The organism is Paenibacillus sp. J2L1-98 (assembly GCF_056269405.1).
Map to the genome: position 1 here is coordinate 1 of NZ_JBWDNW010000013.1, position 57,671 is coordinate 57,671.

Below are 57,671 nucleotides of genomic sequence, written 5' to 3' on the forward strand. Positions count from 1 at the left end.
GGATCAAACTCTCCAAATTGGTGTTTGACTTGCTCATTACTTGTTATCGCTTTTTCGCTTATCCCGAAGGATTTGCGAGGCAGTTATTACTCGTTGTTCAGTTTTCAAAGAGCAATCTATTCTTTCGTTTGGTTCGCTTGTTTTGCTTGTCGTCCGCGTGTTTCTCTCGGCCGGAATTAGAATATACCATGCATCAGCCTAGTATTGCAAGTGTTTTTTTAAAATAATTTATTATTTGCCTAAATAAATCGAAAAACAGCTTGTAATAGACCCGAAATCACTCGGAATCGTATGTATATGATGATTACCTTCGCCGCCCGCCTGTGTACGATTCATTCGTTCACCTTAAATCATTGTATTTGGCTGCCTTATGATTCTGCTCTTCAATTCTGCGACTCATTCTACCCTTGCTAATTTAGAACATAGTTCTTATACAGTACAACCCCGCATATATACGTTTCCTCCGGTTCGGGACAATGGACAAATTTTGATTCTTATTCGCGGGATACCAAGATGGTCATTCAAAGGGCTAGCATCCGACAAGCATCCTATGTCCAATTGAGCCCGACGCAAAATAAACTGTATACCATTGACACCGATTCATCTCCACGGGATATTGAGGCATACAGTATCAACGACAGCGGCCAGTTTACTGACGGCAATGACTCGCCTTATCATGGTGATTACGACATGTCAACACTTCTGCGCGTCTCGCCTGACGGCAGTTATCTGTTCAATGGAGCTGGAACGATCTTCAACAGCAGCACCAACGAGCAGCAAGACATGACCTATGTCCGGACGATTACAGCATTCAAGGACATTGTGTTCGATCTGGATCATGATAAATTTTATACGATTAATGATAATATTCTGAAAGTATACCAATATTCAACCTTTGAACTGCTCGACGAGCTGACCATGTCGCGTGCGATTGCAGGCATTCTTCCCGGCAAAACGGCTAACCAACTGCTGATGGTTCTCAGCGAAAATGGCGGTGACAGTACGACAGTAACGGAATATTACATCCCGTCTGACAATGGACTCACTATACAAGCAAGCAATGGAGCTGCCGGTTCGATACAAACGCTCGTACCTGCAACATCTAATGCATGTACAGTTCAAGATCCGAGCACAGACCCTGGCGACGGCGGTTTAGTTATCGGCGGTGGCGATTTACTTTTGCCTAAAGAAACATTGAATTCAGGTTCACCATCCGTAATCCTTGATGCCGGCAGTATTCGGCTTGACAGGCAAACAACTGAACAAGGAAAAACTTCGTTGCAAGTAAAACCTGATGCAAGCAAGCTGCTGAGCGCAATTAAGTCGGCTCAATCAGGAGCAGAGCAATATGAGAAGGAGCATAAGCAGCCAGCCGTTCCTAAAGTATCTATCAAGGTGAGTGACTTGGCGGACAGCGTTAACGTTGAAGTACCTGCGTCTCTATTTATTGAAGCAAATGAAGCTGCACCTGAGACCATACTGTCCATTGAAAGCGGGTCGGTCATTTATGAGCTTCCTATTCAGCTTCTTCAAACCGATTCACTGAAGAAAGCTCTCGGCAGCAATATTAATATAAGCAGTCTGACTGTGAAGCTAACAATTGAACAACCTGACGACAAACTCTCGGGCCAAGTGAAAAAGTCCATAGCAGATGACGGCTACAGAGCGGTAACGGATTCCTTCGCATTCATTCTATCCGTTGGGTCAGGCGAATCGTACACAGAAATCGCTGATTTTAATGGAACATATGTGACCCGTTCCATAACCATTTCCAAGTCCGAATCTTCTAACAAACTGTCAGCGCTCGTGTACGATCCAGTTACGGGGGAGACAAGCTTTGTGCCGGCTGTCGTTCGGACAGAAGACGGGAAGACGATGGTTGATATTAAGTCTCCTCACAACAGTATTTATACCGTAGTACAAGCTTCCAAGACGTTTAAAGACGTATCGAAGCACTGGGCTAAAACCGATATCGAAACGATGGCTTCCAAAAAAGTTGTACTCGGAATCACAGAACAGCAATTTCAACCAGAGAAACAAATTACCCGTGCCGAGTTTTCAGCCATTCTTGTTCGAGCGCTGGGTCTCTCTCTGCCGCAAGCAAATGATCGTTTCAGTGACATCCGATCCACGGATTGGCATGCAAGGTCAGTTGCAGCCGCAGCTAACTCCGGGTTAATTACGGGCTATGCTAACGGAACTTTTGTACCTAACGGCACAATTACCCGTCAGGAAATGGCGGTTATGCTCGGCCGGGCTATCAGCTTCGCCCAAAGCCATGAAAACAATGCAAGCTCAACCCCCGATGCAGGCAACAAGCTAGCTATGTTCTCAGATTATGCAAACATTCCAGCTTGGGCAGTGAAAGATATCGAGCACATGCTTGCAGCAGGAATTATGCAAGGTGTCACCGCGAATACTTTCGAGCCGGCTGCACCGGTTACTAGAGCGCAGGCAACCGTAGCACTGCGAAGAATGCTTCAACATTTAACATTTATTAACTAACGAGAACATAAACATTAACACAAAGAACCGTCAGAGGATGATACTCTGACGGTTTTTTGCGTGCAATGACCATATTGTTTCAGCAGATCTGACCTCATAAATGGAACTTGCATATGGCAGCTTGCGATCAAGCAGCTCACACATTTGCTGCTCTGCTTGGGGAATATGTTCAATAACCGCATTCCAATAGTGAGAAAATGCCTCTAGATTAGTTAGTCGATGCCTCTCCATGTAGGGAGTGGTTTCCATTAACCATTCCAATAGTCGCCGCTACTCCTGATCATCGGACATATCGGATAAGATAGGGAATAAATCGCTGGGACTGAGATAGAAGCTGCTGTTCATTTCTGTCAAATAGGATAGGTCTGAGTGTCGCGATCACGGTTTATTAAGAAGCTAATACAACTTTGTGCTAACAGCCAAGGATAACGGGTAAGCGTTGTGCCCAGCTCGTCTTGCGCCGCCTGCAAGCTCTCCTCCAGATAGAGTGTCTTGTCGTTCTGATGGGGGTGGGTTTTATGATTGATTAGTCTCCCGGTCGAATAAAGTCTATTATTGTAGCTCTTATTTAGTAATCATGTAAAAACTGCCCTATCGTCCAATGACAGCAGGGCAGCTGGGATGGCTGATTATTTGTTTAAATGGCTTTGGAGAATGTATTAAGGGCTGTCTTTTGAACTTTTCCGTCAAGGGCGCTTTTTGCACTTTGAATGTTAAACAAGCGTTCCCAGCGAGCAACAACAAAGGTAGCTACGGTATAGCCGATAATGTTGACGGTTGTACGGAAGTTGCCCATAAAGCGGTCTGGCGCTAGCATCAGGGCGACGGCTGCTAAAGGAATGGCACCGGTCGCGGCGGCGGTTGCCGACAGCGCAACAAAAGCCGAACCAGGAATGCCTGCCATACCTTTGGAAGTTAACATCAGAACGCCAAGCATTACGATCTGTTCTCCGATGCTCATATCGATGCCGGTTGCTTGGGCAAGGAAAACGAGCGACAGTGAGAGATAGATGGATGCGCCGTCGAGATTAAATGAATACCCGGTCGGTACAACCAGTCCAACAACGGCGCGATTGCAGCCGGCCTTCTCCAATTTTTCCATCAATTGCGGCATAATGGCTTCTGTCGAACCAGTAGCAAACGAAAGCATAATTTCTTCGCGAATATACTTAACCATTTTCCATAGACTTAGGCCGACGAACACACGCAAAACGACAGCCAAAACAAGAACGAAGATCAAACAAGCGATCGTCATGGCGATGAACAGCTTGCCAAACGAGATGAGCATCTCAATACCATACTGGCTGACGGTTGAGGCCATCGCTCCAAACGTTGCCAACGCTGTCAGCTTCATAATGTAACCCATTATTTTGAACATAACCTCGTTTACTCGCTCCAACAGGTCAAGAACGACTTCGGTGGTGCGTCCGCCCACATGAACGAGCGCAACACCGAACAAGCAGGATACGAGCAGGACTTGCAGCATGCTGTTGTTGGCAAACGCTCCGACAACGCTCTCCGGAATAATGTTCATAATAAATTCTGCTTCGCTGGGCAATTGTGCTCCTTTCGTCTTGGCTTCAACTGCCGAAGTCGACAGGGTACCCATGTCAATGTTCATACCTGCGCCGGGATTCACCAAATTGGCAACGGCCACGCCGATGATAAGCGCAATCGTAGTTACGATTTCGAAGTAGAGAATCGTCTTGCCGCCGATTCTGCCGACGGCCTTTATATCACCGACTTTAGCAATACCGACGACGACAACGCCAAACACGAGCGGGGCAATAATCATTTTAATGAGCTTGATAAATCCGTCTCCAAACTGTTTTAACGCAGTGCCGAACGACGGCCAGAAGTAGCCAATCACAATTCCTGCAACAATAGCCACCATGATTTGGAAGAAAAGTCCTTTGTAAAAAGGCTCCTTGCGAATTATCGTTTGTGCAGTCATAGTTATTTCCCCTTTATCGTTGTTTTGGTTTCGAAACAAGTGAACCTTTATGCGTTAATCTGAGATGTTCCTTGCTAATCCATCGCGACAATATGCTTAATATATATTTTTTAAAAAATTAAGATAAATCCCCTCCTATACAGCATAATAAGACTCGCGGAATCAAGATTCCGCAATAGCTCTGGCCTGACGACCAGGGCTATTTATTGTTTAATCCCAAAACAGTGCGGGATAAACTTTCCTCTTGACTTTCTCAAGACACCTTAATAATCACCGAGAAAACATATATAGGACTTGGATGATATCGATGATTCCATCGTTCTTTCACAGACGGCCTTGTTAATGAAAACTTCTATTCGCCCAAAGCAGTAGGCAAATGATCTCATGACCCTACTGGCTCAGAAAGAATAACTTTATCCCGGGCATCGCATAATCTTTGTGCTATCTATAACTACCCCAATTGATGTTAGTTTTTATAACATATATCCAAGGCATGTTCACATATTACAGCCTAGAACCCGATGAAACAATGTGTGCTGTAGCCAAAAAAACTTTTCACCTTTGTGTATTGTGAACAAAAATAACACATACCTATCATTAAAGAAGGGATGTGCCAACGCAAAAAAGTCCGATATACACATGTATATCGGACCGCATACAGCTTCAGTTTTCCTTACTTGCACTTGCAAACTCGCGTTCCCGCTGCATTTGCAGACAGCCTTTAACGCTCACCGCTCTGCGGTAACAGCGAAATAAACGGGAAATACCCCTAATTTCAGCCAGTTTTTAAAAGTATACAGCTTAATATTTCGAAATCCGGCATCTGTCAGCTTTGTTTCTAAGTGATGCGCAGTTAGAAAATGAGCTTGCGACCGGTAAAACTTATTATCGGAGCTGCTGGAATGGAAAAGTTTATGAACAAAATACTCGACATACTTCGTTTTGAATATTCCTTTTCTAGAGAACAGGTAATCAAATATGTAACCTGAACCGTGAACCAGCAAAAACACCTTCCCTTGCGGGACGAGCACACGATACATCTCTTTCAGCGCCTGTTCAACGTTCAGATATTGCAGCGCCGCTCTACAAACTACAAAATCAACGCAGCCGCTTTCAATAGGCAGGTGATGGGCATCCGCGACTTTTGCAATAACCTTGCACTGAATATCCTTCGATTCGCGCTCACGGTTCAGCGATTTCAGCAGCTCGATCTGATTTTCATTTGAATCAAATCCAAATATCAGCTCCGGATTGTTCTGCCGTAAAGAGAATATCGTTGCCCCGCCCCCGCAGCACAAGTCCAGCATTTTTTTTCGATTTTCAGCTTCCTTTAGAAGGAGCCTGTCAAAACTATCCGGATCATAAACCTGCCGATAATATTCGTAACAGGTATAGCCGAATGCTTTGTCCAAAAAGGTTAAATCTGCAGATACAATACCTTGCTCAATCATATCATTTATTTCTTCTGCACTCGGTTTTTGGATGTTCGTTCTGCTTGCGCCAATTTCTGCACTATATACATAAGCGGCAACCTCTAACGACCGTCTGTTTAAAATAATGTCCGTTTTTATACTCACTCTAACCTATCCCCGATTTGAGGATAATACTGACTAATGGACATACATTTAAAATCCGAGAGCAAGCATTTTATTTTGATATACGTATCCCCTAATCCATAGTATCTTCTAATACCGTTTGCCCAGGAAGTATTGAAGATTTGAGGCTGATCACCGTCTAGGTCATAAGGATGAATATAAAAGACAAAAGAACCGCTATTGCCAATAATTCTCTTTGCTCCTAAATTAAAAAAACGATAGGGATACATCCGAAAATAACCGCCGCCGCCCCAAGGGAAATTGACTCCGCCTACACGGTTAACTGGCAATGGTATCTCCCATAACTCATCTTTTATTTTAAAAGAATGAGAGACCGATGAAGCTAAATTGAACTTAGAATAAAGATTGTTTAAGGTGTTCGGGATAACGCTTGAATCGTAAGTGAAGCCTTCTTCCGTTAGAATATCGAGTCCCCAATCCGTCATCGAAAAACATGGCGCCCGGTAACCATAAACTCTCGAACCGACTAATTGCTCTAAAATATCTTTTGACATTCTAAGGTCCTGTCTAAACTGCTCGGCGGACTGCTGATAGACCAATCGGTGAGAATAGCCATGCGACGCTATTTCATGGCCTCTACGGTGTATTTCTTTAATCAGATCAGGCCTTTTCTCTGCGATCCAGCCAAGGACAAAAAAAGTCCCGGTCGAATCATTTTCGTCCAACAGATCCAGTATTTGATGTACAGGCTGCTCCAGTCTTAATTCGTAGCCTTCCCAATCTGAGAGAGACAAATCCGGACTGCAAAACCAATCCTCCACATCGACAGTAAAAGCCATTCTCAAGCTCATCCCCCCCTCCTCCCTATTATTCCTCAAACCTTATCATATGGCAACATTTGTATGCACTAGAATGATCTTGTGTATTGAGATACACAAGATCAAGGGTAACCTCTATTGTCGTTAAGTTTGCCAATTTTGATAAATAGAGTGAGCAACATAATCGGCTGTCCGGATTGCCAAGGCAACCGTCGTCAATGTGGGATTGGTGCCTCCCATCGAAGGCAGGACGCTATTTCCAGCCACATAAAGGCCAGTGAAGTTATGAATTTGCCCATAGCGGTTGGCAGCCGAAGCAGAAGGATCATTGCCAATCCGGCAGGTGCCTGAGTCGTGTATGCTTGATCCCGGTTTTAACATACAAAATTCCGGCTTGCCCGGCTGCGCTTTCAGAGCAACACCCATTGCAGAAAGCATTTGCTTCATGGTGACCACCATCCGCTCCATAATCTTGTAATCGTCCGGATGATAAGAAAATTCCACTTGAGCGATCGGAACGCCATAAGTATCTTTTTGGTTCGGGTCCAGGAATACTCGATTATCGTAACGCGAATAGATTTTTCCGAATCCCTGCAGATGCAAATCCAAGTTGTCCGGATAAGGAACGTTCTGGAATTGCTGGTATCCAAACCATGGCGCTCTAAAAAATTGGATTTGAAAAGGCTGATCAACGGAAGAAGGATTTAAAATCCCTACGGTTCCGGGAATTTCAGGAAATTCTTTCATACTGATTGTTCCTAAGCCGACCACAAATGTCTGGTCCGACAGATAATGGCCAATTGCCGGACCCGGGACCCCGGAGTGAAGCAGAATACGCGGATTTTCCAACGCGCTTGTCGCCAGTATGACATTTTTGGCCCGAATCGTATGTGACTTTAAATCCGGTGTCATCACCCGAAGTCCCCTAACGCGGCTGTTCTCATGCAGAACTTCCACAACGGAGGCGTGAACGGCTAAATCGAAAGGTCTGCGGTTTAAGGCGTAGGCAAGAAAATTGATGGAACTGAAAAAAGGAGTGGAAAAGATCTTGCCGTATTTGGAAGATTTCGTGTAAATGGCTAGCGGTGTATGGGAGACATCCGGGAATCCGTTCTCCCAGAGCCTATTAAGCAAAACTTCCTGCGCGGTAGAGTCCTCGAGAAATTCGCCGCTGACATTCATCACTTTTTCGGCGATATTATAGTAAGGAATTAATTCTTGATAGGTGAGCGGCCAAGTCAAAAACTCGGAGGGGTGAAATCTTGGAGAGATAAATCCCCAAAACAATGTGCGTCCTCCCAGCGCCAACACTTGTGTCGCATTTGGATACTCAGGCATGTTCTTTCCAATCGGCAGCGTTACACGGGGATTAGATAAATAATTCCCGGCTAACGGAAGATTTGCCGCATGGGTCGGCAGAACAAGTCCTCCGGCTTCCACGACACCAATCTTCACCTTGGCACCTGCCAACTTCTCGCATAATCTCCAAATAGCCGCTCCGCCGCCCGCCCCGGTGCCGGCCACAAGAACATCGTATTCGGTCTGCTCCATTTGTTCCAGCGATGTAATTGGAATCCATTCGTCATGATTCGGCTTGAACTCCGAAGGACATGTCTCCATACCGACCCACCCCGCCATAAAATAACTTATCATGTTTATGTTTAGTACCCTTAGAGATCATTCATGCGGTTTTGCAAAAATTAACCCCGCAAATAATAAAAGCCATCCATCACTTTTATGGTGATAGACGGCTTTATCATCTCTGCTTCATCCCATCTTCTTCACGGAATGCTTTTGCTCCTGACGCTGCTGCTGAACCTCATCCAAATAAAGCGTAAACTTGGAATCCCCGCTGTAGGAGATGTAAAGCCACTCAAGCGCCCGTGTCATGGCGATATAAAACAGCGATACCTCGCGTTCCTCCACCTCTTCAAGCGAGAAAGGCATGTTCTCGGCATTTACGATAAAGACCGCACGGAAATCGAGTCCCTTTACGCTGTCAATGTCCGATACGTTAATCGCATCGCCGCCGGTACTGCCCGATTCCTGAAACGCATCAGCATGGTCCGCGATCCAGTGAAACGGAAGCCCCTGCCCCTTAAGCGTCCTGCGAATCGTATCCGTGTAGGAGGAATAATAGTTATTTTTCACGCGGTACAAGATGACCATTTCGGAATAAGGAACCTTATATTCGTTATTCAGGTACCGGATATGCTCAAGGGCGGCCTGCAGCTCTTCCTGAAAGCTGCCGCACCGCTGCAGCCCGGGCTCCGGCCCGTTTCTCCGTGTGCTCTGAGGATGGATAATTTCGACCCCTTTTGCCGAGCCGTACTGCATCCGATTCTGAAGCAGCGAATGCCGCTGATAGAAATCCCAGGCAAACTGGGCGATCTGGGCTGTGTTGCGGTAATTAATAGATAGAACCCGTGACCGCCCCCGAAAATCAAGTCCCGTCTCCTTCAGCAAGCTCGATTTCCGCTTAAAGAACGATTGCGCCCGATCTTCTACCAGAAGCAGATTTTGCGTAGCCGGATTAAGCAAATAGCTAAGCAGCTTTAGCCATTCCGGTTGGAAATCCTGGCCCTCGTCGATCAGGATCGCCTCATAAGCAGGAAGAATCGCTTCCTTTTTCTCCAGCTTGCCAATAAGCGCAGGAATGTCCGTATCCCGGGCGTTCAGCGCTTTCTTCAGCCACTCATGAAAGTTATAGACTTCGACATTTTGCTGGCGGGGCTTGCCGTCCTTTTGCTCCTCAAGCCTGATCCAGTCCAGCAGGTCCTCCGGCTCATCCATCATCCGGTCAATCATTCGCTGCAGGCTTTGGGATAGCGCGATGCTGCTGCAGAGGACGAGAATCTTCCAATCCGGATAATGGTTTGCCAGAAGCTTGGCACGGCTTGCGAGGACAAGCGTTTTCCCGCTTCCAGCCACGCCGCGAATGAGCCGGTGACGATCGCCGATATGCTTTGCTATATTTTCCTGGTGCACATCCATCACCTTCATATTGTGAAGCGAAAGCACGAACTGCTCCTGATGCTCCGCCGGCTGGCGGAATTCCGCGCTGATCCGCATCTCCGGTATGAGGTGATTACGAATGGATCTAATATCCTCATGCGATAAAATGTACCGTTTGCGGCTCCACTCCGTAAACATGCCATGGATTTTTTCAATCAGGGAATCAGCGGAAAATCCGTCATCCTCCGGATCGATTTCGTCACGGCAAAGCACGAATGGCTGTGCAATGACATCGTATAAGCTATATTCGATAAAATCCTTCTGCTTCATCCGCGTAAAAACCGTTCCGAAGCCGTTCGGAAATTTTAGCTGCCCTTTAATTTTGCCTTCCCGCAGAATGAGGCTGTCGTCCTTCTTAAGCTGGCTCACCACATGCCGCAAGCTCTCCCTTGCTTGTTGGTAGGGGCTCATAACGGTTTCCATTTGTCCTCCGGAGCCATGCAGCAGCCACTCATCGCGGTCAACCTCGAATAGGGCGGACCTCGTATAATCCTTCACGACCAGAACGACCAGTCCCAGATCGGGGCCTATAATAACAAAGTCCGGCCGGCTCCCCTGAATCTCCGGTTCAAAATATACGACATAATCGCTCGGCAGATGATCCTTTAGTGTCCGAAACAATAACCGTTCCCCAGCAGCCGCGCTCGTCCGGATAACCTCCGGGACCATGTAAGCCATCCTTCGTCACCTCTAATTCGATTTTTCCTGTTGGTTTAAGTATAAACCATATTAGATAGATTGGTATGGGAAAATGGGAACGCGGAAAGGTGAAGGGATGAAAACAAAGGACACAACCTCGCTCCTGCGCCATAAATTCACCATTTCTTTACTCAAATGCGCATCAGAGATAATAATCATGCACTACTGTGAGGATATCATCCCGGAAGAGGAGTGATCCAATGCGAATTGCCGTGTTTTCAGACACATTTGTCCCGCAGATCAACGGCGTTGCTCTTACTTTGAAGCGATGGACCGATTATTTGTCCGACCGCGGAGTCGAATGCAAGTTGTTTGTGCCTACCGAACCGGATCCATCTTACGAAGAAGAGGTGTATAGGCTCGCCAGTATTCCCCTCCTGCTCTATCCGGAATACCGGTTTGCCATTCCCAATTTGCTTCGTATCCGGCATCAGCTTTCCCGGTTCAAGCCTGATCTCGTCCATATCGCGACCCCCTTCAATGTCGGACTCGCCGGTCTGAATGCCGCCCAAAAGCTTGGCATTCCCGTAGTAGCCTCTTACCATACTCATTTCGACCGTTATCTGGACTCCTATCGCTTTCCGTTCGCCCGGGCATGCTATTGGCCGTATATCAAATGGTTCCACCGTTCCTGCCGCGCCATATTCGCGCCTTCGCTGGAGACGATCAACCGCCTGGAAGAAAAAGGGCTGACCAATCTTGCTTTATGGACCCGGGGAGTTGACTGCGATTTGTTCACGCCCGCGAAACGTTCGGACCGTATTCGTGAGATTTACGGGATCAAGGAGCGGTATCTGCTCCTGTTTGTCGGCCGTCTGGCGCCGGAGAAAGATATGGATATCCTGCTTCAGCTAATGCAGCGGCTGCCCAATGAGATCCGCAGTCAGGTCCACTGGCTGATCGTCGGCGACGGCCCAATGATGGAGCAGGCCAGGCTGGAAGCTCCGCAGAATGCGACGTTCGCCGGCTATCAAAGCGGAGAAGCGTTGGCGGAATTTTACGCCTCCTCGGATCTGTTCGTGTTCCCGTCTTCGACCGAAACATTTGGCAACGTTGTGTTGGAGGCTTCGGCGTCCGGGCTTCCCGCTATTGTCGCCGATAGCGGAGGCGTGACTGAGATTGTTCAGCATGGGAAGACCGGGATGCATGTCCAGGCGAGAAATGCAGAGAGCTTTCTCGCGGCTTTAACCGATTGGATGGACCATCCGGACAAATGGCAAGAGTTCGGGGTAAGAGCCAGAGCTTATGCGCTCTCGCGCACATGGGATCAAGCGATGGAGTCGATTTATACACGCTGCCTGCAGATCGCAGAAACGGAGCATAATCAGCTGGCCGCCGCAAGACAAACGATCGCAAGCATACGTGAAGAAGGCGAAACGGCTTGAAGATGACAGACATTGGAACTGGGTATGTTCACATCTGAGCTTCTGTAGGAGGTACAGGGTTATGGATAGCGGAACTCATCTTCTTATTGGCGCCACTTTGGGCGGACTGGCGATCTCTTTTGCCGATCCCGCTCTCGTCAGTCATTCGACTGCCGTTTACGGATTATTCGCGGCGACAATCATCGGGTCGACCGCTCCCGATTTCGATGCCGTCATTCGTATTCGCGGGTACAAGTCGTACTTGCGGCATCATCGGGGCTTCAGTCATTCGCTTCTTATGCTTGCAGGGTGGCCGCTTGTCCTCACCCCCATGATTGCCCTCGCATTTAACGCCTGGGCCTGCCTGATCCCGATATTTCTATGGACGATGGCCGGGGTCGTGTTTCACGTCTTCCTCGATTTTTTTAATGCATACGGCGTGCAATGTCTCAGACCGGTTTCACGGAAATGGTTCCACGCGGACACCATTCCGATCTTCGATCCGGTTCTGTTCGTTCTTCATGCCGCGGGGCTGCTGTTATGGCTGTTCGGCGTCTTCGGAGCAACGGCTATTTTCCCGTTCGTTTATGCTTTAACCTTTCTCTTTATCGGATGCCGCATCCTGATCGGCCGCTTAATGCTGCATCTCGTCCGCAGGCAATACGGAAATGCCGGTTATTCCTTCCTGACTCCGCGAGGACTTCCCCACGAGTGGAAATACGTCCATGAAACCGGGCAGGCCTATATTACCGGCTCGATTCGCGGATTGATTCTGAAGGAAGAAGCCATCTTCGAAAAAGGGGAACAAAACGATGTGATTCAGACGGTCATGGGCAGCGACGGGGTGCGCACGTTTCTCCAGTTCACGCATCGCGTTCATATCTCCTGTCAGAAACTTCAGAACGGGTATAGGGTAGAGCTGCGCGACATCCGTTTCCGGCATGGCCATAATCTCCCCTTCGGAATGGATGTTACGTTGGATGAACGGCTGCAGGTGACCGGGGACACGATCGGGTGGAGAAAGAAGATATGGGAGCCGCCTTTTGCCTGATGATCGACATCCTCCTATCGATCCAAGATTAATGAAAAAAGGTCGTCCCGGATTAGGGGATGACCTTTTTTTCTAATTTCATGATGACTAAGCGCTTTAATATAAGATACACGGTCACCCCTCTTCCCCTAGCATCGGCAGCCGAATCCCCTTCTTCTTAGCGGTTTTGACCGCCAGGTCATAGCCTGCATCCGCATGTCGGACGATCCCCATACCCGGATCGGTCGTCAGGACGCGATTCAACCGCTCCTCCGCCTCTTTGGTGCCGTCCGCGACGACAACCATGCCGGCATGGATGGAATAGCCCATGCCTACGCCGCCGCCGTGATGAAGCGATACCCAACTGGCCCCGGCCGCCGTATTGACGAGGGCGTTCAGAATCGGCCAATCGGCAATCGCATCGCTTCCGTCGCGCATCGCTTCCGTCTCGCGATTCGGTGACGCGACGGAGCCGGCATCAAGATGGTCGCGTCCGATTACGATCGGAGCCGACAACCGCCCGGAAGCGACCATATCGTTGATGATGCGGCCGAACAGCGCCCGCTCGCCATAGCCAAGCCAGCAAATCCGGGACGGCAGGCCTTGGAACGCAATTTTCCCCTGCGCCATTCGAATCCATTTGCATAAATGTTCATTATGGGCGAACGTCTTTAAAATGACCTCGTCCGTTTTGTAAATGTCCTCGGGATCGCCGGATAACGCCGCCCACCGAAACGGACCTCTCCCTTCGCAAAACTGCGGACGGATATAGGCAGGCACGAAGCCAGGAATAGCAAAGGCGTCTGTTACACCTTCGTCGTAAGCCACCTGGCGAATGTTGTTGCCGTAGTCAAATGCGACTGCGCCGAGCCGCTTCATCTCTAGCATAGCTTTCACATGCGCAGCCATGCTCGCTTTTGCCTTCCTGACATAGGCTTCAGGATTCTCCACGCGCTGCTTCCTGCCTTCCTCTAGCGTTAAGCCTGCCGGCAAATAGCCGTTCAGCGGATCGTGTGCCGAGGTTTGGTCCGTAATAATATCCGGAATGAAGCCAAGGCGGATCATTTCCGGCAATACCTCGGCCGCATTGCCGACCAGACCGATGGATAACGCCCGCCCATCCTTCTTCGCCTCGTTCGCGAGCGAGATCGCATCATCTAGGCTTTCCAGCATACAATCGCAATAGCGGGAATGAATGCGTTTCTCGATTCTTGTCCTGTCGACGTCGATCCCGATCAGAACGCCATCATTCATCGTTACCGCTAACGGCTGGGCTCCTCCCATCCCGCCCATGCCGGCCGTTACCGTAACCGTTCCTTTCAGGCTGGCGCCGAAATGCTGCTTCGCGCATTCCGCGAACGTTTCATAGGTGCCTTGAACGATGCCCTGGCTGCCGATATAAATCCAGCTTCCGGCTGTCATCTGGCCGTACATCATAAGCCCCTTCTTATCCAGCTCGTGGAACGTATCCCAGTTCGCCCATGCCGGCACCAGGTTCGAGTTTGCAAGCAGCACGCGCGGCGCATCCCGGTGGGTGCGGAAGACTGCGACAGGCTTCCCCGATTGCACAAGCAGCGTTTCGTTATCCTCCAAATTTTTGAGCGTTGCTACGATGGCATCGAAGCTTTCCCAATTTCGCGCAGCTTTGCCGATCCCCCCGTACACAACCAGTTTATCGGGATATTCGGCCACATCCGGGTCCAGATTGTTCATCAGCATGCGAAGCGCCGCTTCCTGAACCCATCCCTTCGTATTTAGCTTTGCGCCCCGCGGCGCACGAATGACTCTTTCTTCCACATCGTTCAACCTCCACTTCTTTTAGTCGATCGGGATGACTGAAGCGATTTGTTCACGCACATTCGTATTTCTCATCCATTCGGCGATGACTTGAATATCGTTCGACAGTACGCGGTCTTCGTCCGCGAAGCCCACATGCTCGCGGCACCGGTCGTAGATCCATTTCGTCCCCTTCCCAAGAAGTTCCGGTCCCCGGAAATCGACGGCTTGCGCGGCGCACAGAAGCTCGATGGCGAGCACCGAATAGGCGTTACGTACAATTTGACTCGCCTTACGGGCCGCGACCGTGCCCATGCTGACGTGATCTTCCTGATTGCCTGACGAAGGAATAGAGTCTACGCTGGCCGGATGCGCAAGTGACTTGTTTTCGGAAACGACCGCAGCAGCCGTGTATTGGGCAATCATAAAGCCGGACTGTACGCCCCCGTCCTTCGCAAGAAATGGAGGAAGCTGCTCATTCAAATGCGGATTTACGAGTCTTTCAATACGGCGTTCCGATATATTCGCGAGTTCGGAAGAGCTGATCGAGAGATGATCCATCGCGAGTGCAATCGGCTGGCCGTGGAAATTCCCTCCCGAAATGACGCGATCCTCGGCAGCGAAAATAAGCGGATTATCCGTTGCCGAATTCATCTCGATTTCCAGCTTCTCCCCGATATACCGCAGAGCATCCCTGCTTGCTCCATGGACCTGCGGCGCGCAGCGGATGGAATAGGCATCCTGTACGCGCAGTTGTCCTTGGCTTGTCATGAGCCCGCTTCCCGACGTCAAACGCCGGATATTGCCGGCTGATTGTCCCTGTCCAGCGTGAGGGCGAATCGCGTGGGTGAGCGGTTCGAATGCGTCGCGAATGCCGCGAAGCGCCTCTGCCGTTAACGCGGCTGCACAATCCGCCCATCCGGCTAAATTGACGGCATCAAAGCAAGCGAGCGCGCCAATCCCCGTCATTACCTGCGTGCCGTTAATCAAGGCAAGACCTTCCTTCGCTTCAAGCGCGATCGGCTGTAAGCCGGCTTTGGCCATGGCCTCACTTCCAGGCAACCGTTCACCGAGATAGTAAGCTTCTCCCTCGCCAACCAGCACGAGAGCCAGATGAGACAAAGGCGCCAAATCTCCGCTTGCGCCAAGCGAGCCTTGCTCCGGAATGACCGGCGTTACGCCTGCATTCAACATTTCGGCAAGAAGCTGAACAACTCCCGGCCTGATCCCGGAGTAACCAAGCGATAAGGCACCCACGCGCAGCAGCATGGTCGCTCTTACCGCTTCCACCGTCAGCGGCTTTCCTATCCCGCAGGCATGGCTTCGAATGAGATTGAGCTGCATGCGCTTGGCATCCTCCGCTGAAATATACGTATCGCTGAATTTCCCAAAGCCGGTCGTGAGCCCGTACACAATCCGCTTCTCGCGAAGCAGCTTTTCGACGTACTCCCGGCTAAGCCTCATCTTTTTGAAGCAATTTCGACCTATTTTTACCCTCTCCATATAGCGGGCTACCCGGATAACTTGTTCAAGCGTCATCGTTCCTCCGTCAACGAGCACAAACTTCTCGTCCATGGCTTGCATGGTACCACCTGCTTTTCAAGTAATTAAAAAAACCAATACCTTGGTTAAGGTACCGGCTTCTAATCACTAAACAGAAAAAAGTGAACAGTAGATAATAAACAAAATGGTGATTGGCTCTTCAGAAACACGACCGGTCGCAGTCCTGCATACGTACATCATTGTCGATCACTTTAATTATATGTAAGGGATACAACCTTAAGAATGAAAAAGTTCAATAAGAGAGCCTGCAAACCACGGAAACGGCGTCTTTTTGTGCTCCAATATTTGATCCATACATCCCCATCATCATCCCTTGTATTATCCCCGGCCGTTCATACATACGATACAACATACTGCAAATTTGAACGATCCTTCGTGAGGGTAGGTGAATCCATGCCGGATCAGCATGGCTTCGGGTCAGACCATTTCAAATGGATTTTGAACATGATCGATATCGGCGTGCATCTCATCGATCGGGACGGAATCACGTTATTCTATAATGATAAGATGGCAGAAATCGACGGATTGAAACGGGAGCAGGTCATCGGGAAAAAGTTGTTTCATCTCTACCCTTCGCTGACCGACGAAACGAGCACGCTTGTCCATGTCCTGCAAACGGGCAAAGAAACGGCCGAGAAAGTACAAACCTATGTCAATCTGAAAGGGAAGCGAATCACGACGATTAACCGCTCTTATCCGCTGTTCGATAACGGCCGTCAGATCGGCGCTTTGGAGGTCGCGAAGGATATTACGGGCATCGTCCATCTTCATGACCAAATCCTGGACCTCCGCCATCAAATCTATCAATCCCATCAAAAAGATAAAAAGCACGGCGGGTCCGCGCACTATCATTTCAGCGATATTATCGGGTCGAGCGGGCAGAGCCTGGATGCGATTTCGATGGCCAAGAAGGCCGCCCGCACCAACTCGCCCATCCTGATCTGCGGCCCTACCGGCACCGGCAAGGAATTGTTTGCGCAGAGCATCCATAACGCCGGCATCCGCAAAAACCGCCCGTTCATCGCCCAGAACTGTGCGGCCGTTCCAAGCGAGCTGATGGAGGGCATTATGTTTGGAACGGCCAGAGGCGCTTTCACGGGGGCGATTGACCGGGCCGGCCTGTTCGAGCAGGCGAACGGAGGCACTCTTTTTTTGGACGAGTTGAACAGTCTGGATTTGTTCCTGCAAGCGAAGCTGCTGCGCGTGCTTCAGGACGGCATCGTGCGCAGAATCGGAGGCTCGTCCGAGCAGCAGGCAGACGTCCGGATTATATCCGCCATGAACATCGATCTGAAAGAAGCGCTGGAGAAAGGCATTTTGCGCCAGGATTTGTTTTACCGGATTAATGTGGTGAATCTGTCTCTTCCTCCCTTGAAAGAAAGGAAAGAAGATATTCCGCTCCTTGCGCAGCATTTTATCGAGAAATTGAATCCTGTGTTCGGCATGAAGGTCACCGGCATCCACCCTTTAGTCATGAGCCGGTTGACGGCATATGATTGGCCCGGCAATATCCGCGAATTAAGCCATGCCATCGAATCGACCTACAATATGATGGAGCTGGAATGCGAAACGATTGAAGAGCATCATCTACCCGCTTATTTGAAAAATGCTCCCGTGCTCAGCGCGGCCGCAGGTTCCCTGGAATGGCGGCAAGAACCGGCGGAAGCCTCTTCGCAAAGTTTATCGGACCGGGTGAAGCAAATCGAACGGGAAGCGATCGTGATCGCGCTGCAAAATCATAACTATAACATCAGCCTCGCCGCGCAGGCGCTGGGCATGAAACGGCAGGCGCTGCAATACAAGCTGAGCCGCTACGGAATCGAGAAAAAACAGACGCAATAAACCGGTCATAAAACAGGCTCCGTCCAGAGCCTGTTTTTTTATTTCTACCAGCATGCGGATTGGCATCGTTATTGCTTATTAAAAGAAGTATTAGAAAATAAGTTGATGGAGGTGCAGCATATGACAGACAAAAAAGAGACTCCGCTTGTACCTTTGAGCAGCAACCGGCACTGGAAAGAAGTCGCGCTGTGGAAAGACGTAACGGATGAGCAGTGGAACGATTGGCTTTGGCAGCTGACGCATACGATCCGTACGTTGGACGATTTGAAGAAAGTCGTCCGGCTGGCGCCGGATGAAGAAGAAGGCGTCCGTATTTCGACGCAGACGATACCTTTAAATATAACGCCCTACTACGCATCCCTGATGCATCCGGATGACCCCCGCTGTCCGATCCGGATGCAGTCCGTTCCGATTTCCGCCGAGCTGCTCAAAACGAAATATGATCTGGAAGATCCGCTCTACGAGGATGAGGATTCGCCTACGCCGGGATTAACCCACCGCTATCCGGACCGCGTGCTGTTCCTTGTTACCAACCAGTGCTCCATGTACTGCAGGTACTGCACGCGCCGGCGTTTCTCCGGTCAGGTGGGAATGGGGGTGCCGAAGAAGCAGCTGGACGACGCCATCGCCTATATCCGGAATACGCCGGAGGTTCGCGACGTCCTGCTGTCCGGCGGAGACGGCTTATTGATCAATGACAACATCCTCGAGTATATATTGAAAAATTTGCGGGCAATTCCCCATGTGGAGATTATCCGGATCGGTACGCGTGCGCCGGTCGTTTTCCCGCAGCGCATCACGGACAATTTATGCGCGATTCTAAGGAAGTATCATCCGGTCTGGCTGAACACCCACTTCAACCATCCGCTGGAAATAACGGCCGAAGCCCGAAAGGCATGCGAAATGCTGGCCGATGCTGGCGTTCCGCTGGGCAATCAGGCGGTCATTCTGGCGGGCATTAACGACAGCACGGTTATCATGAAGAAGCTCATGCATGAGATGGTGAAAATCCGCGTACGCCCCTACTATATTTATCAGTGCGACTTGTCAGAAGGAATCGGGCATTTCCGGGCGCCGGTTTCCAAGGGGCTCGAAATTATTGAATCGCTGCGCGGCCATACCTCCGGATATGCCATACCGACCTTCGTGGTCGACGCTCCCGGCGGCGGCGGAAAAATCGCGCTGCAGCCCAACTATTTGATCTCGCAAAGCCAGGATAAAGTGATTCTGCGCAATTATGAAGGGGTCATCGTCGGATATCCCGAGCCGCAAAATTATAAGCCGGGCCGGGCGGACGAATATTACAACGAAATCTACGGCCTAACGAAGCCGGCGGAAAGCACCGGTGTCATCGCCCTCATGAAAGACGAAAAATTTAACCTGGTGCCAGAAAATTTGCGCCGGATCGGCCGAAGAAAGCTGTACGAGGAGTCGCCGGAGCATGCCTCCCTTAAGGACCGCCGCCAGAAGAGGGACGAGATGAAAGAGAAGCTAATGAAGGCCGGAGATAAGAAAGAGAAGGAAAAAGAGATAGCGGAAGAGAAAGCGGATCAGAAAGAAAACGGGCCGAGCCAAAACGATTAACCGTAATAACTATTTACAGCACCAAGTGAACCGTCTGATATGGAGCAACTGGAGCTGTCTCAGAAGCCAATGGCTGCAAGTGGCTCTTTACACAACACAGAAGCTCTTTTCACCACACAAGCTCTTTACACTACACAGAAGCTCTTTTCACCACACAGAAGCTCTTTAGACTACACAGAAGCTCTTTTCACCACCTTGCCTAAGCATCGTTCACCTCCCTGCAGTCTAATTCGATTTTATAAAACTATTTGCAGTCCGTTATCCGATAAAGGCGATTTAGTTTGATTTTGACTAATTAAACAGCGTATTTGGAAAGCAGGCTTTTAAAAATGACCAATTATGTTTGCAAAATAGAACTAATCCGCTGTATTCGCACACCGCGCGCAATTTAGTTTTTTGAAATCAAACTAATTAACGTTTTCCCGTAAAAATATTCGAAAACAGCATCATTCATCGTTGGCTTGTCGGTTGCTATGAAAGCAAGTCAAAAAACGGGGCTGTCTCAAAAGGTCTAAAGACCTGAGAGGCAGCCCTGTCTTCATGAAAACAAACACTTATCATGCAGATTACCTTGCAGCAATCTGCAACTTTCGCTCATCTCTTAAAGCATACCAGCTTCAGCTCGGTCATCTCCTGGACCGCATACTTGACCCCTTCCCGTCCGATTCCGCTGTCCTTGACACCCCCATAGGGCATATGGTCCACGCGGAAGGTCGGGATATCGTTGATCATAACGCCGCCCACTTCCAAAGCCTCCGCCGCACGAAGCGCCGTTCCAAGATCCCGGGTGTAGATGCCTGCCTGGAGTCCGAATCTGGAATCGTTCACCTCCCGGATCGCTTCCTCCATCGACGCCACTTTGTTGATCATGACGACCGGGGCAAAAGCTTCCCGGCAGGACAAGCTCGCCTGAGGGTCCACATGGAGCAGGACGGTTGGCGTCACGATGTTCCCTTCCCGCCTGCCGCCGGTCGCGACGACCGCGCCCCGCTCCCTGGCTTCCTCGATCCACTGCATGGAGCGCTCCGCATCCCCGGAACTGATCAATGCAGACACATCGGTATCCGGATGCAGCGGGTCGCCCAGCTTCAACGTTTCGGTTTGCGCGACGAATTTCCGGACAAATTCGTCGAACAGCTGCTCATGCACATAAATGCGCTGCAGTGAGATGCATATTTGCCCGGCAAAGGAAAATGCCCCCGTGACGGCCCTTGCCATCATGGCATCCGCGTCGATGCCTTTATCGACGATCAACGCCGAATTGGAGCCGAGCTCAAGGGTAACTTTCTTTATGCCGGCCTTATGGCGGATCGCGATCCCGACATCCGGGCTGCCCGTAAAGGTAACGGCCTTCACGCGGCTGTCCGTAACCAGCAGATCCCCGATCGCGCTTCCGCTGCCCGTTACCACATTTAACGCTCCCTTCGGCAGGCCGGCTCGCTGCAGCAGCTCCGCGAGCAGCAGAGCGGTTAACGGCGTCTGGCCCGCCGGCTTTAACACGACGGTGTTGCCCGCTGCGATTGCCGGACCTACCTTATGCGCAACCAGATTCATCGGAAAGTTGAACGGGGTAATGGCGGCGACGACCCCGAGCGGCTGACGGATCGTATACGCGATCCGGTCTTCTCCGCCCGGAGCGGCGTCCATCGGAATCGTTTCCCCCTGGATGCGTCTGGTCTCTTCCGCGGCGAATTTGTAGGTCATGACCGTCCTCGCCACTTCTTGCCTGGCCGCCTTGAGCGGTTTGGCCGTTTCGAGCGCGATCAGACAGGCGCATTCCTCCGCCTTCTCCCCGATCAAGGCGGACAGCCTCTCTAGGATCGAGGCCCGCTCATGCGCCGGCATCCGGGCCATAACCGGCCTCGCCTTCTCCGCCGCTTCAATGGCGCGGTTTACTTCTGCTGCGCCGGCATAAGCGATTTCGGCAATTTGCCCGCCGCTGTATGGTGCGTACAGGGGACGGTATTCGCCGGCTTCTACCCAATCCCCATCGATAAACAGTCGCTTCCTCATCCCGGGTCGCCTCCCCTCTCTATTCAAGAATGAATATCGCTGCGGGTGCATGTTTTAAGCGCATTTTCCAGCACGTCGAGGCCTTCTTCCAACTGCTCTTCCGTAATGACGAGCGGACAAAGAATACGGATAACGTTGCCGTACAATCCCGCTCCCATCACAATCAAGCCCTGTTTATGCGCCTCCTGCAGCACGCGGGACGTCAGCTCTTTATCCGGCTCCTTCGTCACCGGATCCTTGACCAGCTCGATTGCGCTCATCGCCCCGAGCGTGCGGATGTCCCCGATCCGGCTGACTTCCTGCTGCAGCCGGACTAATCGCCCGCTGATCGCCGCCCCGATCGATACCGCCCGCTCCGCAAGACGCTCTTCCTCCATCATTTCAATGACCTTCAACGCCGCCGCGCAGCCGAGCGGGCTTCCCCCGAAGGTTCCGCCGATTTCGCCGACGTTCGGCGCATCCATGATTTCCGCACGGCCGGTTACCGCGCTGATCGGGAGACCGGCAGCGATCGATTTGGACATCGTCATCAGGTCCGGCACTACCCCGCAGTGCTCAATGGCGAAGCTTTTTCCCGTTCGGCCGAAGCCGGTCTGCACCTCATCGGCAATGAACAAGATGCCGTATTTCTCGCATATCGTCTTCACGCCCTGCACGAAGCGTACCGAAGGAATGACGAAGCCGCCTTCGCCTTGAACCGGTTCCATGATGACCGCGGCGACCTCCTCGCCCGGAACCTCCGACAGGAAGAAGTCCTCGAATTTCCGTAAAAGGTAAGCATCCAGCTCATCGGGCGAGAGTCCGAAAGGAGCGCGATAATAGTAAGGATAAGGCATTTTATACGTGTCGGGGGCGAAAGGGCCGAAGCCGTTTTTGTACGGCTTCACTTTACTGGTCAAGGACATCGCCATATAAGTGCGGCCGTGAAAGCCCCGCTCGAAGGAGATGACTGCCCGTCTCCCCGTATATTTGCGCGCGATCTTGACTGCATTCTCGACGGCCTCCGCTCCGCTGTTCAGAAAGAACGTTTTCTTCGGATGGTTTCCCGGCGTGATGAGGTTCAGCTTCTCCGCCAGTTCCACATACGGCTCATACATGACAACATGAAAGCAGGGATGGATATATTTCTCCAGCTGCTCTTTCAGCGCTTCCACAACTTTGGGCGGACAATGGCCGACGTTTAATGATCCGATGGCGCCGGCGAAATCGATGAAGGTATTCCCGTCGACGTCGGTGAGCAGCGCCCCCGCCGCTTTTGCCGCAAAGGCGGGAACCGTATTGAACGGCCCTCTCGGCACGGCATCCGCGCGCCGCTTCAGCATCTGACGCGCGATTGGACCAGGCAGCTCGGTTATAATCTCGATAGACTTGTTCCGGTCAGGCTCCATCTCCTTCTCCCTCCAATCCGCACCACGCAATCAACGTCAGCGCAATAATTTCCGCGGCCTCGAAAACATGGTCCAGCTCAATATACTCATTCGGGCAATGAGCGACTTCCGTGACGCCCGGGCCAAACACGATGCAAGGGGTATCGCCCAGCTGTGTCAGCAGGCCGCCGTCCGTTCCCCACGGCGACGCCTCGATGACAGGCTCCTTCAGCAGAACCTCCCTGTACTGCTCCGACAACGTCCGGATGAGCGCATGCTCCTGGCTTACGCTGCCCGGCACCCATCTGGCGCCGAACCATTCCACCGCCGGAGGATGCTCCCCGAACCAAGGATCCTTCTCCTTCAGCCGCCCCATCCACCGGATCATCTCTTCCTTAGCCTGCTCCAGCTTCTCCTCGGGGGCGACGCCGAACCTTCCTTCCAGCGTTACCGTATCCGGAACGGAGGACGGCCAATTCCCGCCCTTAATGACGCCGATATTGATGGGGAAAGGAATCGGATTGCCGGCATATAACGGATCAGAGACAGCGGAATTCCTCGCTTCCTCCAGCTCGCGGATATGCGCGATGACGGCCATGCTCTTGTCGATCGCGCTTACGCCTTCGTACCGGGTTCCGCCGTGGGCGGAACGTCCCTTCACCTCGATGCGGAACCACATCGAACCCTGCTGCTTGGGAAAAATCTTAAGGTTGGTCGGCTCCGGAATCAGCGCCGCGTCGGCTTTGTATCCCTTCAGGATCGCCGCCAGCGTCCCGGCTCCGCCGCTTTCTTCCTCAACGACGCTTTGGAAGATGATATCGCCCTTCAGCCGGAACCCGAGCCCGCGGACCGCTTGGACCGCCAGCAGCAGTGACGCGATGCCGCCCTTCATATCCGTCGCGCCGCGTCCGAACAGCTTGCCTTCCGCGACTTTGCCGCTGTACGGATCACTATGCCACTGCCCGGCGTCTCCCTCCGGCACGACATCCATATGTCCGTTCAAAATGATCGACCGTCCCCCGCCCGATCCTCTCCATATGCCGACGACATTGGGACTTCCTGCAAACCGGCTGCGCGGCGAATAAAAAAAAGGATGGGCTTCGAGCGCTTCGCCGTCCGGTTCCCACACCTCCACATCCAGGCTCATCCCGCGCAGCTTGCCGGCAATGAGCAGCTGGGCTTCCCGCTCGTTCCCCTGCGTGCTCGGCAATCTGACCATGTCCTGCAGCAAGCTCGTGCCTTCCTCCCGATGGTTATGCATCCACTCGCGAATGCGAGCTTTAAATGAAGCCGGGTCGCCTTTCATCGCATTTCCTCCTTTGGATAAGGCCCGCTTACAGAATGATTGGGATATTGCCCGGTATGATCAAGGCCGCTTCCGTATATCGAACGACTTCCTCCACCGTGTATGGAGCCATTACTTCCCGCAAAATTAGCCCCTCCGCGCCTACCTCCATGACCGCCATATCGGTAATGATCAAATCGACGCATTCGCGCGCGGTAAGCGGCAGCACGCACTGCTTCCTGATTTTCGACTCGCCCTGTTGATTGACATGATTCATCAGGACGACGACCTTCTTCGCTTTTTGGGCCAGTTCCATGGCTCCTCCAATGCCGGACACGCGTTTGCCCGGCACGATCCAGTTGGCCAGATCCCCGCACCCGCTCACCTCAAGCGCCCCGAGAATCGTCATATCGATGCAGCCCCGGCGAATCATCGCGAAGGCGATCGCGCTGTCGCAATAGGAGGCGCCGTTAACTGTAGTGATGGGATAACCGCCCGCATTGCATAGGAAAGGGTCTTCCTCTCCCGGATCAGGCGCTCTGCCGGCGAACAGAATGCCGTTCTCCGCATGAAACACGACGTGAACGCCTTCCGGTATGAAATCCGCGACGAGCGTCGGAATGCCGATGCCGAGATTAACGACCATCCCGTCCTTCAATTCCAGGGCGGCCCGCTTCGCTATTCGGCTGCGTATTTCTTCTCCCATACCCATTGCCAGTTCACCCCTTTGCCCGGAATGACCATATCGACGAAAACGCCCGGCGTGACGATCGACTCCGGGTCCAGCTCGCCAAGCGGCACGATTTCATCCGCTTCCGCGATCGTGATCCGGCCGGCCATCGCGACTAACGGATTGAAATTCCGGCCGCTCTTATCGTAAACCAAATTGCCGTAAGGATCCGCCCGTTTCGCATGAACGATGGCCACATCGGCCGTCAGCGCCGGTTCGACCAAATATGTCTTTCCCCCCACAGCCACCTTCTCTCTGCCTTCGCCCATTAAGGTGCCTACTCCGACATCAACCAGGATGCCGCCAAGGCCGACGCCGCCCGCCCGAATTTTCTCGGCCAGCGTCCCTTGCGGGTAAAAGACGACCTCCATGCTCCCTTCCGTCATCCGCTTGCCGGCAAATGGATTGGAACCGATGTGGGAGGTGATCACCTTGGCGACCCTCCCAAGCGTAACTAACGGCCCAATGCCGATCTGCGGAAATCCGGTATCGTTGCCGATGAGAATAAGGTCTTTGACCCCTTTGGCAACGATCCCTTCCGCAAGCGTAGGAGGCGTGCCGATACCGCCGAAGCCGCCGTACATGAGGGTCATTCCGTCGGTGATGACGGCCAGCGCTTCCCCGAGCGTTCTGAGCTTGCTTAGCGCCGCTCCCGAACCGTTTCCGGCACCGGCTCCAGCCGGAATACCGGATGCGGCATCGAATCCGTCCGAAGCGCCAGCCGAAAGCTCTGCATCCCCTTCAGCTTCGTTTCCATTCCCGTTAGCGCCGTGATCCATCATCACTCCACCACCCCCGCTTCCCCGAGTTCCCTCGTCACTTCCTCCATCGTTTCCTTCAGAAGATCGGTCAGCAAATCGATCTCCTCCCGTTTGATTACGAGCGGAGGAGCGATCATAATCGCGTCACCTTCCCCATCCGCCCCGCCTGCTGCCGGATAGACGAGAAGCCCTTTATGAAACGCCTTATCAACGATCCGGGAGGTAATGCCGAGCCCGGATGGAAACGGCTGCTTGGAGCTTCGGTCGGAAACCAGTTCAATGCCCAGGAGAAGGCCTTTGCCCCGCACATCCCCGATCATTTCGCATTGCTGCGCCAGCTCGTTTAACCGGGCCAGCAAATAGGCGCCGCTCGTCTCGGCGGCTTCCGCCAGCCGGTGCTTGCCGATATAGTCCAGAACCGCCAGGGAAACCGCCGCCGATTGCGGATTCGCGCTATAGGTGTGACCGGACATGATGCTTTTGGAGCCCCGCAGAACGGGCTCCATCACATGATCGCTGACAAGCGCGGCCGCCATCGGCGTATAGCCGGCGCTCATGCCTTTGCCCAGCGCGATCAGGTCCGGCTCGACGCCCCAATGCTCCATGCCGAACATTTTTCCCGTCCGGGCGATCCCGGTCATTACTTCATCGGCAATGAACAGAATCTCGTTCCGCTCGCAAATGTCCTTGATCTTCCGGTAATAGCCCGCCGGCGGCACAACCGCGCCGCCCGCAGCCCCGATGATCGGCTCCGCTATAAAAGCCGCGATATGTTCGGCCCCGATTCGCCCGATTGCGGTCTCCAGATCATCCGCGCACATTAACCCGCATGCCGGAAAGGTTGCGTCAAACGGACAGCGGTAGCAATAGGGGGGCGCCACGACCGGGAAATCTTCCAGCAGCGGGAGAAACCGTCTTCGTCTTGCGGCGTGGCCGGACATCGATAAGGCGCCCATCGTAATCCCGTGGTAGCTCATCCGGCGGGAAATTATTTGATATTTCTCCGGACGCCCCCGCTCCTGCCAGTGCTGAATCGCAATCTTCATGGCCGTCTCCGTCGCTTCGGAGCCGCTATTCACGAAGAACGCCCAGTAACCGCCTCCCGGTGCCAATTCGCTCAGCTTCCGCGCCAGCTCCTCGGCGGGTTCGCTCGTGAACTGGGAACGGTAAACGAAGGATACTTTGCTTGCCTGCTCAAACATCGCGTCGGCGATTTCTTGAACGCCGTGCCCGATACTGGCCGTAACGGCGCCGGAGCAAGCATCCAGATACGATTTGCCCTGCGCGTCGTACAGAAACACGCCTTTCCCGTATTGAACGGCGGGATAATAACGACCCAGCAGCGGTTTAATTAAATGCTCCCTCTGCATATCGACAGCCTCCTCCCCTGGCTTTGTTCCCTCGCTCATTTGAAATAAAACTTATTAATCCGCGGCGCATTCATCAGCTCTTCATAGCGGAACCGGCTTCCCAAGGCGGATACGTCATTCAAATACAGCGCCTCTTCCACTTTCTGCGACATGCTCTCGGAAAGATAGCTGCTGCAGCGCGGACAATCGATTGCCGGAATATCCAAAATCTCGACCGACGATTTGCCGTCCGGCATAATCCAATAGCAGTCCTTAACGCCTTCCTTGCTGTCTTCCGCATCGCACCATATACATTTCATGCCCGTTTGTCCCTCCTAAACGATTTGTACCGTTACGCTTTCTTGAGAACACTTCACAACAAAACTCTGGGCCTTACCCCTTAACCCTTCTTAATATGCAAATGCCATGCCAACTTTGAATCGGGCGTTTACCTTCTCCCCCGGGGCGATGAAGCGCCGGATTTGCTGCAGAAGATTTTGCGGCTGTTCATTTTTTTGCAGCGAACCGCCCAAAGCCGTTTGGCAATGGCCGATGAAATCGGAGGATTGCCTTCTTAAGGGCCGGCCCGCGGAACTGGCATCCTTTTTGCATATGAAATACGTATAGAACTGTTTGTTTTAAGCGTATGCTTTCGAAGCGAAGTTTTGCTTCGCAAAACTTTTAAGGAGGAAGCCCTCATGCCGAAGGACCCTTACTATATCAATCAGGTGGAGACCGGAAACGGCTACACCGTTCAATACTGTCTTGATGCCTTTAACAAAAGGCTGCGCGTAGACGACTATGAGGGAAATGTCCATTTGCTCTTCGAGAGGATTTGCGGGATCGCCGAGCAGCGCGCGCTGACCAAACTATTTATTAAATCCCGTCAAGAAGATTGGGAGACCTTCTTATCGGAAGGATGTATGCTGGAGGGGATTTACAAAGGCTATTTCGACGGCCTGGATGCTTACTGCATGGCCTACTATTTGGACCTTGAACGGCGTACAAGCGACTATTGGATCGAGGAAGACCGTATTTTAAGACAGGTGCTGGAGCTGCCGCTGAGGCCGGACCGCCCCCAAGCGGCTGACGGCGCTGCGCTGCGGATGGCTTCGCCGGATGATGCCGAAGCGCTCGCTGCTTTGTACGGCCGTATTTTTAAAACCTACCCGATCCCGATGCATGATCCATCTTACGTGGAGAAGACGATGCGGGAAGGCACGTTATTCTATGTCGTCGAACAAGACGGCGAGCTGATCAGTGCCGCTTCAGCTGAAATCAACACGGTTTACCGGAACGCCGAAATGACCGATTGCGCCACCCTTCCGAACCATCGCAGCAAGGGTCATATGCGGCTGCTCCTTCATGCCTTGGAGGATGAACTGGCCAGGCGGAATATCCGCTGCCTGTATTCTTTGTCGCGCGCGCTTTCGCTGGGCATGAACGCCGTTTTCCGCCAGATGGGGTACCGGTATTGCGGCAGACTGACGAAAAACTGCGATATCTATGACAAGTTCGAAGATATGAATCTATGGGTAAAGCTATAACCGTTTGCGGTTCACGGACGAGGAGATGCCCATCTCCTCCCGGTATTTGGCCACCGTGCGCCTGGAAATCCGAATACCCTCCTCCGTCATCCGATCCGCCAGCTGTTGATCCGAGTATGGCGTCTTACGGTTTTCGCCGCCGATTAATTCCTTTATTCGGGCCTTCACGCTGCCTGCGGAAGCCGAATCGCCTGAGTCCTGCTGATAGCCGGACGGGAAGAAAGATTTCAGCTCGAAGACGCCCCACGGCGTTTGCGCGTATTTGCCGGCGGTCACGCGGCTGACAGTCGATTCATGCAGGCTCACTCTGTCCGCAATCCGCTTCAGGTTCATCGGTTTGAGACGGGAAATCCCTTCTCTGAAAAAATCAATCTGCTCCTCGACGATCGCCTGCGTCACGCGAAACAAAGTGTCTCGCCGCTGCTCGATGCACTTGATGAAAAAGGCCGCCGCGTTCAGCTTTTTATAAAGAAATGCTTTTGCCTCGTCATGCTCCCCGCCTTCCCTCAGCAGCCGTTCATAATGCCCGTTAATGGAGAGACGGGGCGCAGCCGCGTTTTGAACGGTGACGGCGAACCGCTCCCCCGCCTGCTCGACTCTGACGTCCGGGATGATATAGGGGATGTCGCCTGCAGCGAAAGCCGCACCCGGACGGGGGTTCAGCTGCTTCAGCGTCTCGATCGCCTCTTGCATCTCGCCCGAAGCGGCCTGCAGCTTCGCAGCCAATCGATGAATGGAGTGATACGCGATATCTTCCAGATGATGCCGGATCAGGACGGGAACAAGCGGCGGACAAGCCGGCAGGCGATTCGCCTGAATGATCAGGCATTCCTGCAAATCTCTCGCCCCGACGCCTGCAGGTTCAAAGCCCTGCAAGATATCAAGCGCCTGCTCCGCCTCGCCGTAATCGACCTGCAGCGTATCGGCGATTTCGGTTAACGACAGCTCCATGTACCCTTTCTCGTCCAGATTTCCGGTCATGTACGCGATGATTTGCCGGACAGCGTGCGGAATGCCGGTCAGCACATTCAATTGCTCCATAAGGTGCTTCTCCAGAGTAAAGTCCTTCCATACCGCCTGATGAAGCGGATCATAATCGGGATTATACGTGCCGGCCGGGCTGGAACCGTGCTCCGCCGGTTGCCCATGCTGCCGCTGCTTGTCGTACTCCGCATAGGCATCCCATTCGGTCCCGGAGAGTTCCAGCATCAGATTTTCCTGAAGCTCCTGCCTTATGCATTCGAGTAAATCCGGGGTCGGGAGCTGAAGGATCTTGATCGCCTGCCGAAATTGCGGCGTCATGCGCATTTTGGCCGTTTGCTGCTGAAACATGCCGTAACCCGGGCTCATCGCAATCATCCTTTAGGTTTATTGCTCTATTTTATTCCGCGTGCCCGGCAATTTTGACAACGGTATACGGGTGTCGTCTTAATTAATCGATTGTCTCTCGTAAGATAACTTAAAACGGAAGAAGGATCCGCCGAAGCGGATCCCTTCTATGATTGCTGCTCCAGACGGTCCACGCGCCTGCGAAGGCGTTGGACTTCATTGGTCAACTGTTCCACTTGACGTTCCAAGCGTGTTACTCTCCGCTCCAGGTTATCCGGTCCGGGCGGGCCAGGCGGGAATGGCGGGCCGGGCGGAAACGGTGGCCCTGGTGGCCCTGGTGGAAAAGGCGGGCCGGATACTGGGATATACAGTGTTAATCCGGCATAAATATAGTTTGGATTCGACAGGCCGTTCGCCTGCATAATGGCTTGAACGGACGTTCCGAATCTCGATGCGATCGACCATAATGTATCGCCGGGCTGCACCACATAATTCATGAAATATTCCTCCCGATAAATGAATCCTTACCGAGACAGTGTATGTGCCTATGGCTATTATTGATTGAGGCTTATGCCTATTTATCCGCTAGCCTTCCGCTCCTCGTAAAATTCCACATATTCGTCTGGATACTCTATACTCGGCTTTACCAGAAATACGCTTCCCATTGACACACCCCTTATGCGTAATTTCCCTCTATGAATGCATTAGCTCCGCTCGTGAATACCATTCTGACAAAATTGCAGACGGGTGTCTGTTTCTCTTTATTTCAAATCATTTGAAAACCAAGCTTTACAAATTTTGGTTTACAAAAACCTTTCTTCAGCTTATATTAAAATCAACTTAAGTTTCCATCATGCAACAATGTGTCTTTAGATTAAATTTGTTTCCCGAGGGAACATGGAGGAGGTGGTTCAACAAAGCTGCTAATAGGCACCTTATTTCTGGTCAAATCATAATGGCCAACTACTTATTTTGGAGGGATTTTTTATGATGAATTGGTTGCGAAACAGTGTAACGGCGGCCATATTTCTGACTGTGCTGCGGCTGTATGTCGGATGGAAGTTCATTTCGGCCGGGTGGGGGAAACTATCCGGCGACAAACCGTTCGATGCTTCCGGATTTATATCGGGGGCGATTGCCAAGACTGGTGGAGAAAGGCCTGTCGTTCAACAATGGTACGGAGACTTCCTGCAGGGCTTCGCCTTGACGAATGTGGATGTTTTTAATTTTCTGGTCCCATGGGGCGAATTTCTCGTCGGTATTGGCCTGATCACAGGCACGCTCACCACGTTCGCGGCATTCATGGGCATCTTCATGAACTTCAATTTTTTGTTTGCCGGGGCGATCAGCCACAACCCGAACCTGATCCTCATCCAATTTTTCCTCCTGGCAGCAGGGATGAACGCGGGCCGCTTCGGCGGGGATTACTGGGTTATTCCCCGGGTTCGGAATTTTACCCGAAAGCATTCTCAAAACGGGCAGCCTTCCGTACAATCCCGTAACACTTAAAGCAAATTTGCTGCAGTAAGCTTTGCGTTTATCCTAAATGTGAATACATACTTCCTGCAGCGGATTCCCAATTTCATTTCAGCAAGTAAAAAAAGCCTTAGCGATGTAAGGCTTTTTTTACTGTCCATCCTTATAAATTACTCATAATCCTTCGCCAATTCCGCCAGCTCCTCATAAGCTTGCTCCGGCGTAATTTCACCGAACATGATTTTTTCTCCGACCCCTCTGAAGTCTTTCTGTGCGAAGTTGCTCCAACCCTTAGGCTCCGGTACATACAGCTGAGCATCCGGCGCCGTATTTGAAATTAACGATATGCCCATTTTATCGGAAGCGGTAAATTTCGGAGTCAGCTGCTCGACGATCTTATTGGAGACAGGAACGCCGCGGGATGTACCCAAAAGCTCAGCCACTTCCGGATCGTTAATAAACCAGTCAATAAACTTCTTCGCTTCCTCTACATGCTCGGAGTTAGCGCTTGCGCTCCAGAACATCGACGGCTTGAGCCAACCGCCGGCTTCTGTGTTTCTCGGGATCGTCACGAAATCGAATACCCCCGGCTTCAAGCTGTCAAAGCTGTTGGATTGTGCGGCGTGAGCGATACGCAGCAGGGTCGTGCCGTTTACCATGAGGTCAAGCTGAGGATCCAATTCTTTGTCCGTCACGCTCACCTCGCCTGGAGGCACAATTCCCTCCTTGCGCAGTTCGGCAAATTTACGTTCAAATTCGAGGTAAGTATCCTTATCCAAATTCAGCTTGCCGTCATCCGTAAACACTTGCCCTAAGCCTTTGCTCAGCTGATAATTTGCGAATTGCTGGAAAGAGGATGAGAAGTCGGAAAACACGTATTTATCAGAACCCAGCTTGGCTTTCGCTTCCTTGCCGAAGGCGAAAAACTGATCCCATGTCCAGCCGTTCACCGGCTTCGTAATGCCCAGCTTTTCTACAGCCTCTTTATTATAGACCATGCCGATTGCATTATTGCCCAAAGGAATGGCGTACAGCTTATCCTGATATTTCCCTGTGTTCAAGAGAGCCGCATCGATATCCCCCGTCGATATGCCGGCAGATAGATCGGCCAATTGATTACGGCCCGCATATTCCGCCAAATAGGTCGCATCCATTTGAATAATATCCGGCGCATTTTTCGCCGCGGATTGGGTGGCCAGCTTATCCCAGTAGCCTTCCCAGCCGGAAAACTCCGGCTCGAACGTCACATTCGGATTTTTTTGCGTATACAAATCGAGCGCTTTCAAAGTTGCATCGTGTCTGGACTGAGATCCCCACCATAGAATGCGCAGCTTTACCGCGCTTGCTACCGCTGGTTGCTCCGTGCTTTCCGCTGCTGTTTTTTTGTCATTGGCGCTGCAAGCGACAGAGCTTAAAAGCATAATTCCCGTTAATAGAACGGTAAGCGATTTCATTACATTGATCTTCATAGTGAATCCCCCTTTAGGAATGGATAAACCGTTTACATTTCATATATTAGCAACCAATCAGATAATCGGGTATACGAAGGATGCACAATTTATTATAGAAATGCTTACTGTCTACCCTTTTACCGATCCGGCCGTGATCCCTTCTACGAAATGGCGCTGTGCCAAGAAGAAGATAAGGACGGAAGGTACGATAGAAACGAGAGACATCGCGAGCAGCTGCCCCCAAGGGACGGATGACTGGGAATCGACGAACATCCGCAGTGCCAAACCGACCGTGTAATTATCCACTGAGTTAATATAGATCAAATGACCGAGAAAGTCATCCCAGTTCCACAGAAAGCAGTAGATGGCTACCGTCACCAATGCCGGCTTCGTCAAAGGCAGCACAATCCGCCAGTAGATGCCGAACCAGCTGCAGCCGTCCATTTTTGCCGATTCATCCAGCTCCTTCGGAATGCCTCTAATAAACTGGACCAGCAGATAGACGAAGAAGGAGCCGCCGATACCGCCCGCCAGCGTATGCGGAACGATAAAAGGCAACAACGTATCGACCCAGCCCCAGCCGTTAAACATCACATACTGTGGTACCAGCGTGACCTGACTAGGCAGCATGAGCGTCAGCAAGAGGATCGAAAACCACAAGCCGCGCAGCGGGAAGTCGAGCCGGGCAAAAGCGAAAGCGGTCATGCTGCAAGCAACAATGGTTGTAAGGAGCACGCCTAAAATTAACTGAAAGGTGTTCATATAGAAGTGGGTAAACGTAAATTCAGGTATCGCCGTCCATCCGTCGCTGAAGTTGCTCCACATCGGATGCTCGGGAAAGAGACCGGGCCTCGACATTTCCTGATTCGTCTTTAACGAAGCCCCGATCCACCAAAGGACGGGATACATCATAACAAGGCTTAATAGACTGAGCAGCACATTTTTTTGAATTGTGGTTTGTTTAGAGCTCCGCATCATCCTTTTTTCCTCCCATCATTCTCGTAGAATACCCAATACTTCGAGCTCATGAAGATCAGGGCCGTGCAAACGGCTATGATGACGAGCATGATCCAAGCCAAAGCCGAGGCGTATCCCATCTGCAGCCGTCCGAATGCGCGGTCATACAAATATAGAGCGTACATATACGTAGAGTTAATCGGTCCGCCCTGCGTAATGATAAATGCCTGGGTGAACATTTGGAAGGAACCGATCGTTTGAAGCACTAAATTAAACAAAATAACCGGCGAAAGCATTGGAAGCGTAATGCTGAAAAACTGTCTGATCTTGGTCGCTCCGTCCACCGACGAGGCTTCGTACAGCTCCGTCGATATTTGCTTGAGTCCGGCCAAAAAAATAACCATCGAGGAACCGAACTGCCAAACCACCAGTAAAATCAGCGTTCCAAGCGCGGTGTGCGGATTGGTGATCCAGCTGACGCCTTTTATTCCGAACAAGGCCAGCAGCTGATTGAACAGCCCGTCCGAGTCGAAGATATTTCTCCAAAGAATAGATACCGCAATGCTGGTCCCGATCAAGGAAGGGAGATACACCATCGTTCGATAAATGGACATTCCGCGAATATTTTGCTTAAGCAGCATCGCAATCAGCAGCGCGGCGAACAGCTTGAGCGGAACCGAGAATAGAACAAATAAAAACGTGACCTTAAGGGATTGGATAAACACCGCATCGGAAGTGAAAATCCGTTCATAGTTCCCGAACCCGGTCCATTCCGGCTGCTCCAGCAGGGAATATTTCGTGAAAGAGAAATACAGCGATTGCAGCATGGGCCAGAACGTCAATAAAAAAAGTCCGATTAACCATGGAGCCAAAAATAAATACCCGGCAACCGGCGATTCCCATCTGCTCAGAAAACGGCTCAGCATCGACTTCTTTTTCCGGACCGGTACCGCTTTCGCCGCATTGACAATAACTGTGGAAGAGCTCCGATTCATAGTAGCATCACCTCTGTCTGGTTTATATAATTAATCATATAAGACCTTTAGGTGATGAAAAATAGGAACGATGAACACTTTGTTATACAAATGAACAAAAATAGAAGACTCGAATTCGTTATCTCGAATCCCAGTCCCCAGTGAGATGGCTACGGTTTATTTTTATACAAATCTGTCGGATTGGAGCCGGTATACTTTTTAAATAACGTGCTGAAATACGGCACATACTTATAACCGACCCGGTCCGCCACCTCGTAGATCAAATGCTTCCCTTCCAAAATCATTTCTTTCGCCTTCTCCATCCGAATCCGCGTCAAATAGCTGTTGAAGGACTCTCCCATCGCCTTCTTGAAGAGAAGGCTTAAGTAGTTTCTCGAAATATGAATGCGATCCGCCAGATCGGATATCGTGATCGGCTCGGCATAATGCTCATGGATAAACTGGACGATAAAATCAACGGCCTGTCGATGCTTGATATTCTCATTGCCGCTGCGGGAGCCGCAAATCATATCAATTTTTCCGTAAAGCCATTCCTTCAACTGCTCCAGCGTCGTTACGGAACGCAGCTCCCGGGTAACCTCGTCCACCTTGGCGATGTCTTCCAATTGAATGCCGACTTCAAATAGCGTATACGCAAAAATAGTCCACAGCTCCGTACCCAGCATCTCAAGATTGCGAGCCGATACATCCCCGCCCTTGCCCCACTGGCCGAAGTACTCATCTACAATCTCCTTCGCCTTATCTTCTTGAAACAGCTTCATGGCCTCTGCCATTTGCTGATAAAATTTAACCGGACGGAGGGAGATTGGGTAAGCTTGCTGCTCTTTTTTTCCGCCATGGACATATTCGTATAAGTGAATGCCTTCTATTGGCGCGGTGTTTTTAAAGTAAAGAGCCTGGAAAGCCTCCTCGGTCGAATCCGCAATTTCCATCCAATTCGGCTTAAACGTTCCAATGCCGGCATGAAGCGTAATATCCAAGAAGGAGCGGACGCTTTGAATGACCCTTTCCCCAAAGCGGTAAGCTTGCTTCATCGTAAGGCCGCCCCATTCTTCATTCGGAGCATGAAGGATAATCGCTGAGTGGCTGCTGAATAATTCAACATAATGAGAATCTGGCCACTCCTCGCGGGAGAGCTCCTGAATTATGTTAGCGATGGCGAACCTGAACAAGCTCAAATCCTTCGTCGAGGCCCTAGTAACCCGGTCCGTACGAATCATTTCAATGCCAATCACGGCATGGCGGCGGTCGTTCCAATAGCGGTACGCTTCGGGAATCATCCGGGTAACCGGAAACTTCGTATGATCCGGTCCCGTGGAGATCGATTTGATCCATTCTTTCTCAACGAACGGCTCGTACAGCTTCAATTTCTCCTCCAGCTCTTCATTCCGATGTCTTTGCTCCAGCTCTTCCTCCAATGCTGCGATCGTTCTCCCCAGTACATCCTGAATCGTCTGAACGCTAATCGGTTTGTTTAAATAATCGGCTATCCCAAGCCGAAGCGCTTGTCTTGCATATTCGAAATCAGCGTAGCCGCTTAGAACAATAATTTTTCCGTGGAAATTCGCCTTATTCAGCTGCTCTACCATATCGAGGCCGCTGAGCACGGGCATATAAATATCGGTGATCACAATATCGGGCTGACACTCCCCTATGACCCGCAGTCCTTCTTCCCCGTCCATCGCCTCCCCGACCCATTCCGCATCAAGCTCCGCCCAGGGGATGACGCTTTTCATCCCTTCCAATACGTTCCGGTCGTCATCAATAATTACAATTTTCCACATGCCGCATCACCCTATTCTTCTTTATTGTTTAATACCGGAATGCGTATAAGGACCGTTGTCCCGGGGCCAACCGTATTCGGCATCAGTTCTAGACCGTAGCTGCCGCCAAAATAAATGTCAATTCGTTCACGGACGTTACGGATTCCGTATCCCCCTGTTTTTCTCTTTTTCGGCTGCTGCCAATCAGCCCTTAGACCAATGCCGTTATCCGTTATTCGAAAGACGACTGCAGCATCCTTGGTGATTTCCGCACATACCTCGATCGTTCCTTCTTTTTTGCCGTGAAACCCGTGCATAACAGCATTCTCGATAAAAGGCTGCAGCGTCATCTTCGGAATATACAAGTCTTTGATGCTCTCAGGTACTTCTACCCGTATTGCAAACTGCTCACCCAGCCGAATCTGCTGAATCTGCATATAGCATTCCATGTGCATTAATTCGTCACGGATCGTGATTACGCTTTCACCGTTCGAGAGGCCGATGCGGAACATTTTGCCCATTAATTCCAGTATGGCGCTCATCTTCTCCTGTCCGCCTGCAATCGCCATCCAATTCAGCTGATCCAAAGTGTTGTACAAGAAATGCGGATTGATCATCGCCTGCAGCGCTTTGATCTCCGCCTCCTTCTGCCTCCGGTACTGATCCTCCAGCGATGCGTACAGCTCCTGAATACGCTCGAGCAGCTTGCGGTAGCCTGCAAATAACGCGCCGAATTCATTGCGGTACCCAGCCGGTAAATTAATTTTGTTGACGTTCACCGAATTTCGGCTCATTTCCTGCAGCAGCAGCCCGATCGGCTTCACAAACTGCCGGGAGAAAAACAAGTTGAAGCATAGGGCGATAAGCACGGCCGAGCCTCCCGCCAGCAGCAGCACCATTGCAAGACGAAAGCTTCCTCCCGTAATTTCCTCCCATGGCGTCGATTCGATCAGCGTCCAGTCCCGATTAAAGTGCTTGGCCCAAACCATCAGATATTCGCTTGAATCTGTACTGCCGCTGCTCACGGCTTTCGTTTTCATATAACCGGATTCGCCCTTGATGTTCTCCAAATAGGCCTTGATCTGGTCCTGCGACATGGTTTCGCCGCCGATCATCGTAATAAGCCGCCCCCCGGAATCGAGCAAAACCCGGTTTGCCGCAGGGTTATGACTTTCGATCAGCTTCTTAATGGAAGACGCTTTAATATTTAACATCAGCAGCCCTCGGTAATCACCATTAACCGAATACACCTTGCGGATAAAGCTTATGACATGCCTCTCGCCTTGAGCGGTTCGGATCTGGTGCTCTCCGATCCAACCAAAGTCGTTATTTTCGATAGACGGGTTGTACCAGTCTTCTTCTTTGATTAAATCATGCTCAATAAATTTCACGGGGCCCTGAGGCTCAAATTGAAGCGTTTGCTTAATATAGAAATAAACGGACTCAATATCGGGTGTCGAGAACGTAAGCTGGGCAAGGAACGACTCCATTTCCTTACGCTTCTTGTAATTGGAATACTTGTTCCCCGGCACGTTTACATCATCCAGCAGATTCGTGTTCCGGGTGGCCGTCAACGAAATCTGTTCGATCGATTTCATTTGAATATCGACTTTATTATAAAGCTCGTTAAGCAGACCTTGCTGGTAATAGGACGTATTCTGCACCATCTGCTGTGCGGAGTATGAATAGGCGATCCAAATGACAATAGTAAGAAGCGTTACGATGAATGCTGCCGAACCGCCGAACAGAAGGTAGTCTATGCGGTATTTTTTAAACATGGATGTTCGCCACCTCCGAATGAACTTTCTAGTGTCCCTAGAAGACACTATATACAAATGGAAGGCTGGAAGACAAGAGTGAAAACGTTGTCAGGGGAATAGGTTCAGTAAAAAAGAGGTGGATAACTCCATACTGCTCCCCAAAGAACGTAATGAATCAAGTTCTTTCACTTTATAACACTCCTTGCGGGTAAACAAAAACAGTCCCTAGGCCCGGATAGACCAGAGACTTCATGCGCTTCTTCTTGTTACGTTGCTAGTATATAATCAGCAGTTCGTATAGCTAAAGCGACACACGTCAGAGTTGGATTTGCTGCTCCATACTGGGAAATCACGCTATTATCGGTAATAAACAAGCCAGGCGTTCCATGTACTTCCGCATACTGGTTCGTTACGGATGTTTCCGGATCAATCCCCATCCTGCAGGTACCCGCTTGATGAGAAACAATACCGGGTGACATCAAACAAACATCCTGTACGTTAGCTGGAATAGTGATTCCCATTGCCTTAATCGCTTTTCTCATCGAAGCGGCCACTTGCTTTATGACCGATATATCCTTTGGACTATATGAAAAATGAACCCGCAATTGAGGAATTCCGTCTTCGTCTTTTATGTACGGGATTAACTCTACGCGATTCTCGTAACGTGATTCGATGACCCCAAAGCCTGAAAGCCTCACCTGAAATGTTTTCGTAAGCGGCTGCACCTCGTAATGGTACCACTCATATTTGCCTGGCCCGTGAACCTCAATTTGATATTCGTTACCTGCGGTTTGAGGAATCAACAGCATAAGCGCTCCAAGATTTTCTGGAAAATCATTACGATTCATAATCCCGTTCGACGTCAGAAAAGAATGGGTTTCCAAATAATGGCCAACAGCCCTTCCACCCAACCCTGAATATAAAAGGATGCGGGGCGTTTCGAATGTGCTTGTAGCAAGAATGACGGTTTTTGCCCGAATCTTGTATTGCTTTTTATCCACGGAAATGGCTTCAATCCCTGCAGCACGACCATTTTCTGTAATCACCCTTGTTGCTCGGGTTTGAATCCCCAAATCGAAAGGGTGGGAATTCAATGCGCGTGCCATGAAGATTAGCGAACTAAAAAATACGTTAGTATGTATTTCTCCATATACACTCTGTTGAAGATCGGTAGCGAGCGGTAAATACGTCACTTCCGAGAATCCGCCTTCCTGAAGCCGTGAAAGCATAATCTCAGAAAGTAAAGAGCCTTGCGCGTAATTATGGTTGACATACATCGCTTGTTCAGCAATCTCGTAATATTTAAGCATATCTTCCAGAGGAACGACACCTTGGGCAAGAGCGCCATAAAATCCTCGGACGGAAATTGCATTCCAAAACAACGTCCTCCCACCTAGTGCATATACTTGATTAGCCCCTTTGAATGAAGAAGGCTGATCCGTTACAGGCGTATACATAGTCTCCAAGTATCGTTCTATTCGAAACGAGTCCAGAGTCGGAATGTTGTGCGCATTGGTCGGAATGACCGGAGACCCGCGTTCAATAATGCCAATTCGCTTATCAGTACCTTCCCAACGTTCGCATAGACGCCAAAGTGCAGCACCTCCACCTGCGCCGCTTCCAACAATTAATACGTCATATTCCGATTGTGCCATTTGTTCCAAAGATGTCGTAGGTATCCAGTACTCCATTTTCTGAACAGGCGGTGTTATTGGACATGGAGAGATGAAACTAGTATTGTGCTCTTGATCCCTAATTGTAATGACTTGTCCTTCAATATTCGTATCCAGGCCACGAATATACGGATTCCATATGGACAGCTTTTCTGGAGAAAGATTCGTTCGCATCGCAATTTTTCGCAGCGTATCTCCATAACCCGCCACTATTATTCTCAAGATTCATCACATCCTCTGGATCTTCGAAACGCGAATTTGAAATAATGCACATTTACAAGCGTAATTCCATGCCTGGTAATAAACATATGAAGGAACTTAAGGGTTATACCATAAAAACTTCTCGCCGGTTGCCCCGTTATAGCCTACGCCGACTTTTCGTGTGCATAAGTTGTACAAGTACCGAATAGCTATGATAATAAATGCTGTAAAAATAACTAGAGATGATGGTGTATGGATGAAAGTATATATAGCAGATTCAGGAGAAACTTTAAAAATCATCGCTCTTAAACATCGCATTGATTTGAATGAAATGATGATAGAAAATCCTCATATTGTTGATTCGGATCAAAATATAGGTGGTAGTATAATAAAAATCCCCTCATCTGTTACTTCCTCTAGAAATTCAGCAGCAGATTCATCCTTAAACGCCTGTCCTCCTCAACCTCCGGCAGTTCCTCTGGATAACTGGATCCCGCTTACTCCACTGGAAACAATGGAGAAGACGGATTATGATGTAGTTATAATAGGAAGCGGAGCCGGAGGTGGTGCCGTTCTTTGGAGGTTATGTGAACAATGGCGCAATAGCGGAAAACGAGTCTGCGTTCTGGAAGCAGGAGATCTTTTGCTGCAAGACCACATCCATAATCTACCTACATTTAATGTTGAGCGGATTCAAAGATATTTAAATAACCCCAAATACGCTGTTCCCATAGGAAAAGATATACCCGACTACCCAGGTGCCAAGCTATTTTTAGCTTTGGGGGGCAAGACGATTCACTGGGGAGGGGTAAGTCCACGTCTTCATACCATCGATTTTATAAACTGGCCCATTACGTACAATGATTTAGTTCCCTATTATCTGATTGCAGAACGAATCATGAACGTAAATCTAGGCTATACGAGTGAATCGTCATTACAAAAAGTGTTATTGGAACGACTTTCTAAAATAGGATACGATTCAGCTACAGCTCAGCCTAGGGCTGTCGATCTGCAAATAAGTAAGTTTGGCTATGTACACTCCAGTGTATTTTTCAGTTCAATCCTCTTTATGGCTTACTGTCTAAACCTAAAGGGATTCGATCTTGCGGTAAGGGCTCCAGTAATTGAGATGCTGACAGAGAAGGGAAACGCTGTAGGCGTCAAAGTAGTAACGCCGGAAAAGAAGGTTCATTATATTAAAGGGAGAACGATCGTCTTGTCAGCCGGCGCATTCCAGGACCCGCGAATTCTATTTAATTCGGGCATACAAGGAGAAGCAATTGGTCGATATTTGATCAATCATTCTTTTGTATCGACTCGTCCAACAACACAAAGGGATCAGTTCCCTGAAAACTTGGGGGTTCTAGGTATATTGATCCCTCGTTCAAAAGAAATGAACTATCAATTACAGCTTAACGGTCCCGATCCTTATGAATATTATCACTATCGAGAAGAACCTTTAATGAAAGAGCTTCAGTTTTCCTTTAGCGGGTATGGCGTTGTGGAACCACGGCACGATAATTACATCTACCCTGATCCCGCCATTCGGGATGAATATGGCCTGCCGAAGATCAATATACATTTTTCCTATAGTGAGCGTGATTGGGCAGTGATCCAACAAATGGCTAATTCTCTTACGGACATGATTCCCCGGATAGGTCTAACCATGCGCGGTAAACCTTGTCTCATGCCTCCGGGAATCGAATACCATGAATCGGGAACATGCCGCATGGGTGACAATCCAGCGACTTCAGTAACCAACCGCTATTGTCAATTGCACAACGTGTCCGGTCTATATGTAGCCGACACCAGTGTGTTACCTTCCATTGGGGCAGCAAATCCCGCATTGACTACTATTGCAGTTGCGATTCGTACGGCAGATTATATCATTCAGCAATTATCTTAAAGTTATTTTGTGATCGCTATATCCCTAAATGTTGCTTTCACCGTTTGGTTCTCATTATGAGAAGTGACAGCTAACCCTAAATATACAGTTCGATCGATTTTCATTTCATGACTTGAATATAATTTCCATGTCTCACCGTCTGTGCTATAGAATCCGTAAAAAACATTGCCAGACCTCTTTAGTCTTAACCATGTATTTGGATAATTAATTGGAAATTCTGCTGGTTCTGAGCTATAATCGTCAGGATATATGGCTAAAGAATCAGCCCCAGACTTTTCCCGATATTGGAATTCATAACCTCCATTATTTTTATTACGAGGGCTATTATCAGGGAAAACCATGAAGAAAACATGTTCACTATCAGCAAGTAAAGATTTACGAGCCATAAGTCCTGCTTTCGTATAGAGATCAGCCATGCTAAGTGATTCTAACCTTGCTGCCATATCAAAATCATCATGAACCGTTACATAACAAAAATGAAATTGATCTGATGTCCCCCAGATGTCTTTCCCGCCTGCGATTACATCGAACCCTGCATCGACTTTTTCAATAGAACCTTTTAAATCAATGTTTCCGATATCTTCACTTATAAAATTCACCTGACTCATAGATACCTCCAGCTATCGTGAAATCTGTTGATTCCAAATTTCATCGAATATTGTATATGGACATTACACATTTCTCCTATGGTAGTCGTCTGCCTCTTGAACTTACATATAGAGAATACCACTCTTCTCTCGTCAGGGTTACCTTCATTGCCTCCCCGCATTTTTGAATACGTTCTGGTCGAGTAGTGCCTAAAATAGGTTGAATACATGCAGGATGTCTCATTAGCCATGCTAATAGAATTGCTTCGGGTGATGTTTGTTTTTGATCAGCCATATCTTTAACTAGTCGTGCTGTTTCTTTTATAGATTCAGTCTGACCATCTAAATTTCTTCCCGAAAACAGCCCTTGCGCCAAAGATCCCCAGGCTTGAATTTGTATATTTTCAAGACGACAGTATTCTAGAGTTTCTTCAGGGAAATGGGAGTTTATACGTTCATTATGGTTGACAAGCACTCCGGTTTCTAACCAATCAAGTTTAGCCAGACTCATCTCCAATTGGTTGATGATTAAAGGTTCATTAGAATAGGATTGCAGCAGTTTAATTTGTGCTGCACTCATATTCGAAACACCAAAGTGTCTTACTTTACCGGATTCTTTTAATTCATGAATTACTTCGGCAACTTCTTCCGGTTCCATCAGTGGATCTGGACGATGCAGTAGTAAAAAATCAATATATTCAACTCCAAGCCTTGTTAGGATTCCGTCGACACTGTTGCGAATATAGCCAGAAGAAAAATCATATCTTCCGGGCCTTCCTGGACCGTCTTCAAATCGAATACCACATTTAGATTGAATTAATATGTTTTCTCTTAGATCTTTACGTTCCTTTAAAACTTGACCAAATACTATTTCTGCCTTTCCAAAGGTATAAATATCCGCATGATCAAAAAAATTAATACCGATTGATAGTGCTGCGTCAACTGCCTGATGGGCTTGCTTTATATCATCTACTGTGATTGGATTTTGATTCCAGCCGCCACCCAATCCCATACATCCCATCACCATACGACTTGTGGCTATTCCTCGTTTTTCCAATTGCATTGTTTTCATTATTATCCTCCATATCATGATTTTTTTGTCATTCTCAATAATACTTGTTTACTTTACTGCTCCTGCCGCAATCCCTTTAATAATATATTTTTGCGATATAGAATAGAAAATAACAATAGGGATAATAGTTAATGTCAAGCCAGCCATCGCTTGATTCCAAACAATTGTAAACTCGCCGAAGAAATAGAAAGTCGATAACTGAATAGTACGCAATCCTTTTTCAGATAGTACAAGTGACGGAAGTAAATAATCATTCCATGATGCAATAACATCGAGAATCGCAACTGTTACTGTGATACTTTTTAGCAAAGGAAATGTAATTCTCCAGAATACGCCGAAGGTACTGCAACCATCAAGAACAGCCGCTTCCTCTAATGCTACAGGGATTGATTTCATAAAACCGTGATATAGAAATACAGCCATGCCAGCATGGAAACCAATATTCATAAAGATCAACCCTCCATGCGTATTCAGCATTGGCAAATGCAAATAGGTACGCATCCAATCCATTACTTGCATAAGCGGCATCATTAATGTCTGGAATGGAATAAGCATAGTTGCTACAAACAAGAAGAAAATGATTTTACTCATGGCATTTTCACGACGTACAAGCATCCAAGCCGTCATTGAAGCAAGCAAAATGACAAAAATAACAGTTGCAATCGTCACATATAGCGAGTTTCCAAGTGCAACCAGGAAATTCATCTTTTTAATTGCTGTTGTATAATATTCAAAGCTGAAGCTGTCTGGTAAAGAGAGTACATTTTTATATAATTCAGCACGTGTTTTGAACGAGTTAACAATCACAATGTAAATTGGTGATAAAAACAGCAGTGAGATAATAAAGATTAACAAAGAGAGCATTCCATTTTTAGCGTTATTCATTACATCTGTACCTCTCTTCGCTTAGTAATTACGACTTGAGTAATCGTTACAAGAGCAATAATGACAAAGAACACGATTGCTTTCGCTTGGCCAAGCCCATAATTACCATATCCGAAAATTTCATTAAATACGTTCATAGCAAACAACTCAGTATGGTAAATGGGGCCGCCATTAGTTAATGACAAATTAACATCAAAGATTTTGAACGCACCTGACAAAGTTAAAAATAAACAAACTGTGAACGATGGCATCAATAACGGAAATACTATTTTTGTCATGCGATGCCATAAATTCGCTCCGTCCACTTTAGCTGCCTCCATAACTTCATCAGAAATCCCTTGAATACCAGCGATGTAGATAACCATCGTATAGCCTGCCATCTGCCAAGTGAAGACAATTACCAAAGCAATTAAAGCGTAGTTTGGATCAATAAGCCAATTAAAGAAAATGGAATCTATTCCTGTTGTATCTCCTATCTGTTTGAATCCATCTGTAAAAATGAAGCGCCAGATGTACCCAAGAATCAAACCACCAATAAGATTCGGCATAAACAATAGCGTGCGAACAAGATTGCTTGTTTTGCATCCAGCAGTAACCAGCAAAGCAAAAACTAAACCAAATATATTAACGCTAAATAGTGCAAAGATAGTGAATTTTATTGTATTCCACGCAGATACAAGAAAACGTTTATCCTGCAGCAACGCAGTATAATTATCAAAGCCAACAAATACTTTAGGAGTACTAGCAATTCCATCCCAATTAATAAAGGAATAGTAAATTCCGATCAAAAACGGAACAAGAACAACAATAAAAAAGACCAAAAACAGCGGCATAGTGAATATAAAATACCATACATTTTTATTTTTATTTGTCATACGAAACTCCCTTATCAGGTTCGACTTAGATGAGAAAGGAAAGCCTAATATCCTTTATTAGATCTTAGGCTTTCAACAATGCATCTCTTTGTATTACTTAGCAGCTTTTGCCCAAACATCTCGAAGTTTATCAAGGAATTGATCTGGTGTCATTGATGGATCAAGAAAAAATTCAGAAGCTAACGGCGCAAGATCATTAATGATAATTCCTTGCGGGAAGTAATTCAAAGCCCGGGGAATGATATTACCCGATTGTGTTGCATCAAAAACTTCCTGTGACAATGGATCTAAACCAGTAGGATCAATCGTTGTAACCGCTGGAATAAAGCCGAAATCATTAAGAATTGTACTTTTACCTGTTTCGCTAGTATACAACCACTCTAAGAACGCATTAGCTGCTTTAATTTGCTCTTGAGATGCTTTATTATTGATAACCCAACCAGCTGGGATGCCGACTTCCAATTTATCGTTTCCAGCGATCGGAAGTGGAGCCATACCAATATTGATATCATCATAATCAGCAAGCATACTGTAACTCCAGTTACCTTGGTGTACAATTGCTGCTTTACCTGACGCCAGATCACCCATTTGTTTATCATACGTTACTTCAACTGGATTATCTGTATTAGCACGTATAGCCTCCATGACTTGGGCGAACTCCCGGAATTCTGGAATTTCTTTCAAATCCACTTCACCATTGTTCACTTTCTTAATGAAAGCTATAGGATCTTTCTGCAATGCAAATGGTGTGTTAATAATATGACCAATCAAGAAATACGCTGTTTGAGATAGCTCCAAACCATTGATACCGTCAGCTTTGAATTTTTCAAGTGCTTTCACTAATGACTTTGTATCTTTCACAGTTGAAGGATCATATAAATCTTTATTGTATACAAGTCCAAACCCTTCAATTCCAATTGGAACACCTACTACTTTCCCATCTATCTCCAAAGCCATATTTGGAACGATGTACTTAGCATAAGATTCATTCGTCATGTCATAGAAATATGATGCAAATTTTTCCGCCTCAACACCTTGTTGTACAGAAAAAATTGTGGGACCTTCATTAGCAGCCAACTTTGTTTGTAACTGTGTAATGTAGGAATCACCTGCGGAACCCCAGACCTCAACTTCATTTCCTGTTTCTTCTTTATACTTTGCAGCCAAATTTTCAAGCGACTCAGCAATTTCAACCTTACTTTGGAATAACGAGATTTTAGCAAGCTTCTCAACTTTCTTTCCGCCATCCCCTGTTCCTTCATTAGGATTACTGCCTGTATTGTTGCCACAAGCTGAAAAAATGAAAAGCATTGTAGTAAGTAGTGCAAGGCCCCATCTTCTCTTCATTATTGCGTCCCCCTATTGTTGTTTGAACTTATTTACAAGCTAATTATATCTATAATCATTTCCCGGTTTACAGGTGTTACATTCGCCTAAATTAGTAAATTTTGAATCTGAAGTTCTTATAAAAGTATTGAAAAACAAAAAAACACATTCAGTTCCAACAACTGCCATCAATAATTTTGACAGAAGTATGTTGGATTTGTATTGAATGTGTTCTATGTTACATTTTGTATTTTTTTCGATAGCCGCTAGGTGTCATACCAGTATGCTTTTTAAATACTTTACTGAAATAATTCAACTCTTCAAAGCCGCTTTCACTCGCAACCTCTTGAATGGATAACTCAGTATGATCAAGCAATGAATATGCTTTTTCTATCCTTAACTGAGTCAGATAATTCATAATCGTTGTGCCATACTCTTCTTTAAACTTTTTCGCCAAATATTGCGGTGAAAAATGAAATATCTCTGCCAAGCCCGCTAATGTAACCTCTTCCTTCATATGATCATTAATATAATTTCTTACCGCAGCGATAGACTGAACATGAGTTATTTCCAGCTTACTGTAGTTGATTGATTCTAGCAGATCACTAAAAATCTGTTTAAGTTTTGAGGACCATTCTTCCAGCTTCGATAACCAAAGCGGCATCGTCTCATGAAAGCTATCACTGTTGAGTTGTTTATAAATTCTCACTAGCAAAAGGTTGATTTCTATGGTACAGTGCTGGAGCTCTCTTAAGCTTACAGTCTCATACGAAGCCAATTCCATTTCGAAAGACTCGACTAACTCATGAAGATATTGTTTATTTTTTGCGAGAACTGCTTCTAAAATAACACGCTCCTTATCTACAAAAAAGTGCATGGCTGTTGACTTTCGACCACTCTTCATATGACCAAAAATATTGCAATTAAGAATCATCGATTTTTCCTCAAACAAGGCTAATTGAAGTCTACTAGCAGTCAGGCTCATTTTATAGAAACCAGCAAATGAAGATAGACGCAAAGTTCTTTTCCATGCTTCCTGCACTTTATTTACAGCCATCTCTATATCAGTAATCAAACAATTAGAACTTATAAACACTATGATAAATTCTTCATGTTGAAGCGCATACCAACTACCAAGCGATTCAACTAGCTCTTTAACAATATTTTTCACCGAATAATTAAACAATTGCTCGTCTCGATCATAATATTGCTTTACGATTGCATCTTTATTTCTCGGCAAAAAAGTAACAACATAAAAATAATCAGGGTTGATTCCAATGGTAGTAAGAAAAGTAATAAGCTCTTCTTTGGAAACCTGTTCTTCCTCAATTAAGCGAGAAAACCGCTTCTCCATAACGAGATTATTCACTTCATTTAAGCGAAAATTAGTGCTGCGTTCCTTTAGCCTAATTTCCTGCTCTTGTTTTATTTGATCGCATGCTTTTTGAATAGCTTTGTCCAGGTCACTAATTTTAAATGGTTTTAGTAAGTAATCCACACCGTTAGCAAGCAGAGTCGCCCTAGTGTAATGGAACTGTTGATAACCGCTTAGCACAATAACTTTGGAAGTCCAGCCTTCCTCCCGAAGCTTTTCTAAAAACTCTGCGCCATCCATAATGTGCATATTCATATCGCAAATTATCAACTCTGGATTATGCTTACGTACAAGCTTCAATGCCTCCAATCCATTTTCAGCCATTAATATTTGATTGATTTTATAATTTTTCCATTCAATCGATAGCTCAATCCCTTCACGTACATGCTCTTCATCATCTACGATTAATAACTTCATCTTCTTGTCCCTCCCTTGATGATTCAATTGGCAACGATAATGCTACTATCGTTTTTTTATAAGGCCTGCTGGAAATCGACCAATTAAATCCGTTTCCATAATAAAGCATTAATCGCTTCAATACATTTGACAAGCCAATTCCCTGCTTCTCCGATGCAACAACCTGTTCAAGGTAACCAGCTTTGACCTGTTCAATTTGCTGATCTGTAAAGCCTTTTCCATTATCGATTACCTCAATTAACAGTGAATACTTAGTCAAAACCATGCTTACAGTAATATGGATTTGACCATTTCCTCGTTCTAAACCATGTATAATACTATTTTCAACAAGCGGCTGTAAAAACATTTTGGGTACATAAATACATCTCGCCTCATTTGGAAATTCTAAGTCAAATTGAAGCCTTTGCTTATAGCGACCTTGCTGAAGTACCATGTAATGCTGTAAATGTTCAATTTCTTCTTGTAGCGAAACATCCTCGTTCTCAATATCCATGGAGTAACGAAACAAGGCTGCAAATTCAGCAAGTCGATCACTGACGTCATAAGCTTTGGATTTAATAGCTAACGTTCCAATCGATTGCAGCGTGTTATAAAAGAAATGAGGATTGATTTGAGCTTGCAGCATTTTCAAACGAGCTTGCGATAACTCGAGCTGATGACGATATTGTTTATTCCATAGCTCATCTAGCTCACCAGCCATTTCATGCAATCTAATTTCCAACAAATCTAACTCATCCGGTGTTGTTTGTATAGGCTTGCTCTTTAATTGAAAGTTACCCATTTGCAACTTCTTAATGTGCCGCAGCATTATTTTAATCCTACGTAACATGTAATAAGAAATAAAAGCCGCCAAAATGGAAACAAAAATAATTGAAATGGCTTGAATGAATACAGTTTTACTAAGTGCAGAAGTACGTGCCTTATTAATAAGTGAGCGGGGTATAAAACTAACTAATGTCATGATTGAACCATTCTCATCTGTCTTGCTAAAATAGACATAACTGCCTTCAGTAGTTTGAAGTTCCCCTTTTTCTGTACGTAGTTGTGATGTATGAAGCCTTTGAATAAGTTCTGCCTGCCACGGTTCTCTAGTTTTTTGTGCAGTCTCCTGATGCGCGGGTTGTTTAACGCCATTTGAGAGTGACGGCTGAGATGTCGACTCCATCTCATCTGCAGTTGTATAGAGTAATTCGAGATTATTTCCGATAAATAGGTATACAGGTCCTTGCTCACTTGTAGTTAAGGAGGTAAGCATATTGCGGATTTGTAATGGTTTAACATCAAAGGTAGTCAAACCGATTACTTCTCGAGTATAAATATCAATAAATGGCTTATTGACACGCAATCTTGGCTCTTTATTATTATGTGTAACTTGAAAGGGTTGCTTCAGCTCACTATGTTCATACGACATCTCCTGATCTTTAAAATCAGGAACTGTAATTATGGCATTATAATGATTTCGAATATTAAACTGCTTGTTTGTTAGCGCACTTTTGTAAGAAACTGCACCTATCTCGCTATAATTCGCATATATTTTTTCAAGCCTTTGCTCAATATAGACACTTTCAGCAGGATTTTGCGGTTTTTTTTCCGACAACAGTCTGACAAGCCCAGGATCAGAAAAGTATGTCAAGCCAAGTAGTGACAATTCATGAAAATAAGACTGCAATGCTGACATCGTAATTGACATAGAATTTTGATTCAGCTCAACAAGCTGACGTTTGATTGCGTTGCCCGTAATCTCATACGACAAATAGTTTGAAATAATAAAAGGAACAGTTGTTGCTACGATCAAGCTAATAATAATTTTTGTTATTATACTCCCTTTAATAAGCTTCATCAGGCATCCTCCACTCATTTCCCAGAACATTGTAGCACAGCAACGGCGAAATTTGTAAACTGGCTAAGAGTGACAGTATTGATTCCAAGCGCAAACTGGCGGCAGGAAACTGGATGCCTACAAAGACTATATACAAAATCGCTTGGCGGAAGACTGCCTGAATACATGAGTCATTTTGGACCTGCAGCGTCTCCTGTATTAGGATCTCCCCCTCGTAGTTAATTATTACATAGGAAAAGAATCCCTTGAAGATTACCTTGGTCGGTAGGCAAATAAGCGCTTCAGTAATGCTTCAAAATAAATTAGGCGGCCTCCCCCCGGTTGAATACCGAGAAGCGATCGCCGCTTAATGTTACTATTTCACAGTCTACTTGACGGGGCTATGACTGCTTGAGCTTTCCTTTTTATAAGCTTCGTATTCCTTCTATACAGCCAGAATCCCACTAACAAGGTGACCACTATAGGAATGACTCCCGATGTAGGCATGACCAAACATTCATATGCATCAGGTACGGCCACGTAATTTTTTAAAAATAAAGTATCCAGAACGGAATTTCCCACCGAATGCATGATTAAAGCGGGCCATACGCTTCGTGTCATGATCCATATTTCTCCGAACACGATGGATAAAGCAGCAACGCCAATTAACATACGCGGAATAAAGGTGATCATACTTTCGGTAGTATGCATAATGACAAATGTATAGGGAATATGCCACGCTCCCCAAATCAGTCCGACGCAACTATGAAAGAAAAGCCTGTTGGATCCGATCGAATATAGCTTCGGGGTCAGGTAGCCTCTCCACGCAAATTCTTCGAAAATATTTTTTATAAAAGCAGGTATGAGGGCCATCCCAAATGCGGCTAGAAATGAAGATGACAAGTTCGCTGCATCCAGCCACTTCATATTTTGTCCGATTAAGATAAGGATCGCAGCCAAGATAGGGAAGAATAGGATACTCACAAAATAAAGAAGGATATTCCCTTTCAGGTTTGGCTTAATCCCGAAATCCTTCCATCCATCTCCTATGAAAGAACGAAGAATAACCAGCGTAAGCAGAGGTGAAATAATCCAAATCAGCATGCCAAGACTGCCGTTGTCATCCGTACCAGCCTTCAAATCCACTAGCCGGCCTATCCATCCGCAGCTTAATACGATCAGTGAAAAAATAATGATATTTCTCCGCGTTTTTTTATCGTTCGCTCTTTCATTCATGAGCATCATCCTGCCCTATTCCTTTTTTAACTGCGTTAGGTATTTCTATTCCATTTGAAATACCAATAGAAGCCGTGACTATACCCGACATTGGCACCTTGACATTATTGTGAATTCGAGGAATAATTGATTTATTGACTAATAAATAAATGGAGGTGGAGAGAATGGCCGTCCGCGAAGATCGGAAAGAACAGATCATCGATAAAGCCGTGGGGGTATTCGCGGAACAAGGATATTACAAAGCGACGACGGCTCTGGTAGCAAAGGCAGCGGGCGTAACGCAGCCTTATGTGTTTCATTTCTTCGCCAGCAAGGAAGAGTTGTTCAAAGCGGTCGTTGACCGGGCAGTGACCCGTATTTATGAAACGTTCGCGGGGATCGAAGCGCCGGCCGACCGGTTGGAGGAAACGATGGGAATGGCGTTCGTATCGATCATGAACGTGCATCGTGACGAAATTTTGCTTGTCATGCAGGCGTACACCATCGCCGAACCCGTCATTCGGGAGCATGTCCGGGACAAATTCGATCTCATTCACAAGGTGGTAACCGCCAAGTTCCAAGAGGCTCATATTCCGAATGCGGACGCGGCGGCAAGCCAGTTTATCGGAACCGGCTTACTCATTACGCTAGCGGAAGTATTGAATTTGCCTCAATTGCTTTGTTTCAAATAAGCGGTTGATCAAGCGGTTATTTAGGTGGCGGTATACATGCCGCCTTATATTTCGGCATATTATTTATTTATCGATAAATAAATATTCATTTCCATTAGGAAAGGATTGATCAAGGATGACAGAAACGAACCGTAATGCTGTCAAGGATGTGAACAGGAGGCTGTTCGCAGGTGAACGATTGCTTGTCATGGTTGGTCTGCTGGGTTTTGCGCTTTCTGCAATCATTGCTCTTTATATCGGATTCAATGGAGCGGCCGTACTGCCGGAAGGGAATTTGGAAAGCGCGTTTTCGTTCGATGCCGCAATCGGGTTGTTCATCCTGTCCATTGCCGCAATCATGCCGTTATCCGGCCTTGGTTCCCGCAAACGGGCAGTAATCCGGTGGCTATTTATTCAAGGCACTCTCTATTCCTACGCGGCGGAGACGATCCAGCATTTCCGCGGCATCAATCCGCGGTTCACGCAAGCCGGTACGCTCGCCGACAGTATATTCGGCGCTTTGTTCGGTCTGGAATCGCTCGTGATTATCGTCGCCACCGTGCTGCTTGCGGTCCCTTTTTTCCGCAAACGCCGATCCGAAGCGCGCCCGCTTCTTGTGCTAGGCATCCGCTATGCGTTCGTGTCAACGATGGTCGCCTTCGCCGGAGGCGTGTGGATGATCGTGCTGCAGGGCCGCTATACAGGAGACGCCGGCAACCTGATCGTCCTTCACGGGCTGGGCTTCCATGCGCTGCAGGCACTTCCGCTGCTCGGTTGGCTGCTTGAACGTGCAAGCACAGATGGGAAGATCTCCCGCACGTGGATTCATACCGGCAGCATCGCATGGATGTTGTCGATCCTTCTCATCGCCGTCCAAACCGTTCTCGGCCTTTCCGCGTTCGAACTGACGATGCTCCCTGTTCTGGCCGGCGTCATGCTGCTCGTATGGTTCGCTGTCGCCGCAGTCTCTGTTCGCTGGCTGCTGAAGTCGACGAACGGCGCTTCGCTCTTCAATCTCTTGAAAGATAGGGGAATTCAACGATGATTGAAACCTTATTCTCGATTAACGGCATTGCGATGCTGGGCTGGATGCTCCTGATTCTGCTGCCAAAGTGGCGGGTCACCCGGTTTCTGGCGGGCACGGCCGTCTTCCCGATATATCTTGCACTGTTGTATACCATCGGAATCATAACCGCCATAGCGGAGGGCGGCCTTGGTTTCGTGCGCGATTTCGGCTCGCCCGAAGGAGTAATCCGACTCTTATCCGATCCGGGCTTTGCCCTTCTGGTGTGGCTGCATGTGCTCTGCTTCGACCAGGCGGTCGGACATTACGTGTACAAGGACAATATGGCGCATCGTTATGTTCCGCTGCCGGTACAATCGGTTCTGTTGTTTCTCATCCTTATGTTCGGTCCGTTTGGCTTCTTGTGTTATCTTGCCATACGGGCGTTCCGCAAAAAGCCGAAAATCGGGATGCCCTTTCTCGTCGAATAGGATCTGTATTAGGACATTCGTTTCCATCTCTTAAACTTACAGTAAATGCAATAAGGGAGCCACTTTATGGCTCCCTAACTCCTACTCTTACTCTTTTAACTCATGACCGGAAAGATCTAGTTTAATACGAGCATTTCCGTTCTCAAAGGCCCAGTAAAGTTTTTGATTGATCTCAAATAAGTGGAGATTCGCGCTATCTGGACCAGACAAGTCGATTCCTTTATTCGCTAAAATTTGTTTTATTTGCTCCAAATTAACTGGCAACTTTTCTACATCAACCTTATTATTATCTCTAAAAATTACAGCAAACTGTACTCCTTGATCATCCTTCGCTACTGTAATAAACGGCTTGGAAAAATAAGGAAATGGTTGAAGTTCCTTGAGCCCCATCTTTGTTAATTGTTCTTGATAACCTTCATGGATATAAAGTTTATTTCCAGCGGAAGATTCTTTACTATCATTTGGTTCATTGTTTGCTCCACAGCCTATCACAATGAAACATAGGACAACCACCGAAATTAGAATAAAATAATATTTCAAAAGTCTATTCCCCCTTTTAAAGTAATAGACGAAAAAACGCCATAACTGTTGCTTAAAAATTGCTGCTCAGGGATATAGTCTCCGCTTGATGGACTAACATAATAAGGAATTTGGAGAATGCGGGAGATATTTTCAGAATAGTCCGACTTATTGTGATACATCGCAAATAACCCATTTATAACGGTTTTGCCTTCTCCAAAAAAATAATGATATGATAGTTTTGACTCGTCTCACATCTCATTACACCCATATGCGGGCTCCTCATTTTTCAAAAACAGTGAAGGAGGAACAAGGATGAAGTGTAAACCATGCGATGGAACCGGGAAGACAAAATGCGCTGATTGTAATGGTGAAGGATTGGGCTATGGACATGGAAAGTGTACGGCCTGTGATGGAAGCGGTTTAATTGAATGCACGCAGTGTGATACAACCGGCAAAGTGAGCCTGTTCCGATGGATGAATCTCAAAAAGGCCGAGTAACTTCTATTTTCCCCTCTATAAAAAAACAGCGAGCGTATGATTACATACACCCGCTAAGACTGTTGACTAGGCCCCGTTACTCGGGGCTTTTTTTGTGTCCCTATATTTTTTCCAAGCCAGGTCTGCTTGACACGACACCAAATGGTGACATATAATTAAAGTGACACTAAACGGTGTCCAATTAGAAGATAGTCATTTGGAAAGTTTGGAGCCTGAATAAGCTTCACTTACACTTATGAGGAGGAAACAAATGAGTAAGATGATCGGTGCGGAAACAACCGCGAAATTAGAAATCCAGCCCCATGGAAAAAGGTTTGCTTATTGGACAGTCACCTTACTACTCGCAGCAGCTGTTATGTTAAGTGGTATCGGGCAACTGATGCAATATGGGGGAAATCTCGAGTTAGTGACGAATCTTGGTTACCCATTATACGTCTTGACCATTCTCGGGATTTGGAAAGTGCTTGGAGCCATCGCTCTCGTCGTGCCAGGTTTTCCTCGGCTTAAAGAATGGGTTCACGCTGGTATCTTCTTTTTAATGACTGGTGCGGCTTTATCTCATGTGTTTGCTAACGATTATGGTGATTACGGGTTTCATATTATCCTTCCGCTTTCATATGCTGCACTAAATATCGCCTCATGGGCGCTGCGTCCGAAGAGCCGTAAACTTTAGGGAAGTGGTAAAATTAACGGCTGTCCCTTCTTATCACCAATGGAATTCTACTACAGAAAATAATATTTGGGAGAGCGTGTTATGAGCGATAACAACCAGTTACGGGATGTGTTTGATGCGATAGCAGATCCAACTAGGCGCCGGCTGATTCGTCTGTTAGCAGAGGCAGAGGAGATGCCGCTTCATGAATTAACGGTACATTTTCAAATGGGCCGTACAGCGGTATCCAAGCATTTGACAATCCTTAAAGAGGCCGGCCTGGTACTTGACCGAAAAGTCGGCAGAGAAACGCGATTTAGGCTAAACGCTTCTCCACTCAGAGAAATTCAAGATTGGGTGGCTTTCTACAGCAAGTTCTGGAGTACGAATATGCTGCGCTTAAAGCAGCTTTTAGAGGAGGAAGAAGAATGAGTTTAACATTAACCTTGGATTTTCAGTACAAGACTTCGATTGAGAAACTTTGGTCCGCCTTAACCGATTCAAGCAAACTTGCTAAGTGGGTGGCTAACATCCACACCGGTCAGGCGATGGATAATGATTTTGAACCCGTCGTGGGACACCGTTTTCAGTTTCGCACTCAACCGACCGAATATTGGAATGGAATTATTGAAGGCGAAGTACTGATCGTGGAGGAACCACACCGGTTGTCCTATACTTGGGCCAGCGGTGAGAAGCACACAGTTACCTGGACGCTGCAGGATTTAGGGGACGGAAAGGTTAACCTGCATCTCGAACAAACCGGAATCTCAAATGCTGCGGCACTGGGTGGAGCTAAGTATGGCTGGGGTAAATGGTGCGGCGAGCTTGAAAAGGTGTTGGAACAATAACCGCATTCGGTGCTAAAAATTGATGAGGGGGTTTCCTTGATGACAAATAGTAGAATGAATCCTAAGGTTGATGGATTTTTAAGAAAGGCTAAAAATTGGAAGGAAGAATTTGAGGCGTTGAGAACAATCGTTCTTGACTGTGAGCTGATCGAAGATTTTAAGTGGATGCATCCTTGTTACACGTTTCAGGGTAAAAACATCGTGTTAATACATGGGTTTAAAGAATACTGTGCGCTTCTGTTTCACAAAGGCGCCTTGTTAAAAGATCCCCATGGGATCCTAATCCAACAAACGGAGAATGTACAGGCGGCTCGCCAAATTCGGTTCACCAGTGTTCAAGAAATAGATGAGATGCAGCTAATCTTGAAAGCTTATATTGATGAAGCCATTGAAGTTGAAAAAGCCGGCTTGCAAGTGGACTATAAAAAGACTACAGAATATATCATTCCTGAAGAATTGCAAAATAAATTCGTTGAAATCCCTAACTTGAAAACAGCTTTTGAAGCGTTGACGCCGGGACGGCAAAGAGCATACATTTTTTATTTTTCTGCACCCAAACAATCCAAAACTCGAGATTCAAGGGTTGAAAAATATTTGCCGCATATTCTCAACGGAAAGGGATTAGATGATTAGAATATTCGATGGTGTAACAGGCTTACGCATTACCAGCTAAGAAGAGAAAAATACTGCACACAAAAGTGTACCTTTGGCTTTTGCTGAAAGGTACGCTTTTCTATGTAATGTTATTTGATTTTCTTAAAAGTTATTTTTTTAGGTTTGCTTTCATAAGAGAGGCAATCTTTTGTTCGTCTCCATTCTGAATCCGTTCCAATTGATTAATGACAAGTTCTTGCCTTTGTACTGAATGGTTTTGACTTAACTTTGCTTTTCCCTCTATCTTGTTGATTCTTATTTTGAATCCTTGAATCCCTTTATTCAGCCCAGCGATAAAGTCTGCGTCTACATCTTGCAATCTATATGAACTATCAGGGGCTTCATACTTCGATACCATTTCATGCAAGGAATCCATTAACTCTTTTTCATCATCAATAAGTTTGACTTCGCCGTATACATGAACAGTCACATAATTCCATGTTGGAACTGCTTTATTTGTTTCATACCATGAAGGAGAGATATAGCAATGCG

At 47.9% G+C, this 57,671-nt stretch carries 48 protein-coding genes (1 of these 48 running past the window's edge); 16 read left to right on the forward strand and 32 right to left on the reverse strand.

The window, feature by feature from the left end:
• Both AC0YNZ_RS20695 and AC0YNZ_RS20700 read left to right on the forward strand, forming a co-directional pair.
• Positions 1–227 (forward strand): hypothetical protein (locus AC0YNZ_RS20695; RefSeq protein ID WP_475828399.1); only part of this gene is annotated, 227 nt, incomplete at its 5' end.
• 223 nt (positions 228–450) lie between these two features.
• Positions 451–2,505, forward strand: a complete 2,055-nt coding sequence (locus tag AC0YNZ_RS20700; RefSeq protein WP_475828517.1) for an S-layer homology domain-containing protein — start codon at positions 451–453, stop codon at positions 2,503–2,505.
• Between the two features lie 637 nt (positions 2,506–3,142).
• Here AC0YNZ_RS20700 and dctA read toward each other — a convergent pair.
• The 5 genes from dctA to AC0YNZ_RS20725 all read right to left on the reverse strand — a co-directional run bounded on the left by dctA (position 3,143) and on the right by AC0YNZ_RS20725 (position 10,526).
• Complete coding sequence (dctA, locus tag AC0YNZ_RS20705; RefSeq protein WP_475828400.1) at positions 3,143–4,459, reverse strand: C4-dicarboxylate transporter DctA; 1,317 nt, start codon at positions 4,457–4,459, stop codon at positions 3,143–3,145.
• A gap of 728 nt (positions 4,460–5,187) precedes the next feature.
• On the reverse strand, positions 5,188–6,036 hold the full coding sequence (locus AC0YNZ_RS20710) for a class I SAM-dependent methyltransferase (protein WP_475828401.1): 849 nt from the start codon (positions 6,034–6,036) through the stop codon (positions 5,188–5,190).
• Positions 6,033–6,866, reverse strand: a complete 834-nt coding sequence (locus AC0YNZ_RS20715; RefSeq protein ID WP_475828402.1) for a polysaccharide deacetylase family protein — start codon at positions 6,864–6,866, stop codon at positions 6,033–6,035. Before AC0YNZ_RS20715 ends, AC0YNZ_RS20710 begins: the two co-directional genes overlap by 4 nt.
• Before the next feature lie 111 nt (positions 6,867–6,977).
• On the reverse strand, positions 6,978–8,453 hold the full coding sequence (locus tag AC0YNZ_RS20720) for a GMC oxidoreductase (RefSeq protein WP_475828403.1): 1,476 nt from the start codon (positions 8,451–8,453) through the stop codon (positions 6,978–6,980).
• Between the two features lie 147 nt (positions 8,454–8,600).
• Positions 8,601–10,526, reverse strand: coding sequence for a 3'-5' exonuclease (locus AC0YNZ_RS20725; RefSeq protein WP_475828404.1), 1,926 nt, complete (start codon positions 10,524–10,526; stop codon positions 8,601–8,603).
• A 221-nt stretch (positions 10,527–10,747) separates the two neighbouring features.
• Here AC0YNZ_RS20725 and AC0YNZ_RS20730 point away from each other — a divergent pair, with 221 nt between their 5' ends.
• Both AC0YNZ_RS20730 and AC0YNZ_RS20735 read left to right on the forward strand, forming a co-directional pair.
• Positions 10,748–11,932 (forward strand): glycosyltransferase family 4 protein, encoded by a 1,185-nt coding sequence (locus AC0YNZ_RS20730; RefSeq protein ID WP_475828405.1) that lies wholly within the window; start codon positions 10,748–10,750, stop codon positions 11,930–11,932.
• A 61-nt stretch (positions 11,933–11,993) separates the two neighbouring features.
• The gene (locus AC0YNZ_RS20735; protein ID WP_475828406.1) at positions 11,994–12,962 is read left to right on the forward strand and encodes a metal-dependent hydrolase; all 969 of its coding nucleotides are present in this window, start codon (positions 11,994–11,996) and stop codon (positions 12,960–12,962) included.
• A gap of 114 nt (positions 12,963–13,076) precedes the next feature.
• Here AC0YNZ_RS20735 and hutU read toward each other — a convergent pair whose 3' ends face one another.
• Positions 13,077–14,747: a urocanate hydratase gene (gene hutU, locus AC0YNZ_RS20740; protein ID WP_475828407.1), complete on the reverse strand. Its 1,671-nt coding sequence runs from the start codon at positions 14,745–14,747 to the stop codon at positions 13,077–13,079.
• 12 nt (positions 14,748–14,759) lie between these two features.
• Positions 14,760–16,301 (reverse strand): histidine ammonia-lyase, encoded by a 1,542-nt coding sequence (gene hutH, locus AC0YNZ_RS20745; RefSeq protein WP_475828408.1) that lies wholly within the window; start codon positions 16,299–16,301, stop codon positions 14,760–14,762.
• A 372-nt stretch (positions 16,302–16,673) separates the two neighbouring features.
• On the opposite strand from hutH, the gene AC0YNZ_RS20750 reads away from it, so the two are divergent.
• The gene (locus AC0YNZ_RS20750; protein ID WP_475828409.1) at positions 16,674–18,122 is read left to right on the forward strand and encodes a sigma-54 interaction domain-containing protein; all 1,449 of its coding nucleotides are present in this window, start codon (positions 16,674–16,676) and stop codon (positions 18,120–18,122) included.
• 120 nt (positions 18,123–18,242) lie between these two features.
• Positions 18,243–19,706, forward strand: coding sequence for a lysine 2,3-aminomutase (gene kamA, locus AC0YNZ_RS20755; protein WP_475828410.1), 1,464 nt, complete (start codon positions 18,243–18,245; stop codon positions 19,704–19,706).
• A gap of 594 nt (positions 19,707–20,300) precedes the next feature.
• Here kamA and AC0YNZ_RS20760 read toward each other — a convergent pair.
• The 7 genes from AC0YNZ_RS20760 to AC0YNZ_RS20790 form a co-directional block, all read right to left on the reverse strand.
• On the reverse strand, positions 20,301–21,719 hold the full coding sequence (locus AC0YNZ_RS20760) for an aldehyde dehydrogenase family protein (RefSeq protein ID WP_475828411.1): 1,419 nt from the start codon (positions 21,717–21,719) through the stop codon (positions 20,301–20,303).
• A 23-nt stretch (positions 21,720–21,742) separates the two neighbouring features.
• Entirely contained in the window at positions 21,743–23,107 is a 1,365-nt protein-coding gene (gene gabT, locus AC0YNZ_RS20765; protein ID WP_475828412.1) for a 4-aminobutyrate--2-oxoglutarate transaminase, read from the reverse strand.
• Positions 23,097–24,392 carry a peptidase gene (locus AC0YNZ_RS20770; RefSeq protein ID WP_475828413.1) on the reverse strand — a complete coding sequence of 432 codons (1,296 nt, stop codon included), beginning with the start codon at positions 24,390–24,392 and terminating at the stop codon, positions 23,097–23,099. Before AC0YNZ_RS20770 ends, gabT begins: the two co-directional genes overlap by 11 nt.
• A 28-nt stretch (positions 24,393–24,420) precedes the next feature.
• Positions 24,421–25,083 carry a 3-oxoacid CoA-transferase subunit B gene (locus AC0YNZ_RS20775; RefSeq protein WP_475828414.1) on the reverse strand — a complete coding sequence of 221 codons (663 nt, stop codon included), beginning with the start codon at positions 25,081–25,083 and terminating at the stop codon, positions 24,421–24,423.
• Positions 25,050–25,694: a CoA transferase subunit A gene (locus tag AC0YNZ_RS20780; protein ID WP_475828518.1), complete on the reverse strand. Its 645-nt coding sequence runs from the start codon at positions 25,692–25,694 to the stop codon at positions 25,050–25,052. The genes AC0YNZ_RS20775 and AC0YNZ_RS20780 overlap by 34 nt, the downstream gene beginning before the upstream one ends.
• Positions 25,695–25,882: 188 nt before the next feature.
• On the reverse strand, positions 25,883–27,232 hold the full coding sequence (locus AC0YNZ_RS20785; RefSeq protein WP_475828415.1) for an aspartate aminotransferase family protein: 1,350 nt from the start codon (positions 27,230–27,232) through the stop codon (positions 25,883–25,885).
• A gap of 35 nt (positions 27,233–27,267) precedes the next feature.
• Positions 27,268–27,531, reverse strand: a complete 264-nt coding sequence (locus tag AC0YNZ_RS20790) for a YokU family protein (RefSeq protein WP_475828416.1) — start codon at positions 27,529–27,531, stop codon at positions 27,268–27,270.
• A 378-nt stretch (positions 27,532–27,909) separates the two neighbouring features.
• Between AC0YNZ_RS20790 and ablB the strand changes: the two genes are divergently transcribed.
• Positions 27,910–28,758: a putative beta-lysine N-acetyltransferase gene (ablB, locus tag AC0YNZ_RS20795; RefSeq protein WP_475828417.1), complete on the forward strand. Its 849-nt coding sequence runs from the start codon at positions 27,910–27,912 to the stop codon at positions 28,756–28,758.
• On the opposite strand, the gene rpoN is transcribed toward ablB, so the two are convergent.
• Both rpoN and AC0YNZ_RS20805 read right to left on the reverse strand, forming a co-directional pair.
• Positions 28,753–30,108, reverse strand: a complete 1,356-nt coding sequence (gene rpoN, locus AC0YNZ_RS20800; RefSeq protein WP_475828418.1) for an RNA polymerase factor sigma-54 — start codon at positions 30,106–30,108, stop codon at positions 28,753–28,755. The two genes, ablB and rpoN, sit on opposite strands and share 6 nt — an antisense overlap.
• Positions 30,109–30,254: 146 nt before the next feature.
• Positions 30,255–30,584 (reverse strand): LysM peptidoglycan-binding domain-containing protein, encoded by a 330-nt coding sequence (locus AC0YNZ_RS20805; RefSeq protein WP_475828419.1) that lies wholly within the window; start codon positions 30,582–30,584, stop codon positions 30,255–30,257.
• Positions 30,585–31,074: 490 nt separating this feature from the next.
• On the opposite strand from AC0YNZ_RS20805, the gene AC0YNZ_RS20810 reads away from it, so the two are divergent.
• The gene (locus AC0YNZ_RS20810; RefSeq protein WP_475828420.1) at positions 31,075–31,596 is read left to right on the forward strand and encodes a DoxX family protein; all 522 of its coding nucleotides are present in this window, start codon (positions 31,075–31,077) and stop codon (positions 31,594–31,596) included.
• Positions 31,597–31,733: 137 nt separating this feature from the next.
• Here the strand turns inward: AC0YNZ_RS20810 and AC0YNZ_RS20815 are convergent, their stop codons facing one another.
• The 6 genes from AC0YNZ_RS20815 to AC0YNZ_RS20840 form a co-directional block, all read right to left on the reverse strand.
• Positions 31,734–33,032, reverse strand: coding sequence for an ABC transporter substrate-binding protein (locus tag AC0YNZ_RS20815; RefSeq protein ID WP_475828421.1), 1,299 nt, complete (start codon positions 33,030–33,032; stop codon positions 31,734–31,736).
• A 111-nt stretch (positions 33,033–33,143) separates the two neighbouring features.
• Positions 33,144–33,989, reverse strand: coding sequence for a carbohydrate ABC transporter permease (locus tag AC0YNZ_RS20820; protein ID WP_475828519.1), 846 nt, complete (start codon positions 33,987–33,989; stop codon positions 33,144–33,146).
• Positions 33,989–34,966, reverse strand: a complete 978-nt coding sequence (locus AC0YNZ_RS20825; RefSeq protein ID WP_475828422.1) for a carbohydrate ABC transporter permease — start codon at positions 34,964–34,966, stop codon at positions 33,989–33,991. Before AC0YNZ_RS20825 ends, AC0YNZ_RS20820 begins: the two co-directional genes overlap by 1 nt.
• Before the next feature lie 149 nt (positions 34,967–35,115).
• A complete protein-coding gene (locus tag AC0YNZ_RS20830) occupies positions 35,116–36,750 on the reverse strand; it encodes a response regulator (protein WP_475828423.1) in 1,635 nt (544 codons plus the stop codon).
• Between the two features lie 11 nt (positions 36,751–36,761).
• Positions 36,762–38,507 carry a cache domain-containing sensor histidine kinase gene (locus AC0YNZ_RS20835; RefSeq protein ID WP_475828424.1) on the reverse strand — a complete coding sequence of 582 codons (1,746 nt, stop codon included), beginning with the start codon at positions 38,505–38,507 and terminating at the stop codon, positions 36,762–36,764.
• A 248-nt stretch (positions 38,508–38,755) separates the two neighbouring features.
• Positions 38,756–40,384 (reverse strand): GMC oxidoreductase, encoded by a 1,629-nt coding sequence (locus AC0YNZ_RS20840; RefSeq protein WP_475828425.1) that lies wholly within the window; start codon positions 40,382–40,384, stop codon positions 38,756–38,758.
• Positions 40,385–40,619: 235 nt separating this feature from the next.
• Here AC0YNZ_RS20840 and AC0YNZ_RS20845 point away from each other — a divergent pair, with 235 nt between their 5' ends.
• On the forward strand, positions 40,620–42,269 hold the full coding sequence (locus AC0YNZ_RS20845; protein ID WP_475828426.1) for a GMC oxidoreductase: 1,650 nt from the start codon (positions 40,620–40,622) through the stop codon (positions 42,267–42,269).
• Positions 42,270–42,271: 2 nt separating this feature from the next.
• Here the strand turns inward: AC0YNZ_RS20845 and AC0YNZ_RS20850 are convergent, their stop codons facing one another.
• The 8 genes from AC0YNZ_RS20850 to AC0YNZ_RS20885 all read right to left on the reverse strand — a co-directional run bounded on the left by AC0YNZ_RS20850 (position 42,272) and on the right by AC0YNZ_RS20885 (position 51,861).
• A complete protein-coding gene (locus AC0YNZ_RS20850) occupies positions 42,272–42,877 on the reverse strand; it encodes a DUF1349 domain-containing protein (protein WP_475828427.1) in 606 nt (201 codons plus the stop codon).
• 76 nt (positions 42,878–42,953) lie between these two features.
• On the reverse strand, positions 42,954–43,928 hold the full coding sequence (locus tag AC0YNZ_RS20855; RefSeq protein ID WP_475828428.1) for an aldo/keto reductase: 975 nt from the start codon (positions 43,926–43,928) through the stop codon (positions 42,954–42,956).
• 48 nt (positions 43,929–43,976) lie between these two features.
• Positions 43,977–44,813, reverse strand: coding sequence for a carbohydrate ABC transporter permease (locus AC0YNZ_RS20860; RefSeq protein ID WP_475828429.1), 837 nt, complete (start codon positions 44,811–44,813; stop codon positions 43,977–43,979).
• Positions 44,813–45,688 (reverse strand): carbohydrate ABC transporter permease, encoded by an 876-nt coding sequence (locus AC0YNZ_RS20865; protein WP_475828430.1) that lies wholly within the window; start codon positions 45,686–45,688, stop codon positions 44,813–44,815. Before AC0YNZ_RS20865 ends, AC0YNZ_RS20860 begins: the two co-directional genes overlap by 1 nt.
• A gap of 93 nt (positions 45,689–45,781) precedes the next feature.
• The gene (locus AC0YNZ_RS20870) at positions 45,782–47,035 is read right to left on the reverse strand and encodes a sugar ABC transporter substrate-binding protein (protein WP_475828431.1); all 1,254 of its coding nucleotides are present in this window, start codon (positions 47,033–47,035) and stop codon (positions 45,782–45,784) included.
• A gap of 217 nt (positions 47,036–47,252) precedes the next feature.
• A complete protein-coding gene (locus AC0YNZ_RS20875; protein ID WP_475828432.1) occupies positions 47,253–48,806 on the reverse strand; it encodes a response regulator transcription factor in 1,554 nt (517 codons plus the stop codon).
• On the reverse strand, positions 48,784–50,646 hold the full coding sequence (locus AC0YNZ_RS20880) for a sensor histidine kinase (protein WP_475828433.1): 1,863 nt from the start codon (positions 50,644–50,646) through the stop codon (positions 48,784–48,786). The genes AC0YNZ_RS20875 and AC0YNZ_RS20880 overlap by 23 nt, the downstream gene beginning before the upstream one ends.
• Positions 50,647–51,006: 360 nt before the next feature.
• The gene (locus AC0YNZ_RS20885) at positions 51,007–51,861 is read right to left on the reverse strand and encodes a CPBP family glutamic-type intramembrane protease (RefSeq protein ID WP_475828434.1); all 855 of its coding nucleotides are present in this window, start codon (positions 51,859–51,861) and stop codon (positions 51,007–51,009) included.
• A 164-nt stretch (positions 51,862–52,025) separates the two neighbouring features.
• On the opposite strand from AC0YNZ_RS20885, the gene AC0YNZ_RS20890 reads away from it, so the two are divergent.
• The 3 genes from AC0YNZ_RS20890 to AC0YNZ_RS20900 all read left to right on the forward strand — a co-directional run bounded on the left by AC0YNZ_RS20890 (position 52,026) and on the right by AC0YNZ_RS20900 (position 54,005).
• Positions 52,026–52,532, forward strand: coding sequence for a TetR/AcrR family transcriptional regulator (locus tag AC0YNZ_RS20890; RefSeq protein WP_475828435.1), 507 nt, complete (start codon positions 52,026–52,028; stop codon positions 52,530–52,532).
• A 115-nt stretch (positions 52,533–52,647) separates the two neighbouring features.
• The gene (locus tag AC0YNZ_RS20895; protein WP_475828436.1) at positions 52,648–53,556 is read left to right on the forward strand and encodes a hypothetical protein; all 909 of its coding nucleotides are present in this window, start codon (positions 52,648–52,650) and stop codon (positions 53,554–53,556) included.
• Entirely contained in the window at positions 53,553–54,005 is a 453-nt protein-coding gene (locus tag AC0YNZ_RS20900) for an ABA4-like family protein (protein WP_475828437.1), read from the forward strand. The genes AC0YNZ_RS20895 and AC0YNZ_RS20900 overlap by 4 nt, the downstream gene beginning before the upstream one ends.
• Positions 54,006–54,092: 87 nt before the next feature.
• On the opposite strand, the gene AC0YNZ_RS20905 is transcribed toward AC0YNZ_RS20900, so the two are convergent.
• Positions 54,093–54,545: a hypothetical protein gene (locus tag AC0YNZ_RS20905; RefSeq protein WP_475828438.1), complete on the reverse strand. Its 453-nt coding sequence runs from the start codon at positions 54,543–54,545 to the stop codon at positions 54,093–54,095.
• 730 nt (positions 54,546–55,275) lie between these two features.
• On the opposite strand from AC0YNZ_RS20905, the gene AC0YNZ_RS20910 reads away from it, so the two are divergent.
• The 4 genes from AC0YNZ_RS20910 (at position 55,276) to AC0YNZ_RS20925 (ending at position 57,158) form a co-directional block, all read left to right on the forward strand.
• On the forward strand, positions 55,276–55,698 hold the full coding sequence (locus AC0YNZ_RS20910; RefSeq protein ID WP_475828439.1) for a DoxX family protein: 423 nt from the start codon (positions 55,276–55,278) through the stop codon (positions 55,696–55,698).
• Between the two features lie 81 nt (positions 55,699–55,779).
• Positions 55,780–56,109, forward strand: a complete 330-nt coding sequence (locus tag AC0YNZ_RS20915; RefSeq protein ID WP_475828440.1) for an ArsR/SmtB family transcription factor — start codon at positions 55,780–55,782, stop codon at positions 56,107–56,109.
• Entirely contained in the window at positions 56,106–56,525 is a 420-nt protein-coding gene (locus AC0YNZ_RS20920) for an SRPBCC family protein (protein ID WP_475828441.1), read from the forward strand. The genes AC0YNZ_RS20915 and AC0YNZ_RS20920 overlap by 4 nt, the downstream gene beginning before the upstream one ends.
• 39 nt (positions 56,526–56,564) lie before the next feature.
• The gene (locus tag AC0YNZ_RS20925; protein WP_475828442.1) at positions 56,565–57,158 is read left to right on the forward strand and encodes a YdeI/OmpD-associated family protein; all 594 of its coding nucleotides are present in this window, start codon (positions 56,565–56,567) and stop codon (positions 57,156–57,158) included.
• A gap of 130 nt (positions 57,159–57,288) precedes the next feature.
• On the opposite strand, the gene AC0YNZ_RS20930 is transcribed toward AC0YNZ_RS20925, so the two are convergent.
• A protein-coding gene (locus tag AC0YNZ_RS20930; protein ID WP_475828443.1) for an FMN-binding negative transcriptional regulator crosses the window boundary here: on the reverse strand, positions 57,289–57,671 show its 3' portion. The gene runs 229 nt beyond the window's last position; 383 of the gene's 612 nt are visible here — the last part of the coding sequence; its start codon lies off the right edge, out of view — the gene reads right to left on this strand; the stop codon is at positions 57,289–57,291.

What these genes read in the sequence shown, in the direction of transcription:
- AC0YNZ_RS20780 (WP_475828518.1), bottom strand. Translation starts at nt 25,694, where the DNA reads ATGACCCTCATGTACGGCGGCTTCGGCGGTATCGGCACGCCTCCTACG.
- AC0YNZ_RS20870 (WP_475828431.1), bottom strand. Translation starts at nt 47,035, where the DNA reads ATGAAGAGAAGATGGGGCCTTGCACTACTTACTACAATGCTTTTCATT.
- AC0YNZ_RS20835 (WP_475828424.1), bottom strand. Translation starts at nt 38,507, where the DNA reads ATGTTTAAAAAATACCGCATAGACTACCTTCTGTTCGGCGGTTCGGCA.
- AC0YNZ_RS20875 (WP_475828432.1), bottom strand. Translation starts at nt 48,806, where the DNA reads ATGAAGTTATTAATCGTAGATGATGAAGAGCATGTACGTGAAGGGATT.
- AC0YNZ_RS20855 (WP_475828428.1), bottom strand. Translation starts at nt 43,928, where the DNA reads ATGAAAACAATGCAATTGGAAAAACGAGGAATAGCCACAAGTCGTATG.
- AC0YNZ_RS20845 (WP_475828426.1), top strand. Translation starts at nt 40,620, where the DNA reads ATGAAAGTATATATAGCAGATTCAGGAGAAACTTTAAAAATCATCGCT.
- rpoN (WP_475828418.1), bottom strand. Translation starts at nt 30,108, where the DNA reads ATGAGCCCGGGTTACGGCATGTTTCAGCAGCAAACGGCCAAAATGCGC.
- AC0YNZ_RS20825 (WP_475828422.1), bottom strand. Translation starts at nt 34,966, where the DNA reads ATGAATCGGAGCTCTTCCACAGTTATTGTCAATGCGGCGAAAGCGGTA.
- dctA (WP_475828400.1), bottom strand. Translation starts at nt 4,459, where the DNA reads ATGACTGCACAAACGATAATTCGCAAGGAGCCTTTTTACAAAGGACTT.
- AC0YNZ_RS20735 (WP_475828406.1), top strand. Translation starts at nt 11,994, where the DNA reads ATGGATAGCGGAACTCATCTTCTTATTGGCGCCACTTTGGGCGGACTG.
- ablB (WP_475828417.1), top strand. Translation starts at nt 27,910, where the DNA reads ATGCCGAAGGACCCTTACTATATCAATCAGGTGGAGACCGGAAACGGC.
- AC0YNZ_RS20890 (WP_475828435.1), top strand. Translation starts at nt 52,026, where the DNA reads ATGGCCGTCCGCGAAGATCGGAAAGAACAGATCATCGATAAAGCCGTG.
- AC0YNZ_RS20760 (WP_475828411.1), bottom strand. Translation starts at nt 21,719, where the DNA reads ATGAGGAAGCGACTGTTTATCGATGGGGATTGGGTAGAAGCCGGCGAA.
- AC0YNZ_RS20805 (WP_475828419.1), bottom strand. Translation starts at nt 30,584, where the DNA reads ATGAATTATGTGGTGCAGCCCGGCGATACATTATGGTCGATCGCATCG.
- AC0YNZ_RS20925 (WP_475828442.1), top strand. Translation starts at nt 56,565, where the DNA reads ATGACAAATAGTAGAATGAATCCTAAGGTTGATGGATTTTTAAGAAAG.
- AC0YNZ_RS20750 (WP_475828409.1), top strand. Translation starts at nt 16,674, where the DNA reads ATGCCGGATCAGCATGGCTTCGGGTCAGACCATTTCAAATGGATTTTG.
- AC0YNZ_RS20790 (WP_475828416.1), bottom strand. Translation starts at nt 27,531, where the DNA reads ATGAAATGTATATGGTGCGATGCGGAAGACAGCAAGGAAGGCGTTAAG.
- AC0YNZ_RS20850 (WP_475828427.1), bottom strand. Translation starts at nt 42,877, where the DNA reads ATGAGTCAGGTGAATTTTATAAGTGAAGATATCGGAAACATTGATTTA.
- AC0YNZ_RS20810 (WP_475828420.1), top strand. Translation starts at nt 31,075, where the DNA reads ATGATGAATTGGTTGCGAAACAGTGTAACGGCGGCCATATTTCTGACT.
- AC0YNZ_RS20830 (WP_475828423.1), bottom strand. Translation starts at nt 36,750, where the DNA reads ATGTGGAAAATTGTAATTATTGATGACGACCGGAACGTATTGGAAGGG.
- AC0YNZ_RS20720 (WP_475828403.1), bottom strand. Translation starts at nt 8,453, where the DNA reads ATGGAGACATGTCCTTCGGAGTTCAAGCCGAATCATGACGAATGGATT.
- AC0YNZ_RS20900 (WP_475828437.1), top strand. Translation starts at nt 53,553, where the DNA reads ATGATTGAAACCTTATTCTCGATTAACGGCATTGCGATGCTGGGCTGG.
- AC0YNZ_RS20880 (WP_475828433.1), bottom strand. Translation starts at nt 50,646, where the DNA reads ATGAAGCTTATTAAAGGGAGTATAATAACAAAAATTATTATTAGCTTG.
- AC0YNZ_RS20715 (WP_475828402.1), bottom strand. Translation starts at nt 6,866, where the DNA reads ATGAGCTTGAGAATGGCTTTTACTGTCGATGTGGAGGATTGGTTTTGC.
- AC0YNZ_RS20725 (WP_475828404.1), bottom strand. Translation starts at nt 10,526, where the DNA reads ATGGCTTACATGGTCCCGGAGGTTATCCGGACGAGCGCGGCTGCTGGG.
- gabT (WP_475828412.1), bottom strand. Translation starts at nt 23,107, where the DNA reads ATGGAGCCTGACCGGAACAAGTCTATCGAGATTATAACCGAGCTGCCT.
- hutH (WP_475828408.1), bottom strand. Translation starts at nt 16,301, where the DNA reads ATGCAAGCCATGGACGAGAAGTTTGTGCTCGTTGACGGAGGAACGATG.
- AC0YNZ_RS20910 (WP_475828439.1), top strand. Translation starts at nt 55,276, where the DNA reads ATGAGTAAGATGATCGGTGCGGAAACAACCGCGAAATTAGAAATCCAG.
- AC0YNZ_RS20860 (WP_475828429.1), bottom strand. Translation starts at nt 44,813, where the DNA reads ATGAATAACGCTAAAAATGGAATGCTCTCTTTGTTAATCTTTATTATC.
- AC0YNZ_RS20815 (WP_475828421.1), bottom strand. Translation starts at nt 33,032, where the DNA reads ATGAAGATCAATGTAATGAAATCGCTTACCGTTCTATTAACGGGAATT.
- AC0YNZ_RS20895 (WP_475828436.1), top strand. Translation starts at nt 52,648, where the DNA reads ATGACAGAAACGAACCGTAATGCTGTCAAGGATGTGAACAGGAGGCTG.
- AC0YNZ_RS20885 (WP_475828434.1), bottom strand. Translation starts at nt 51,861, where the DNA reads ATGAATGAAAGAGCGAACGATAAAAAAACGCGGAGAAATATCATTATT.
- AC0YNZ_RS20785 (WP_475828415.1), bottom strand. Translation starts at nt 27,232, where the DNA reads ATGCAGAGGGAGCATTTAATTAAACCGCTGCTGGGTCGTTATTATCCC.
- AC0YNZ_RS20920 (WP_475828441.1), top strand. Translation starts at nt 56,106, where the DNA reads ATGAGTTTAACATTAACCTTGGATTTTCAGTACAAGACTTCGATTGAG.
- AC0YNZ_RS20730 (WP_475828405.1), top strand. Translation starts at nt 10,748, where the DNA reads ATGCGAATTGCCGTGTTTTCAGACACATTTGTCCCGCAGATCAACGGC.
- AC0YNZ_RS20770 (WP_475828413.1), bottom strand. Translation starts at nt 24,392, where the DNA reads ATGAAAGGCGACCCGGCTTCATTTAAAGCTCGCATTCGCGAGTGGATG.
- AC0YNZ_RS20865 (WP_475828430.1), bottom strand. Translation starts at nt 45,688, where the DNA reads ATGACAAATAAAAATAAAAATGTATGGTATTTTATATTCACTATGCCG.
- AC0YNZ_RS20820 (WP_475828519.1), bottom strand. Translation starts at nt 33,989, where the DNA reads ATGCGGAGCTCTAAACAAACCACAATTCAAAAAAATGTGCTGCTCAGT.
- AC0YNZ_RS20775 (WP_475828414.1), bottom strand. Translation starts at nt 25,083, where the DNA reads ATGGGTATGGGAGAAGAAATACGCAGCCGAATAGCGAAGCGGGCCGCC.
- AC0YNZ_RS20915 (WP_475828440.1), top strand. Translation starts at nt 55,780, where the DNA reads ATGAGCGATAACAACCAGTTACGGGATGTGTTTGATGCGATAGCAGAT.
- kamA (WP_475828410.1), top strand. Translation starts at nt 18,243, where the DNA reads ATGACAGACAAAAAAGAGACTCCGCTTGTACCTTTGAGCAGCAACCGG.